45 protein-coding genes (1 of these 45 running past the window's edge) are annotated in these 57671 nt (G+C 67.5%); 21 read left to right on the forward strand and 24 right to left on the reverse strand.

All coding sequences use genetic code 11. The annotated features are described in order from the left end of the window. Window positions 1-299: 299 nt before the first annotated feature. From CD928_RS07690 to CD928_RS07710, 5 genes are all read right to left on the reverse strand, one after another. Window positions 300-1490: an IS91 family transposase gene (locus CD928_RS07690; RefSeq protein WP_095386527.1), complete on the reverse strand. Its 1191-nt coding sequence runs from the start codon at window positions 1488-1490 to the stop codon at window positions 300-302. Window positions 1491-1495: 5 nt separating this feature from the next. Then, entirely contained in the window at window positions 1496-2404 is a 909-nt protein-coding gene (locus tag CD928_RS07695) for a site-specific integrase (protein ID WP_095386528.1), read from the reverse strand. Between the two features lie 488 nt (window positions 2405-2892). After that, window positions 2893-4179, reverse strand: a complete 1287-nt coding sequence (locus CD928_RS07700; RefSeq protein WP_095386529.1) for an MFS transporter — start codon at window positions 4177-4179, stop codon at window positions 2893-2895. Continuing rightward, complete coding sequence (locus tag CD928_RS07705) at window positions 4176-6284, reverse strand: molybdopterin-dependent oxidoreductase (protein ID WP_095386530.1); 2109 nt, start codon at window positions 6282-6284, stop codon at window positions 4176-4178. The genes CD928_RS07700 and CD928_RS07705 overlap by 4 nt, the downstream gene beginning before the upstream one ends. Before the next feature lie 70 nt (window positions 6285-6354). Next, on the reverse strand, window positions 6355-8661 hold the full coding sequence (locus CD928_RS07710; RefSeq protein ID WP_176473502.1) for an arylsulfatase: 2307 nt from the start codon (window positions 8659-8661) through the stop codon (window positions 6355-6357). Between the two features lie 107 nt (window positions 8662-8768). Here CD928_RS07710 and CD928_RS07715 point away from each other — a divergent pair, with 107 nt between their 5' ends. Further along, a complete protein-coding gene (locus CD928_RS07715; protein WP_176473503.1) occupies window positions 8769-9914 on the forward strand; it encodes an aromatic ring-hydroxylating dioxygenase subunit alpha in 1146 nt (381 codons plus the stop codon). 25 nt (window positions 9915-9939) lie between these two features. Beyond that, entirely contained in the window at window positions 9940-11478 is a 1539-nt protein-coding gene (locus CD928_RS07720; RefSeq protein WP_095386533.1) for a class I adenylate-forming enzyme family protein, read from the forward strand. Window positions 11479-11524: 46 nt separating this feature from the next. Here the strand turns inward: CD928_RS07720 and CD928_RS07725 are convergent, their stop codons facing one another. Then, window positions 11525-13156: a tannase/feruloyl esterase family alpha/beta hydrolase gene (locus tag CD928_RS07725; RefSeq protein WP_176473504.1), complete on the reverse strand. Its 1632-nt coding sequence runs from the start codon at window positions 13154-13156 to the stop codon at window positions 11525-11527. A 201-nt stretch (window positions 13157-13357) separates the two neighbouring features. On the opposite strand from CD928_RS07725, the gene CD928_RS07730 reads away from it, so the two are divergent. The 4 genes from CD928_RS07730 (at window position 13358) to CD928_RS07745 (ending at window position 18710) form a co-directional block, all read left to right on the forward strand. Beyond that, complete coding sequence (locus tag CD928_RS07730; RefSeq protein WP_176473505.1) at window positions 13358-13981, forward strand: TetR/AcrR family transcriptional regulator; 624 nt, start codon at window positions 13358-13360, stop codon at window positions 13979-13981. Between the two features lie 341 nt (window positions 13982-14322). Then, complete coding sequence (locus CD928_RS07735; RefSeq protein WP_095386536.1) at window positions 14323-16695, forward strand: TonB-dependent receptor; 2373 nt, start codon at window positions 14323-14325, stop codon at window positions 16693-16695. A gap of 112 nt (window positions 16696-16807) precedes the next feature. Further along, window positions 16808-17545, forward strand: coding sequence for a cysteine hydrolase family protein (locus tag CD928_RS07740; protein ID WP_176473506.1), 738 nt, complete (start codon window positions 16808-16810; stop codon window positions 17543-17545). Beyond that, window positions 17535-18710 carry a CaiB/BaiF CoA-transferase family protein gene (locus CD928_RS07745; RefSeq protein ID WP_095386538.1) on the forward strand — a complete coding sequence of 392 codons (1176 nt, stop codon included), beginning with the start codon at window positions 17535-17537 and terminating at the stop codon, window positions 18708-18710. Before CD928_RS07740 ends, CD928_RS07745 begins: the two co-directional genes overlap by 11 nt. Window positions 18711-18714: 4 nt before the next feature. Here the strand turns inward: CD928_RS07745 and CD928_RS07750 are convergent, their stop codons facing one another. Continuing rightward, entirely contained in the window at window positions 18715-19920 is a 1206-nt protein-coding gene (locus tag CD928_RS07750) for an aromatic ring-hydroxylating dioxygenase subunit alpha (protein WP_176473507.1), read from the reverse strand. A 163-nt stretch (window positions 19921-20083) separates the two neighbouring features. Between CD928_RS07750 and CD928_RS07755 the strand changes: the two genes are divergently transcribed. Then, entirely contained in the window at window positions 20084-21685 is a 1602-nt protein-coding gene (locus CD928_RS07755; RefSeq protein ID WP_095386540.1) for an AMP-binding protein, read from the forward strand. Here CD928_RS07755 and CD928_RS07760 read toward each other — a convergent pair. The 4 genes from CD928_RS07760 to CD928_RS07775 form a co-directional block, all read right to left on the reverse strand. Further along, window positions 21663-23264 (reverse strand): AMP-binding protein, encoded by a 1602-nt coding sequence (locus CD928_RS07760; protein ID WP_095386541.1) that lies wholly within the window; start codon window positions 23262-23264, stop codon window positions 21663-21665. The two genes, CD928_RS07755 and CD928_RS07760, sit on opposite strands and share 23 nt — an antisense overlap. 20 nt (window positions 23265-23284) lie before the next feature. Further along, window positions 23285-24061, reverse strand: a complete 777-nt coding sequence (locus tag CD928_RS07765) for a DUF2889 domain-containing protein (protein ID WP_095386542.1) — start codon at window positions 24059-24061, stop codon at window positions 23285-23287. A gap of 147 nt (window positions 24062-24208) precedes the next feature. Continuing rightward, window positions 24209-24817 carry a TetR/AcrR family transcriptional regulator gene (locus CD928_RS07770; RefSeq protein ID WP_176473508.1) on the reverse strand — a complete coding sequence of 203 codons (609 nt, stop codon included), beginning with the start codon at window positions 24815-24817 and terminating at the stop codon, window positions 24209-24211. A gap of 94 nt (window positions 24818-24911) precedes the next feature. Then, window positions 24912-27059 (reverse strand): molybdopterin-dependent oxidoreductase, encoded by a 2148-nt coding sequence (locus CD928_RS07775; protein ID WP_095386544.1) that lies wholly within the window; start codon window positions 27057-27059, stop codon window positions 24912-24914. Window positions 27060-27233: 174 nt separating this feature from the next. On the opposite strand from CD928_RS07775, the gene CD928_RS07780 reads away from it, so the two are divergent. Then, window positions 27234-28658 carry an aldehyde dehydrogenase family protein gene (locus CD928_RS07780; RefSeq protein ID WP_095387323.1) on the forward strand — a complete coding sequence of 475 codons (1425 nt, stop codon included), beginning with the start codon at window positions 27234-27236 and terminating at the stop codon, window positions 28656-28658. Between the two features lie 31 nt (window positions 28659-28689). Here the strand turns inward: CD928_RS07780 and CD928_RS07785 are convergent, their stop codons facing one another. From CD928_RS07785 to CD928_RS07800, 4 genes are all read right to left on the reverse strand, one after another. After that, the gene (locus CD928_RS07785) at window positions 28690-29685 is read right to left on the reverse strand and encodes an acyl-CoA dehydrogenase family protein (RefSeq protein WP_176473509.1); all 996 of its coding nucleotides are present in this window, start codon (window positions 29683-29685) and stop codon (window positions 28690-28692) included. A 29-nt stretch (window positions 29686-29714) separates the two neighbouring features. After that, entirely contained in the window at window positions 29715-30905 is a 1191-nt protein-coding gene (locus CD928_RS07790; protein WP_095386546.1) for an acyl-CoA dehydrogenase family protein, read from the reverse strand. 35 nt (window positions 30906-30940) lie between these two features. After that, entirely contained in the window at window positions 30941-33355 is a 2415-nt protein-coding gene (locus tag CD928_RS07795; RefSeq protein ID WP_095386547.1) for a TonB-dependent receptor, read from the reverse strand. Between the two features lie 94 nt (window positions 33356-33449). Next, window positions 33450-34646, reverse strand: coding sequence for a cytochrome P450 (locus CD928_RS07800; RefSeq protein WP_095386548.1), 1197 nt, complete (start codon window positions 34644-34646; stop codon window positions 33450-33452). Between the two features lie 233 nt (window positions 34647-34879). Between CD928_RS07800 and CD928_RS07805 the strand changes: the two genes are divergently transcribed. Then, on the forward strand, window positions 34880-37012 hold the full coding sequence (locus CD928_RS07805; protein WP_095386549.1) for a molybdopterin-dependent oxidoreductase: 2133 nt from the start codon (window positions 34880-34882) through the stop codon (window positions 37010-37012). Between the two features lie 16 nt (window positions 37013-37028). Here the strand turns inward: CD928_RS07805 and CD928_RS07810 are convergent, their stop codons facing one another. Both CD928_RS07810 and CD928_RS07815 read right to left on the reverse strand, forming a co-directional pair. Beyond that, window positions 37029-37661: a TetR family transcriptional regulator gene (locus CD928_RS07810; protein ID WP_095386550.1), complete on the reverse strand. Its 633-nt coding sequence runs from the start codon at window positions 37659-37661 to the stop codon at window positions 37029-37031. A gap of 49 nt (window positions 37662-37710) precedes the next feature. Continuing rightward, window positions 37711-38031 carry a 2Fe-2S iron-sulfur cluster-binding protein gene (locus CD928_RS07815; RefSeq protein WP_095386551.1) on the reverse strand — a complete coding sequence of 107 codons (321 nt, stop codon included), beginning with the start codon at window positions 38029-38031 and terminating at the stop codon, window positions 37711-37713. A 118-nt stretch (window positions 38032-38149) separates the two neighbouring features. On the opposite strand from CD928_RS07815, the gene CD928_RS07820 reads away from it, so the two are divergent. The 5 genes from CD928_RS07820 to CD928_RS07840 are packed head-to-tail and all read left to right on the forward strand — an operon-like array spanning window position 38150 to window position 43620. Further along, window positions 38150-39778 (forward strand): GMC family oxidoreductase, encoded by a 1629-nt coding sequence (locus tag CD928_RS07820; RefSeq protein WP_176473510.1) that lies wholly within the window; start codon window positions 38150-38152, stop codon window positions 39776-39778. Further along, the gene (locus CD928_RS07825) at window positions 39775-40554 is read left to right on the forward strand and encodes an enoyl-CoA hydratase-related protein (RefSeq protein ID WP_095386553.1); all 780 of its coding nucleotides are present in this window, start codon (window positions 39775-39777) and stop codon (window positions 40552-40554) included. Before CD928_RS07820 ends, CD928_RS07825 begins: the two co-directional genes overlap by 4 nt. 2 nt (window positions 40555-40556) lie before the next feature. Continuing rightward, complete coding sequence (locus CD928_RS07830; protein WP_176473511.1) at window positions 40557-41330, forward strand: enoyl-CoA hydratase/isomerase family protein; 774 nt, start codon at window positions 40557-40559, stop codon at window positions 41328-41330. 23 nt (window positions 41331-41353) lie between these two features. Beyond that, window positions 41354-42838, forward strand: a complete 1485-nt coding sequence (locus CD928_RS07835; RefSeq protein WP_095387324.1) for an aldehyde dehydrogenase — start codon at window positions 41354-41356, stop codon at window positions 42836-42838. Further along, the gene (locus tag CD928_RS07840) at window positions 42835-43620 is read left to right on the forward strand and encodes an SDR family NAD(P)-dependent oxidoreductase (protein WP_095386555.1); all 786 of its coding nucleotides are present in this window, start codon (window positions 42835-42837) and stop codon (window positions 43618-43620) included. The genes CD928_RS07835 and CD928_RS07840 overlap by 4 nt, the downstream gene beginning before the upstream one ends. A 13-nt stretch (window positions 43621-43633) precedes the next feature. On the opposite strand, the gene CD928_RS07845 is transcribed toward CD928_RS07840, so the two are convergent. The 4 genes from CD928_RS07845 to CD928_RS07860 all read right to left on the reverse strand — a co-directional run bounded on the left by CD928_RS07845 (window position 43634) and on the right by CD928_RS07860 (window position 48025). Then, on the reverse strand, window positions 43634-45169 hold the full coding sequence (locus tag CD928_RS07845; RefSeq protein ID WP_095386556.1) for a class I adenylate-forming enzyme family protein: 1536 nt from the start codon (window positions 45167-45169) through the stop codon (window positions 43634-43636). Window positions 45170-45233: 64 nt separating this feature from the next. Continuing rightward, a complete protein-coding gene (locus CD928_RS07850) occupies window positions 45234-46370 on the reverse strand; it encodes an aromatic ring-hydroxylating dioxygenase subunit alpha (RefSeq protein ID WP_176473512.1) in 1137 nt (378 codons plus the stop codon). 84 nt (window positions 46371-46454) lie between these two features. After that, window positions 46455-47618 carry a transporter gene (locus tag CD928_RS07855; protein ID WP_095386558.1) on the reverse strand — a complete coding sequence of 388 codons (1164 nt, stop codon included), beginning with the start codon at window positions 47616-47618 and terminating at the stop codon, window positions 46455-46457. Continuing rightward, entirely contained in the window at window positions 47615-48025 is a 411-nt protein-coding gene (locus CD928_RS07860; RefSeq protein ID WP_176473513.1) for a Zn-ribbon domain-containing OB-fold protein, read from the reverse strand. The genes CD928_RS07855 and CD928_RS07860 overlap by 4 nt, the downstream gene beginning before the upstream one ends. Window positions 48026-48150: 125 nt before the next feature. Between CD928_RS07860 and CD928_RS07865 the strand changes: the two genes are divergently transcribed. Next, window positions 48151-48522 carry an EthD domain-containing protein gene (locus tag CD928_RS07865; RefSeq protein ID WP_095386560.1) on the forward strand — a complete coding sequence of 124 codons (372 nt, stop codon included), beginning with the start codon at window positions 48151-48153 and terminating at the stop codon, window positions 48520-48522. 15 nt (window positions 48523-48537) lie between these two features. Here the strand turns inward: CD928_RS07865 and CD928_RS07870 are convergent, their stop codons facing one another. Continuing rightward, entirely contained in the window at window positions 48538-50838 is a 2301-nt protein-coding gene (locus CD928_RS07870) for a CoA transferase (protein WP_095386561.1), read from the reverse strand. Between the two features lie 194 nt (window positions 50839-51032). Here CD928_RS07870 and CD928_RS07875 point away from each other — a divergent pair, with 194 nt between their 5' ends. The 6 genes from CD928_RS07875 to CD928_RS07900 all read left to right on the forward strand — a co-directional run bounded on the left by CD928_RS07875 (window position 51033) and on the right by CD928_RS07900 (window position 56859). Further along, window positions 51033-52139 (forward strand): acyl-CoA dehydrogenase family protein, encoded by a 1107-nt coding sequence (locus CD928_RS07875; protein ID WP_095386562.1) that lies wholly within the window; start codon window positions 51033-51035, stop codon window positions 52137-52139. Between the two features lie 10 nt (window positions 52140-52149). Then, entirely contained in the window at window positions 52150-53373 is a 1224-nt protein-coding gene (locus CD928_RS07880; protein ID WP_095386563.1) for an acyl-CoA dehydrogenase family protein, read from the forward strand. A 25-nt stretch (window positions 53374-53398) separates the two neighbouring features. Then, window positions 53399-54202, forward strand: a complete 804-nt coding sequence (locus CD928_RS07885) for a crotonase/enoyl-CoA hydratase family protein (protein WP_095386564.1) — start codon at window positions 53399-53401, stop codon at window positions 54200-54202. 1 nt (window position 54203) lies between these two features. Continuing rightward, window positions 54204-55694, forward strand: coding sequence for an acetyl-CoA acetyltransferase (locus CD928_RS07890; protein ID WP_095386565.1), 1491 nt, complete (start codon window positions 54204-54206; stop codon window positions 55692-55694). A gap of 110 nt (window positions 55695-55804) precedes the next feature. After that, window positions 55805-56461, forward strand: coding sequence for a TetR/AcrR family transcriptional regulator (locus tag CD928_RS07895; protein ID WP_176473514.1), 657 nt, complete (start codon window positions 55805-55807; stop codon window positions 56459-56461). After that, the gene (locus CD928_RS07900) at window positions 56458-56859 is read left to right on the forward strand and encodes a GFA family protein (protein ID WP_095386567.1); all 402 of its coding nucleotides are present in this window, start codon (window positions 56458-56460) and stop codon (window positions 56857-56859) included. The genes CD928_RS07895 and CD928_RS07900 overlap by 4 nt, the downstream gene beginning before the upstream one ends. 9 nt (window positions 56860-56868) lie before the next feature. Here CD928_RS07900 and CD928_RS23595 read toward each other — a convergent pair whose 3' ends face one another. Together CD928_RS23595 and CD928_RS07910 are read right to left on the reverse strand one after the other, a co-directional pair. After that, window positions 56869-57663, reverse strand: a complete 795-nt coding sequence (locus CD928_RS23595; RefSeq protein WP_095386568.1) for an enoyl-CoA hydratase/isomerase family protein — start codon at window positions 57661-57663, stop codon at window positions 56869-56871. Next, window positions 57660-57671: the 3' portion of an SDR family NAD(P)-dependent oxidoreductase gene (locus tag CD928_RS07910; protein WP_095386569.1), read on the reverse strand. The gene runs 729 nt beyond the window's last position; only the last 12 of its 741 coding nucleotides appear in the window; the start codon falls outside the window, past its right edge; the stop codon is at window positions 57660-57662. Before CD928_RS07910 ends, CD928_RS23595 begins: the two co-directional genes overlap by 4 nt.

A 57671-nucleotide genomic window follows, 5' to 3' on the forward strand; every position in this document is an offset into this window, starting at 1 on the left:
CGTTGAGAGTTTCGGACGCCGCTAGGCGTCGGAAAGTCTTCGATGCCCGAACCGCGGTGGTCATGAGCTAAGCTATGGGGAAAGCTGTTTTGGTCTGATTGTGGGGAAGCCAGGTGCTGCCGAAAAGCGGACGTGCACGATAGCGGACCGTCTGGATATGGGTCGCAAAAGCGGACGTGGAAAAGCGGACGGGCCGATTTTGCGGTTCCGGCGTCTGCTTTTGGGCAGCGCCGGCGCGAGCGGATCCACTTCCAGGCGCGGGTCTGCCCTGGATCGTGTCTGCGCGAGGCCGTGCCGGATCACGGCGCAGGTGTCTCGGATGAGGCCGCCGGCTGGGGCGGCGCGCGAGGCTGATAGCGGCGCTCGAAGACCTCGATGATGATCATCGTACCGCCGCAGCACGGACAGGTCGGTCGGGGCTCTGCATCGTCGGTCGGTTCCTCGGTCGGCGAAGGTGCGACGTTGAGCAGGCGGCGGGCGCGTTCGAGATGATCCTTGCGGTGTGCGCTGGCGAGCAGGCCATAGTGACGGATGCGGTGGAACCCGCGCGGCAGGGCGTGGAGGAGGAAGCGGCGGATGAACTCGTCCGCGCCGAGGGTCATGACCTGCTGCCGTCCGGCACCGGCCTTGCGGTAGTCCTTGTAGCGGAAAGTGACCCCGGCCTCGTCGAACCGGAGGAGCCGGCTGTTCGAGATGGCGACCCGATGGGTGTAGCGCGCGAGGTAAGCGAGCACGGCCTCGGGCCCGGCGAACGGGGCCTTGGCATAAACGACCCMGCGCTTTTTGCGGACCGGCGAGAGGTGCCGCAGGAATGCGCGTCGTTCGGCGAGATGCGTAATGCTGCCAAAGAAGGCGAGCTTGCCGGCATCGTGCAGCGCGCGAAGGCGGGTCAGGAACAGCCGGCGGAACAGGGCGCCGAGCACGCGGACCGGCAGCAGGAAGGCCGGGCGTGCTGATATCCAGCGTGTCCCATCGCGCGAGATGCCGCCGCCCGGCACGATCATGTGGATGTGGGGATGATGGGTGAGCGCTGAGCCCCAGGTATGGAGGACGGCGGTGATGCCGATCCGGGCGCCGAGGTGCTTCGGGTCGGCGGCGATGGTCAGCATCGTATCGGCCGCCGCCTTGAACAGCAGGTCATAGACGAGCGCCTTGTTGTAATAGGCGATCGCGGCGACCTCGGCAGGCAGGGTGAACACGACATGGAAATAGCCGACCGGGAGCAGATCAGCCTCGCGGGCCTCGAGCCAGCTGCGCGCCGCGACGCCCTGGCACTTAGGGCAGTGGCGGTTGCGGCAGCTGTTATAGGCGATCCGCCAGTGCCCGCAGTCGGGACAGGCTTCGACGTGCCCGCCGAGCGCGGCGGTGCGGCAATGTTCGATCGCCGACATGATCTTGAGCTGGTGCAGGCTCAGATGCCCGGCATGGGCAGCGCGATAGGCAGGTCCAGCATCGCGGAAGATGTCGGCAACCTCGAGTGAGGCGCGCATCGGCCTCAGCCGTCGGGCGCCTCTTCGCTCGGCGATGCGAGCGCGAGCCTGTCGAGCGGGCTGACGATCGAGCGAACGGTCTTGGTGGCAACCTGCGTGTAGAAGGCGGTGGTGTTTAGCTTGGCGTGACCGAGCAGCGCCTGGATGACGCGGATATCGACGCCATCCTCGAGCAGGTGGGTGGCGAAGCTGTGGCGCAAGGTGTGCGGTCCGACGCGCTTGTCGATATCGGCGGCCTCCGCGGCTTCGACGACAACCCGGTAGAGCTGGCGGGTGCTGATCGGGACCGAGGCGCTCTGTCCGGGGAAGAGCCAGCCTTCGGGAAACAGCACGCCCTGCTGTCGTCCGGCGCGCCACCAGTCGCGCAGCAGCAGGAGCAGGCCTTCGGGCAGCATCGCGTTGCGGTACCGCTCGCCCTTGCCGCGCTCGATCCGCAGCAGCATCCGCTTGCTGTCGATATCGGTGACCTTCAGCGCCGATACCTCGGCGACGCGCAGCCCCGCGCCATAGGCGACCGACAGCGCAGCCTGATGCTTGAGGCAGCGCGTGGCATCGAGCAGCCGCTTCACCTCGGCCATGGTCAGAACGACCGGGATCTTGCGAACCTGCCTGGTGCGGATCAGCTTACGCGCGAGATCGGGGCGATCGAGGGTATGCGTGAAGAAGAACCTCAGCGCGCCGACGATGCTGTTCATCGTTGGTGCGGGGACGCCCGCCTGTTGCTGCTCGATCTGGAACTGCCGGATATCCTCGGCGCTCGCGGTATGCGGCGAGCGCCCGAGCCAGGTCGCGAACCGCCCGACGTCGCGAAGATAGTTGCGTTGCGTCTCCTTCGAGAAGCGGCGCATGGTCATATCGTCGATCAGCCGCTGGCGCAGCGGGCTGATCGGGCCAATCTGGATAAGCTCGTTCATCGTTCGACTCCTCTGTTGAAGGAGCCGAAAGGGTCTGCCTGCGGCAGCCCGCGTTCAATCAGGCGTGACGCTCGCTGGGGCGCTTTACATCGAGGCTAACGCCAATCCGCGGAGCGGTTCGTGCNCCAATCTGGATAAGCTCGTTCATCGTTCGACTCCTCTGTTGAAGGAGCCGAAAGGGTCTGCCTGCGGCAGCCCGCGTTCAATCAGGCGTGACGCTCGCTGGGGCGCTTTACATCGAGGCTAACGCCAATCCGCGGAGCGGTTCGTGCATCGGCCGGAACCGTGGCGAATTTCCAGCGCTGGCGCATCGGTATCAATCAGTTCACGCTTCTGGCAGCGGTGGTCTTTTGCCCAGCATGCCCTAGAGCGCGACAGCGAAACGGTATGGCTCATCTTCGCCGGTCGCGGTGCGCCACACACATGGGCGGGTTGCTGTGCCAGGGCGGCCCGCAAGCGGCATGGGTCGCCTGTCCCGGTCTTGGCGTCTAACCTGCCTGCTCGACCCTGCGATGGGCGGCCAACGCCCATAATATGAGCCCGACGGTCAGCGGGGCCGCGACCAGCGCCACGAGGGAAAGGCTCTGGCGGAGCGCGTCGGGGCCTTCGAACAGCGATTCGGACAGCCACGCCGACAGCGCCGGGCCGCAGGTCAGGCCGACGAGATTGCCGACCAGCACATAGAGCGACGTGATCTTGGCGCGCATGCGCGGCGGCGCGATATGCTGGATGATCAGCACCGCGAGTCCCCCGCCCGCGCCATAGCCGAAGGTCGCGACGGCGATGATCCCCGCGGCCGCACCGACGCTGCCCGCGAGCGGAAAGGCGGCGACCGCCGCATTGCCGAGGCCGAGGCCGATCGCAAGCGCGAGCACCGCCAGCGCCGGCCTCTTGCCGCGCACCGCCCAGGCGCTCACCGCGGGCCAGGCCGTCGCCGCGATCGCCGCCGCGATCACCCCGACGACGCCGAAGATTTCACCCGCCTCGGCGATCGACCGGCCATAGCTGCGGGTCAGCATCGTCGCGGTCCAAGCGATGAAGCTGTAGCTCGCGAGCGCCGACACGCCGAAGCTCAGATAGAAGGGAAGGTAGAAGCGCCAGTGGCGGCGCAAATAGGCGAAAGCGACCGCGACCGTCGTCTGATCGGCCTGGCCGGGCTCCTCGATCCGCGCGGGCTCGCGGACGGTCGCGAGCCAGAGCGGGCCGAGGACGAGGCCGGGAATGCCGACGAGCACCAGCGTCCATCGCCACGGGCTGAGGTCGGCGATGTGCGACAGACCAGTGGCGAGATCGAAGGCATAGGCGCCGATCAGGAAAGCGCCCGACGCCATCAAGGTCGACACCGCCATGAAGAGCCCCACCGGGAGCGCGCGGCGTTCGGGCGGGAACAGGTCGGCGACGATCGATACCGTCGCCGGCACCAGCACCGCCTCGCCGATCGCGACCCCGGCGCGCGTCAGCAGCAGCAGCTCGAAATTCGGCGCGAAGCCCGAGGCCAGGGTCGAAAGGCTCCAGACGATGACCCCGATGCCGACGATGCGGACGCGGGTGCCGCGGTCGATCAGATAGGCGACGGGCACCCCCGACAAGGCATAGAGCAGCCCGAAGCCGAGGCCGATCAGCAGCCCGATTTCGGTCGCGCCGATCCCCATCTCCGCGATGATCGGATCGGCGAGCAGCGCGACGATATAGCGATCGAGGTAGGACAGCGCCGCGATCAGGCAGAGCAGCCCGACGATGTACCAGGGCCGGCCGGCCCCCGGGTGCGACCTCATGCGGCGCGGACTTCGACGGGGAATCCCTCGAGCAGGCTCATCCCCGACACCTGTTCGGCCTGGTCGGGCGTCGCGGGGGTGATCGCGTTGAGATTGCGGCCGGGCAGGGCGTTCGCGCCGCGCCAGCCGCCGCCATGCCCCCAGCCGTGCGGATAGCCGACGCAGCCGGGGCGAACCTCGTCGGTCACCTCGGCGACGACCTCGATCGCCCCCCACTGCGTCGAAAGCGTCACCGGCATGCCGTCCTCGATCCGGCGCACCGCGGCGTCGGCGGGGTGGATCAGCAGTCGCGGCTCGTCCGACCGCACCAGCTTTTCGACATTGTGCATCCAGCTGTTGATCGAGCGGAGCTTGCGGATGTTGATGAGGCGCAGCGCGTCCGGTTCGGGCTCGGGTTCGCGGCGCAGGCGCGCGACCTCCTCGGCCGCGATATCGCCCCACAGGTGGATCTTGCCGTCGGCATGGCCGATGCGCTTTTCGAAATCGAACGCCCAGCGCCCGCGCTCGATCATCACGCCGTGCGGATTGGCTTTCAGCCTGGCGAGCGACAGGCCGTCCTGTCCCTCGATTCCCGCCTGCAGCGCGCCGTCGGCCATCTCGAACGGGGTCATGTTGCCGAAGGCGTCGCCTCGGCCCATGCGCGCCGCGAGGTCGCGCAATATCTCATATTCGCCGCGCGCCTCGCCCGCCGGGGGAAGCACGGCCGGAACATATTGCGCGAAGGGTCGCACCATATGGTTCATGAAGAACTGGTTGATGTCCTCGCGTTCGAGCGCGGTCGTCGCGGGCAGGATATAATGGGCGTGCCGCGACGTCTCGGTCATATAGAGGTCGATCGACACCATCAGGTCGAGCGTCGCGAACCCCTCGGGCAGGCGCGGGCCCCCGGGCATCGACAGCACGGGGTTGGCGCCGACGGTCAGCAGCGACCGGATCTGGCCCTCGCCGGGGGTCGTCATCTCTTCGAGGAAGGTCAGGCTGGCCTGCGTTCCCCAGACCGAAGCCTGGCCGCTGACGCGCGAGCTGTGCCGCTTGTGGCGCGCCTGGCCCGGCCCCTTGGCCTGCGCCTCGGTCGCGGTGCCGCCATGGCCCCAGCCGACCCCGCCGGGCCGATGGAACTTGCCGCCGACGAGGTTGAGCAGGTGGAGGAAATAGTTGGTGAGCGTCGAATAGCTCGCGCGGCAGATGCCGATGCGGCCCATGGCGGCGGCGCGCGGCGCGGCGGCGAAATCGCGCGCGAGCGTCCGTATCGCGTCGGCCTCGACGCCGCAGCGCGGGGCGGCGAGTTCGGGCGTGATCCAGCCGATCGCCGCCGCCAGTTCGTCGCGGCCGGCGCCATAGGCGTCGAGGAAGGCCCGGTCCTCGAGCCCCTCGCCCAGAATGGTGTTCAGCATCGCGCCGAGCAGCCAGACGTCGCCCGCGGGGATGATCGAGACATGTTCGAACTTGCGCGCGGTCTCGGTGCGGCGCGGGTCGACGACGATCACGCGGCCGCGCTCGGCGATCGCGTCCAGATCCTCCTTGAAGCGCGGCGCGATCATCAGCGATCCGTGGCTGACCAGCGGGTTCGAGCCGAAGATCAGCAGATGCTCGCACTGCGCGAGGTCGGGAAAGACGAACGCATGGGTGCCGAAGATGAGCTCGGTCGCGAGAACCACCGAGGTGATGTCTTCGGAAGAGGGGGTGAACAGCTTGGTGCATTCGAGCGCGCGCTGGAACAGGTAATTGCCCATCGAGCTCGGCCAGCCCATGCTCGGCGGATTGCCGGTGTTCATCGCGAAGCTCTGCGGCCCGTGGCGCTCGATCGACGCCGACAGCCGCGCGGCGATGTCGTTCAGCGCCTCGTCCCAGCCGACGGGCGCGAACTCGCCGGGACCGCCGACGCGCTTCAGCGGCCGGGTGACGCGATCAGGATCGGCGGTGACGTCGGCCAGAGCGGGTCCCTTGACGCAGATGTGGCCGCGCGAATGCGGATTGTCGCGATCGGGGCGAACCTTGACGATCCGTCCGCCCTCGACCGTCGCGACCATGCCGCACAGCGCCTCGCAGACGCGACAATAGGTCACATGGTCGCCGTCGGCTCCGGGTATCGTCGTGAAAGCCATGGTCGTTCCATCCTTTAACGGCGGCGGCCTGCGAGAATATCTAGTTGACCTAGATAATCAAGGCCCACCGCTATCTGGGCGCCGGCGTGCCGATGCGCACGTCGATGGCGTCGATCCGCCCTTCGAACACGCCCGACGTGCGGCCGTCGGCGAGCGGCCCGGTCCCGGTGTCGCGGCCGAGATCGAAGGTCTCGCCGGGCGAGAAGGACAGGCGGGGCAGCGCGCCCTTGATCGGCCCGCTCGCCAGTTCCACGCCGTCGGCGGTCAGCCGCACGAAGGCGTCGCTGTCGCTCCGCCGCTCGAAATGCAACACGAGGGTCGCGGGACCGCGGCGCAGCGCCCGGTCGGCGGCGACCTCGCTCAGCACCATGTCGAGGCCGCGATAGGCGAAGACCGGCCGCCCTTCGCGCAGGAAGAGCGCGAAGCCGCCATATCGCCCGCCGATCGCCGCGATCGTGCCGTCGGCGCCCGCGGTCAGGTCGAGCTTCGTCTCGATCGTGAAGCTGTTCGACTGGACGGGCGGGGCCAGCGCCTCGGGAATCCGGGCGCTTGCGCCCCTGTAGCGCCACAGATTGCCGCGGCGTGCCATGTCGGCGGCGAGCACCTTGCGCACCGTGCCCCAGGCGTCGCTGGTGTTGGTCAGCGGGAAGACATTGTTGGCCTTCGCCTCGCGGTCGAACAGCCGGCGCATCTCCATCAGCTTGCGCGGCTGCGCGGCGGCGAGATCATGCTGCTCGCCGGGGTCGGAGGCGAGGTCGTACAATTCCCAATTCGCGTCGCCGAACGCCGGCTGGTTCATGAAATCCCACACGTCGAGCCGGTGCGGGACCACCGCCTTCCACCCGTTCGCGTAGATCGACCGGTTGCCGTACATCTCGTAATATTGGACGGGGTGGCGGCTCGGCGCGGCGGGCGCGGCGAAGCTGTAGGCCATGCTGACGCCGTCGAAACTCATCTGCCTTTCGCCGTTGACCGTGGCGGCGGGCGCGATGCCCGCGGCGTCGAGGATCGTCGGCGCGAGATCGGTGACGTGCTGATACTGGCCGCGCAGTTCGCCGCGCGCGGCGATCCCCTTGGGCCACGACAGGATCAGCGGCACGCGCGTCCCGCCCTCATAGGCGGTCTGCTTGTAGAAGCGGAACGGCGTGTTGCCCGCGACGGCCCAGCCCATCGCATAATGGGGATAGGTCGAGGGGCCGCCCCAGTCGTCGTAGCGGCGGAGATTTTCCTCGAGCGTCGCGAAATAGGCATTGGCGAAATAATGTTCGCTGAAAGTGCCCGCCGGCGCGCCCTCGGCGCTGGCGCCATTGTCGGCGGTGACGACGACAATGGTATTGTCGAGCTCGCCGCGCGCCTCGAGCGCGTCGAGGATGCGGCCGAACTGCTCGTCGGCGTGACTGAGCTGCGCCGCGAAGGCCTCCATCTGCCGGGCGAACAGCTTCTGTTCGCCGCGGCTTAGTTCGGCCCAGGGCTTCATGCCGGCGGGCCGCGGCGGTAGCGCCATGTCGGCGGGAACAAGGCCGAGCTGTTTCTGCCGGTCGAGAATCCGCTGCGCGGCGACGTCCCAGCCCGCGTCGAAGCGGCCCTTGTAATGGTCGCGCCACCGCTGCGGGGCGTGGTGCGGCGCATGGACCGCGCCGGTCGCCCAATACATCAGGAAGGGCCGGTGCGGATCGGTGGCGTCGCGCGTGCCGATCCAATCGATCGCCTTGTCGGCCATGTCGGCGCTCAGATGATAGTCGGCGCGGGGCGGAAGATCGACCGGTTGGTGGTCGGCCCACAGCGTGGGCCGGAAATTATCCGAGTCGAAGGCGAGGAAGCCATAGTAGCGATCGAAGCCCTGGCCGCTCGGCCAGTAGGTAAAGGGCCCGGCGGCCGACGCGTCGGCCTGCGGCAGATGGTCCCATTTGCCGATCGCGTAGGTGACATAGCCCGACTGGCGCATATTTTCCGCGACGGTGCCCGCGGCGCGCGGGACCAGGGCGTCCTGCCCCGGAAAGCCGACCGCGATCGCCGAATGGCCGCCGATATGGACGCGGTGCGAATTGCGGCCGGTGAGCAGCGCCGCGCGACTCGCCGAGCAGATCGGCGTCGTGTGATAATTGGTGTAACGCAGGCCCCGCTGCGCGACGCGGTCGATATTGGGGGTCTCGATCAGGCCCCCATAGCTGCCGAGCTGGCCGAAGCCCATGTCGTCGATCACCCAGACCAGAATGTTCGGCGCCCCCGCGGGCGCGGTCTGCCGGACGATCGGCCCGGGCCGGGATTCCTGGAAAGTGCGGCCGATCACCGGAGCCGCGGCGGGTGCCGCCTCCGCCGCCGATGCGCCCGCCAGCGCCAAGACGCCGATAGCGGCGACCATGCTAAGCCCGTTCATTCCCATCCCATGCCCATCCTGTCGATCGTTTCCCGGATGCTTGACGATGTACTATATATGACTTACAAACTTCGTAAAGTGTAAATATCATGAGAGCGAGGCAGGGGATGAAAATCGAACTCGACACCATCTATGGCCGCATCGTCGACCATCTTCGGAACGGCACCACCGATGCGGCGGCCGGCGTGCTCGAAGTCCCCGCCCATCATTTCACCGACCCCGGCCACCTGGCGCGCGAGCTCGCGGTCTTCCGCCGCCTCCCGCTCGCGGTCGCGACCAGCCGGGAGATCCCCGATAGCGGCAGCTTCGTCACGCGCGACATATTGGGCATTCCGCTGTTGATCGTGCGGCAGAAGGACGGCGGCGTCGGTGTCTTTCGCAACATGTGCCGGCATCGCGGCGGCAAGGTCGAGCAGGAGGAGAAGGGCAGGAAACCCTTCTTCGTCTGCGCCTATCACGGCTGGAGCTTCGCCCGCGACGGCAGCCTGCGCGGGATTCCCTTCGACGAGCAATATGGCGCGTTCGACCGGGGATGCCGCAATCTTTTCGCGGTCGAGGCCGAGGAGCGGCACGGCCTGATCTGGGCCCGGCTGGAGGCTTCGGAAGACGGAGGTGTCGCCGATTTCCTGGGCGAGGCCGACGAGCGGCTGGCGGCTTACGGCATCGACGGGCTGACGGTGTTCATGGAGCAGAAGATCGACCTCGCGATCAACTGGAAGCTGGTGATGGACGGCGCGATCGACGTCCTCCACCCGCAGTTCCTGCATGCCGAAGGGGTGGGCAAACTGATCCAGACCGGCGCGGCGGTCTGGCTCGACCTCGGGCGCCACGGGCAATCCTATTCGGCGCGCAAGCGGCTGGCGCGCAAGCTGAAGGCCGGCGAGCCGATCGAGGCGGGGTGGCGCTACCTGACCGGCAATCTGATGATCTTTCCGAACATGAGCGTCATCCCGACGCCCGACCATCTGGAGCATTGGACGGTGTGGCCGCACCTGACCGACCCCGGCCGCTGCCACGTCCATATCCGCTTCCTGACCGATCCCGAGCGCCTGACCGACGAGGTCGCGGCGCGCATCAACCGGAGCTGGGAGATTTTGCGGCAGGCCGCGACCGAGGAGGACTTTCCGATGGAGGAGATGATCCAGGCCAATGCCGCGGCGATGCCCGGGGCGGACTTCCTCTATGGCGCCAACGAGGTGCCGACGCAGCACCTGCATATCCAGATGGCGCGCGAGCTGGCCGCGCTGGGCTGACGCGCGGACGGTGGGGAGAGACTGTATGAACATCGCCGAACTCGTTCGCTATTGGGCGCGCTGGCGGCCCGGCCACACCGCCGTCATCACCGACGACGTGCGGACGAGCTGGGCCGAGTTCGATGCGCGGAGCGACGCGATCGCTCGCGGTCTGCGCGCGGCGGGGGTGTCGAAGGGCGACCGGGTCGGGATGCACCTCGACAACCGGATCGAGGCGCCGCTGCTGACGATCGCTTGCCTCAAGCTCGGCGCGATCCTCGTGCCGCTCAATTTCAAGCTGACCGGCGGCGAGATATTGCCGCTGCTCGAGGACGCCGACTGCAAGATCGTGGTCAGCCAGGCGCGCTATCTGCCGCAGCTCGAGCTCGCGGCGGCCAGGCTGCCCTTCGCGATCTACAGCATCGACGGCCGCGACGTGCCGGCCTTTTCCAGGCTTTCGATCGACACCGGCGCGGTGCCGACCGAGGCGGTCGGGCTCGGCGATCCGGGCTTCATCTGCTATACCTCGGGGACCACGGGCCGTCAGAAGGGCGCGCTGCTGACGCACGGCGGCGCGATGTATCCGGGCTTTGCCAAGAATATCGCCGAGGGGTTGAGCTGGCGCGATTCGATCATGGTCGCGGTGCCGTTCGTCTTCACCGGCGCGATCATTTCCTGCTTCATCCAGTTCGCCGTGAATGCCGGCGGGGCGATGGTTCTCGAATCGGATTTCGACATCGACCGCTATCTCGGCGTGATCGAGAAACATCGCGTCAGCGCCGCGACGACGGTGCCGGTGGTCTGGGAGCGGCTGATGCGATCGCCCGGCTTCGCGGCGGCCGACCTGTCGAGCATGGTGTCGGCGGCGGCGGGCGGCGCGCCGGTCAGCATCGACCTGATCGAAGCCTATCGCGCCAAGGGCGTCTCGCTGATCCAGTCCTATGGCCTGACCGAAGCCTCGGGCCTCGCCGCGACGATGCACGGCGAGGATGCGATGGCGCATATCGGCTGGGCCGGCCGGCCGATCATGGGGAGCGCGATGAAGATCGGCGACGCCGACGGGCGGGCGCTCGAACCCGGCGAGGTCGGCGAGATCATGGTGCGGGGCCCGCACGTCATGCGCGAATATTGGCGCAATCCCGAAGCCACCGCCGCGACGATCGTCGACGGCTGGCTGCGCACGGGCGACACCGGCACGATGGACGAGGACGGCTTCGTCAAGATCGTCGACCGGTCGAAGGACATGATCATATCGGGCGGCATCAACGTCTACCCCGCCGAGATCGAGAAAATCCTCGCCGCCAACCCGCACATCGGCGAGCTGGCGGTGATCGGGGTTCCCGACAGCGAATGGGGCGAGGTGCCGATGATCGTCGCCAGCGGCGCGCGCGACCGGGCGGCCGCGATGACGGCCTTCGAATGCGACGGGGCGGCCGGGCTCGCGCCCTTCAAGCGGCCGCGCCGCGTCGTCTTCATCGACGATCCGCTGCCGCGGACCCTGTCGGGGAAAGTGTCCAAGCCGTCGCTGCGCGGCCGCTTTCCCGCGGTTCCGCCCGAAGCCGGAATCCTGTTCGGGAAAAGGTGACAAGAACCCGCCGGGCGGCCACGGCCGCGCGGCGGGCTCCGCCCCCTTATCGCGACAGCCGTCCCGCGCAGCGCCAGTTGCGGGCATCGCGAACGTCGCTTCCCGCCGCTCCGGTGAATTGCGCGACAGCGGGAAGCGCGCAGATGCGATAGCTGCGCGGCGTGGGCGCCTCGGGCGCATCGGCGGGTTTCCGCGTGCTCATGCCCGACACATACATGGCGGTGTTGGAGGTCGAGTTGAGCTCGAGCGCATAGGGGCGGTTCGACATCAGGATCTCGGCCGGCCGGCGGCCCTCCTCGACCCAGCGCTGCATCGCTTCGAGCAGGGCGGGCGAAACGTCGGTCGGCGATCCTTCGCCGCCGCGGCAATGGAACATGCCCGGCACCAGAAAGCCCTGGAAGAAGTCCTGGCTGGCGGCGCCGTACCGCGCCCGGACGCCCGCGCTGTAGTCGGCGGTATAGGCAGGCGGGATCGCTTCGTCGGACGCCCCCGCCCACATCATCAGCTTGCCGCCGCCGCGCGCCATCGCGTCCAGATGCGCGGGGTCATAGCCATAGCCGCCGACGCGGTCCCAGATCGCCCTTTCGGCTTCGCGCGCCCGGGGGTCGGCGAAGTCCATCTGCGTCAGCGCGTCATAATCCTCGCCGCGCAGCGCCTTCATGCTGAGGACGGTCGAGCCGAACAGCGGCGGGCGCGTCGCGGCGTCCCACGGCGGCGGCGTGGTGCCGAGGCCGATCGGCCCGAGCAGCGACGGATTGGCGAGCCAATAGCCGGGGGCCGAAACCTCCGATCCCTCGATCGCGGGGAGCCCCCTCGCGAGCAGTTCGAGGGTCGAATATTGCGCGTCGCTCAGAAAGGGAAAGAGGTCGCGCGTCAGGCGAACCCGCGTCGGATCCCAGATCAGCCCGTCGCGCGCGCCGTCGGTGCCGTCGAAGCGCTCCATGATGACCTGGCCGACGCGGGTCATCTCCGCCGGCGAGATCCAGCGCGCCGGAGCGCGCGCGACATGCTGCGCGATAGCGGCCCAGAAGGTCTGGACATAGGCGCTGCTCGGCGCGCCGCCGACGATGAAGCCGTCGGCGTCGGCGGGGTAGCGTTCGGCCTCCATCAGCGTGCTGACCCCGCCGCCCGAGCAGCCCATGATATAGCGCGGCATTCGCGCGCGCGCATAATAGCCGCGCGCGATCGCCTGCGTCGCGACCGCCGCGACGTGCGCGCCGCGGTGGGCATAATCCTCGGATCGGCCTGGGTCGGCGCGGAAGGACATGTCGAGCGCGCCGGTCGAATGCGATCCCTTGTCGGTCGTCGCGACCGCATAGCCGGCACGGATATGTTCACGCGACGGGTTGACGATATAGCCCGCCGAGCCGCCGGGAATGACCATCAGATAGCGGCCGTTCCAGCGCTGCGGCAGCGCGATCATGAAGCCGACCTCGTTCGGCCCCGGATCGTCGGTGCGGACGATGCCGTCGACGCGGCAATAGGGGGCGGGATCGGTGAAGGGGCGGGCCGAGCGGATCTCGACATCCTCGCCGGCCCAGTTCATCGCCGCGGCGGAACAGGCGGCCGCGGCTTCGCCCGGCGTGGCCGCCGGCGCAGCATCGGGCGCCGCGACCGCGGGAGCCATCGAGAGAAGAAGTGTCGCGCTCGCCAGAGCCAGAAAATTTCGCTGTCGCATGTCCATCGCTCTCCCCTCGATCGCCTCTCGGGCCTCGTCAGAAACAGGATGTTTCAAATAACAAATAATGATAAATGTAAACACCGAAGATTCGCGAGGCGACCCGGAGATGAGGCTTCGAAGCGGAAACCGATGGGCGGGAGTCGCTGGTAAATGGCCCCCTCGGGCGGTAATCGGAAGGGGGCGGCATGGGGAAAGACATTGGATATTTCGACGGGCGATAAGGGCGTGGTCCTGCCGGACATCGGGGTGACGGGGGCCAGGATCGTCGACGGCGCCCGCCGCTGCTTCGAGCGATACGGCATCCAGAAGACGACGATCGAGGATATCGCCAAGGCGGCGGGAGTCTCGCGCCCGACCGTCTATAAATTCTTCGGCGGCAAGATGGAGATCGTCGACTATATCGGCTTCGGCGAACTCGACAAGATTCAAGAGGCGGTTCGCGCGCGGGTCAAGCGTCAGGCGAACTTCGCCGACATGACGACCGAGGCCATCGTCGCCTCGGTGCTGGTGGCGAGCGAGAATCCCTATATCCGCCGCTTCGTCGAGGATCTCGAAACGGCGGCCAATGCCCAACTGCCGTCGAGCCCCTATCAGCTGCAGGCCCGGCATCGCTGGGAGTCGATCCTGAAAAGAGCGCAGGCGAGCGGCGAGATCGCCGCCGACCTCGAGATCGGCGATGTCGTCGGCTGGCTTTCGCGCAACCAGGTCATGCTGCTGCGAACCGTCGAGCAGTTCGGCGGTCAGGAAGATCGCCTGCGCTATCTCGTGCGCCGCTTCGTCGTCGAGCCTCTGCTTGCCAATCGGGCAATGACGTCAAGCTGATTCCCTACGGGTCGCGGATGCGAACAGCCGAGGGACCGCGCCGCTGGCGCGGCGAACGCGAAACCGCGGCGCCCGGCCTTCTCACCCAATATCATCGGAATTTCGGTGCATTTTCAGCGGGAAATGCGCGTCCGTCGCCTTGGCTCTGCCGGCCATGGGGTTTGCGCAAAATCGCATAATTGACATTTTATTGATTTTGTTGTTTGTAATTTTCAGTGGGAGAGACGCTCGATCGAAACGAGCCGCCGGCACAGGCTGGTCGTTTTCAAAAATGGCTCCTCCCGCGACGAAGGACTGCGCGGCGCTCCCCAGAATCGAGCGCCGCAAAATGGGAGGATGTTATGCGGGTTGCGTACAAGCTGGCCACATGCTGGACGGCCATTGCGGTGTCGGCGGTTTCGATCCCGGCGATGGCGCAGGAGAGCGGCGGGGAGGCGAACGAGATCGTCGTCACCGCCCAGAAGCGCGACGAGCGCTTGCAGGACGTGCCGATCGCGGTGTCGGCCTTTACGCCTGATCAGCTCCAGCAAAGCGGCGTCTCCGACGTATTGGAGCTGGCATCCGTCACCCCGTCGTTGCTGATCACCGAGGGATCGAGCGCGGCGCAGCCCTATATTCGCGGCGTTGGCGGCCGCAACATCACCCCGGGTAACGAAGCGACGACCGCCGTCTATGTCGATGGCGTCTATCAGACCGACAAGACGGGCATCCTGCTTCAGGGTTTCCCCGACGTGCAGTCGGTGCAGGTCTTGCGCGGCCCGCAGGGAACCCTGTTCGGGCGCAACGCGACGTCGGGCGCGATCCTGGTCACCACGAAAAAGCCGGACACCGAATTCGGCGGCATGCTCGAAGGCACCTATGGCACCGATGAGGAGAGCGCCCGGGGTTTCGTGACGGGCGGCCTGTCGGACACGCTGGCGCTCAGCGTCAGCGGCTTCTACCGCAACGAGCGTCCCTATATCCGCAACCGCACCCAGGCGCTGAACGGCGCCGGAAAATATGTCGGCGGCGACCAGAGCTTTGGCGTTCGCGGGAACATGGTTTGGGAAGCCACGCCCGATTTCACCGCGACTCTGTCGGGCTATTATTCGAAGGGCGAAACCAACGCCGTGGTCGCGCTGCAGCCGATCCTGGGCGAAACCACGACGACCGGCCAAGTGGCATCGGGGATCGACATTTCGCGACCCGAACGTTCCTATTACGGCGAGATCGATCCCGAAGTCCGTTTCCAGGGCTATGGCGCCTCGCTGACGCTCGACGCCGATGTCGGGCCGGTCAACATCAAGTCGATCTCGGCCTACAGCCACAGCACCTCGGGCGTCGAATATGATCTCGACGGTTCGCCGGCGCCGGTCTTCTGGTTCGATACCGCGCTGAAAGGACGGAGCTATCAGCAGGAAATCGACATCACGTCGATGAATGACGGCCCGTTCCAGTGGATTCTCGGCGGTTTCTATCTCAACTATCGCGACGGCTATGCGGGTCTCGACCAATATGTCGGCCTGCCGGTGCCCGCGACGCTGCGGCCGCACACGGTTCCGCAGGCGTTGCTCGACCGTTCGGCTGCCGGCGCCGGCCCGACTTCGGGGCTGGCCTATATCGACCAGAGCGCGTTCGTGACCGTCAAATCGCTCGGCCTCTTCGGCGAAGCATCGTACGAGTTCAGCGATGCCGCCAAATTGACGCTGGGCCTGCGCTATACCGACGAAAAGCATGTGCTGGACAAGGACAATGCCGGCACGACCTATGTGCCCGACGGCACCGGCGGCGTGATTGCGATCCCCAGCAATTCGGCGGCAATCTGTGCCGCCAACCCGGATTGCAAGGGCATGAGCGCACCTTTCTCCGAACTGACCTATCGCGCCGTTTTCGACTATAAGTTCAGCGACGATGTCATGGGTTATCTGAGCTACAACCGCGGCTTCAAGAGCGGGGTCTATAATATCTCGTCGATCCCCAACGTCATCCCGACGCAGCCGGAAACGATCGATGCGTTCGAGGCCGGGCTGAAGACGACGCTGTTCGACCGCAAGCTGACCTTCAACGCCGCGGCCTATTATTACAAATACGACAATCTGCAGGTTCCGATCGTCGACCCGGTCACCAACACGCAGCAGTCGATCAACGCGGCCAAGGCGACGATCTCGGGCCTCGAGATCGAAGCCGCCTACCGCCCCAACGATCGTTTCTCGCTGTCGACGGGTTTCGCGACCTTCTTCAAGTCGGAATATGACAGCTTCAAAAACTGCGCCATCTATCGGCGCCGGGCCTCGGGCCTCGCGGTTCCGCCCAATGCGGATTGTTCGGGTTTCGACCTGCCCGCGACGCCCGACATCACCGTCAGCGTCCAGGCCAATTACGACATTCCGCTGGCCAATGGCGGGAAGTTCGAGCTCAGCGGCCTGTTCAGCTATGTCGACGCGTTCGACCATGCGACCTATGGCGCCTATCCGGCGGGCGGCACGGGAGCCGGCGCCTATCCGGCGGGCATCGGGCGCGCACCGGTCCAGAAGGCGACCGAGACGCTCAACCTGTCGGCGACCTTCCACGCGCCCGACGATGCCTTCTACGTGTCGGTGTGGGGCAAGGATCTGTTCAACCAGAACGACGTCTTCCGCAACGTGTCGACGACCTCCTTTGGCTATTATTCGGTGCTGTCGCGCGGGATTACCGGCGGCGTCACGATAGGGACCAAGTTCGGGTCGCAGCGATAAGGACCATGCCGCCGCGGCTGCACGCGGCGGCATGACCGGCCCCGGGCGCGCAACGGCTCTCCCCGCACGCGCGCCTCGGGTGCCGAGGCCCAGTGGCAGAAGGAGACAGGTTTTGAACCAGCCGGCGAAACCCCGTGGCGCCTTGCCCCCCGACCTGTCCTCGCGGTGGTATAATGCGCGGAACTATGTGCCCGGCGATCAGTGGCGCGATTTCGACCCGCGCCGGACGGCGCTGGTCCTCGTCGACCTGATCAACTGGCAGACCGACCCCGACGGCCCCTCGATCGCTTCGATTCGCGCCACGGGGAACGACGCGGGCGCCGATTATCTGCTCGGGCGCTGCGACGCGCTGATCTTTCCCCATTTGCGCGCGCTGCTGCCGCGCGCACGGCGCGCCGGGGTGCGCGTCGTCCACGCGCGGCTGGCGAGCCGCCACCCCGACGGCGCCGATATCGTGCCGGCGCTGCGACCCTATGTGTGCGAGGCGGGGGCCTTCGACGGCTCCGCGGCCGCCGCGCCTATCGCCGAGGTCGGCGACGAGCCCGGCGACCTGTCGGTGGTCAAGTCGGGATCGGGGGCGTTCGGCGGCACCGAGCTCGACTTCCTGCTCCGCCGCGAGGGCATCGACACGATCCTCTACGCCGGCGTCGTCACCACCGCCTGCGTGCTGCTCAGCGTCGCGGCGGGGTTCGATCTTGGCTATCGCCAATATCTGCTCGCCGATTGCACCGGCGCGCTGTCCGATCGCGATCAGGAGGACGCCGAACGGCTGATCGGCACCTATCTTGCGGAGGTGGTGTCGACCGCCGACGCGCTCGCTGCGCTGGAGGCCGGATCGCATGCCCTATGATTTCCTGACCGACCTGCTGGTGGTCGAGGTGTCGCACTTCGGCCCCGACGCGCTCGGCGGCCGGCTCGCCGACATGGGCGCGCGGGTGATCAAGGTCGAGGACCCCGACGGCGGCGATCCCGTCCGCCGCGCGGGTCCCTGGTCGGTCGGCGAGCCGACCGGCTTTTCCTATCTCCACCTGCGCTGGAACCGGGGCAAGGAAAGCGTGGTGATCGACCTTGCGACCGAGGTGGGGAAGCAGGATTTCCTGAAGCTCGCGGCGAAGGCCGACGTCGTCATCGAAGGGATGCGCGCGGGCGTGATGGCGCGGCTCGGGCTCGGCTACGACGCGCTGAAGGCCGCGAACCCCGCGATCGTCTTCTGCTCGCTCTCGGGGCTCGGCGAGACCGGTCCCTATGCGAAGCTCGCCTCGCACGGTCCCTCCTTCGACGCCTATGGCGGGCTTGGCACGCCGACCGGCGACAGCATCTCGCGCTACGACGGGCCGCAGGCGCCGTCGATCGGCATGTATGCCTATGGCCTCGAAGCCGCCTTCGCGGTGGTGTCGGCGGTCCACCGCGCGCGCCGCACCGGCGAAGGCGCCGCGATCGAAGTCGCCGCCGCCGACTGCGCGGCGCACTGGCTGCCCGAAGCGCTCGACCCGCTGCTCAATCCGGAGGTCAGCTTCACGCGCCCCGGCTTCTTCGACGCCGACGGGAAGATGCGTTTCTGGGCGCGGATGGAAAATTACCGCTGCCGCGACGGCGGGCTAATCTTCCTGATGACCTTCACCGACAAGAGCTGGCGTGCGCTGCTGCGGGTCATCGGACGGCCCGATCTGGGCGAGATCTACGAACGGACCCCGCAGACGGGGCATGAGGACGCGGAGGTCAATGCCGCGCTGATCCCGATCTTCGCGACACGCGACCGGGACGACTGGCTCGCCGATTTCGCGCGCGAGAACGTTGCCGCGATGCCGGTCAACAGCTTTGCCGATGTGATCGCCGACCCGCATTTCCGGGCGCGCGACAACAGCTATGCCGTGCCGCTGCCCGACGGGCGGACGCTGACCCTGACCTCGACCGCGATCCACGTCGGCGGCCAGTCGTTCGCGATGCCGCTGGCGCCCGAATTCGGGCAGGACGACGCGAAGGTCCGCGCCGAGTTCGGGCTCGGCGCGGACTGATCGATCAGCCGCGCGCGGCCCGCGCCGCCATCGGGACCACCGATCCGCCCGCCATGACGCGGTCGTAGCTGCGGTGAAATTGCTGGTTGATCACCTCGTTGTGCGCGAGCAGCATCGTGCCGGTGTTCGGCATGTTGGCCGATCGCTGGATGCTGTCGCCGATCGGGACGTCCTCGTTCAGGATGGCGGCGGCGGCGATATCCCAGTTCTTGTCGAGGATGCCGCGCCCCTTTTCGTCATAATCGCCCGCCGCCTTGGGCGTCAGGAACCGCATGTGGACCCGCGAACGCCCGGGATTGTGGACGTCCTGGTACATCGTCCAGAATTCGACGTGATGCGGATGGAGCTGGATCGAGACGTTCGGAAAGACCATGTTGCCATAGACGACATAGGGGTCGAGGTCGTGGGCGCCGGGCTCGCTGTCCAGGATTTCGTCGATCTTGCGGCGCGGCGTGGTGGTGACCGCATGGTCGCCGGTTCCCTCGACCCGCGCCATGATGTTCATGTAGAAATAGGGGCGGATCGTCGGTCCGTGCACCCATTGGACATGATAGCCGTCGGTCAGGCCATCGACCATGATCTTCCAGTTCTGGGCGAAGTCGAAGATTTCCTCGCGATAGAAATATTGCCGGTCGAGGCCATAGCCGGCGAGGACGCCGTCCATCACGGGGCCGAGGTGCGCGGCGACGTCGATCGAGCCTTCGGGATTCTCGACGATCCAGACGAAGCCGTGCCGTTCCTCGCACGGCAGCTCGATCAGGTTGCGCTGGGGACAGGGCAGATCGAGGCCGAGCGTGCTCTTGAAGGTCAGGCCGATCAGCTGGCCTTCGTTGGTGTAGGTCCAGCCGTGATAGGGGCAGGAAAAGCGCCCCTGCTTGCCGCTCGCCTGTGTGACGAGCGTCGCGCCGCGGTGGCGGCACATGTTGAGGAAAGCCCGCACCTTGCCGTCTTTGCCGCGCGTCACCAGCGCCTCGCTGCGGTTGAGCTTCACGGTCGCATAGCTGCCCGCTTCGGGAAGCTGCGACGCGTGGAGCGCCATCATCGGATAATGTTCGAAGATCCTTTCGCGCTCGGCGAGCGCGATCTCGGGGTCCGAATAGACCGAGAGGCTGTATTCATAGGTCTCCGCGATCATGTCGGTCGTGCTCTCGCGGATATGGCCGAACAGCTTTTCCGCGACCTGGCGATTATGCTCGGGGCTCAGATACATTCGCTTCTCCGCAACGACGGGGGTCTGGCGCGACGTGCGCAGCCGCATTTCTATTTACACATATTTGCTATTGTAAACACAAAAATCGCATATAGAAAGGCTTTAATGAAACGCGCGATTTACGCGCGTCTCGGACGAACAACATAAACGCGCTGGGAGAATCATGGTCGACACGCTGCAGCAGCCCGCCGTCCCCGTCCTGATCCGTGAGCGGGCGCGGGCGCGACCCTCCGACCCCTTCATCGCGGACGTGGCGGGCGGGGCGATGACGGTCGGCGAATTCCATGCCGCGGCGGTGCGCGTCGCCGACGCGATGGCCTCGATCGGCGTCGCGCGCGGCGAATGCGTCGCGACGATGCTCGATCCGAGCCTGCCCGCCTATTGCACCTGGATCGGCCTCAGCTGGCGCGGCGCGCTCGAAGTGCCGATCAATCCCGAATATAAGGGCAATCTGCTCGCTTATGCGCTCGAGGATTGCCAGGCGCGCGTGCTCGTCACCAGCAATGCGTGCGTGCCGCAGGTCAACGCCATTCGCGACCGGCTCGCGTCGCTCGAACGCATCATCACGATCGACGATGCGGTCTGCGACAGCGCGATCCCGATCGCCACGCTTGCCGAGGTCGAGGCCGACGCGCCGGCGGTGGAGCACGCCGAGCCCCAGCTCGCCGACACCAACGCCGTCATCTACACCTCGGGGACGACCGGGCCGTCGAAGGGCGTCCTGCAGGCCTGGGGGTCGATCCAGCAGGTCCAGCATAATTTCAGCGGCGAAGTGATCGATCCCGACCAGGTCCCGGTCTATTATTCGCCGTGGCCGATCTTCCACGCCTCGGGGCGCGTCGGCCTCGTCTTCGCCGCGGTGCGCGGCGGGCAGGTGGCGTTCCGCAGCCGCTTTTCGGTCAGCCATTATTGGGCGGACGTGCGCAGGTTCGGCTGCACCCACACCCAGTTGATGGGCATCGCCGGTTTTCTGATGAACGCCCCGCGCGCGCCCGACGATGCCGACAACCCGCTGCAATGGGTGCTGATGAACCCGGTCATCCCCGATTTCCGCGATTTCGAGGAGCGCTTCGGGGTCAGGGTCACGACCGGCTGGGGGATGACCGAAATCGGTTTTCCGCTCAACGCCTCGGGGCTTCCGAACCACCAGACCTGCGGCAGGCTGTCGCCGCTCTACGAGGTGCGCATCGTCGATGGCGAGGGGCGCGATCTGCCCGACGGCGAGGCGGGCGAGCTGCTGATCCGCGGCAAGGCGCCCTTCCTGATCACCCGGGGCTATCTGAACAAGCCCGAGGCCAATGCGCGGGCGTGGCGCGACGGCTGGTATGCGACCGGCGATATTCTGCGCCGCGATGCCGACGGCTTCTTCTATTTCGTCGACCGCGCGAAGGACTATCTGCGGGTTCGCGGCAACAATGTCTCCTCGATCGAGCTCGAGGGCGAGGTGCGCGCGCATCCCGCGGTCGCCGATGTCGCGGCACTCGGCGTCCCGGCGGCCGAGGTTCCCGCGCAACCTGGGTCGGCGCGCGCCAGCGAGGACGAGATCAAGATCGTCGTGCAGCTGAACGCGGGGGCGACGCTCGGCGAGGCCGAGCTCGCCGACTATCTCGCCGAACGGCTGCCGCGCTACATGGTCCCGCGCTTCGTCGAGCTGGTGGCGGAAATGCCGCGGACGCCGACCGGCAAGATCCAGAAGGCGCAGCTTCGCGGGGCGCTGCTGACCCCCGCGACCTGGGACCGCCTCAGCCGATCCGTTCCCGCCTGAGCCTGATCCCCGCCGCCTCGCGGTCCCATGTGTCCGCGGTGACGCCCTCGTCGCGCAGCGAATATTTCTGGATCTTCTGCGTCGGCGTGCGCGGCAGGTCGGGCATGATGCGGATGTAGCGCGGCACCATATAATGGGGGAGGCGCTGGACGAGGAATTCGGTCAGCGCGACGGGTTCGATGGCATGACCCTCGGCGGGCATGATGCACGCCATGACCTCATCCTCGGTCTTGTCGCTCTGCACCCCGATCGCGGCGGCTTCCTTGACGCCCGGAAAGGCGCGGATTTCCTGTTCGACCTCGAAGGCCGAGATATTCTCGCCGCGCCGCCGGATCGCGTCCTTTCGCCGGTCGACGAAGAAATAGTCGCCGTCGGCGTCGCGGCGCAGCAGGTCGCCGGTATGCAGCCAGCCGTTGCGCCAGGTCTCGGCGGTGGCCTCCGGATTCTTGTAATATCCGGTGAACATCGTCCAGGGCTGGTCGCAGCGGATGATCGCTTCGCCCACTTCGCCCTCGGGAACCTCGATGTCGTGCTCGTCGACGAGGCGGATATGCTGGCCGGCGCGCAGCCGGCCGGCGACGCCGATCTTGTCGGGGTCGAGCGGGCTCTGGATCGGGTTGGCGAGTTCGGTCATGCTGTAGGCGGCGAAGGCGCCGACGCCGAAGCGCGCGGTGAAGGCCTTGACGTCCTGCGTGTAGGGGACCGCGCTCACCGACCGGAGGCTGTGGTTGCGGTCGTCGTCCGACGGGGGGACGCTGAGCAGGAAGGGGATCATCGCGCCGAGCAGCGTCGTCGTGTTGACCTGATGATCGCGCACGATCTGCCAGAACTGGTCGGTCTTGAAGGATTCGACGAGCACGACCGACCCGGCGTTCGACAATTGGCCGTAGAGGCAGCCGAAGCCGCCCGAATGGAAGATCGGCAGATGCGCGAGATGCCGGTGCTCGCGCCCGATCATGTCGGGCATGGCCTCGTGATAGAAGGTCCACATGTGCGCGTAGGAGCAGAGCACCGCCTTCGACGGGCCCGTGGTGCCCGAGGTGAAGATGATCGCCATATCGTCCCACGGCGCGAGCGGGCGGTCGAGGTCGCCGGCGTGGCCGGGCTCGGTCAGACAGGCCTCATCGTAGAGTTCCAGTCCGTCCACCGGATCGGCGTCGCCGCCGACCACGATCAGCTTTTCGAGCAGGCCGCGATCGACATCGGCGAGCCGCGGCAGGAGGTCGCGGTGGACCAGCCCGACGCGGGCATCGGCGAGCCACAGCACATGCCGGAGCAGGCTGCCGCGATAGGCGAGGTTCGCGGGCACGAACACGCCGCCGAGCATATGGGTGCCGAGCCAGGCGCGAACCGCGGCTGCCCCGTTGGGGAGCCAGTTGAAGACATGGTCGCCCTGCCGCACGCCCAGCCGCCGCAGCGCCGCCGCCGCCCGGTGCGCCTGTTCGAGCGTCTCGGCGAAGGTCCATTCGCTGCGGTCCTGGAAGCGGATGAAGAGATCGTCGGGGTGGGTGCGCGCGCGCTGTTCGAGCAGATGGCGGACGACGGCCTGCTCGCTGGAGGGAAAAGGCATCTGGGGCATGGGCATCTTTCCGGATATCGTCAGGCGAAGGGGAAACGGGCCGCATCCTCGCGGCGGAGGCCGGGGCGCGCATTGGCGAGGCGGAGCGAGCCGGCGTAGCGTTCGGGCTGCGAGCCGAAGCAGGTCGCCGGCGGCGGGCCCGAAAGCGCGCCCGCCGCGCCATAATATCGCGCGATGTCGAGCTTCTGGCCGCGCCCGACGAAGGCGGCGCGCTGGATGAGGAACATCCGCTCATAGTCCTCCGCCGCCAATCGCTCACCGGCCCAGCGCGCGAAACCGGCGAGCAGCGGGGCGCCGGCATAGTGCGACGGAGACAGGATCTGGAAATCGGCGTCGACCGCGATCTCGGCGATCGTCGCGCCGTCGGCGATGAGCCGGATCGGCTGCGCGGCCTCCAGCGTGTCGGGGATGACGACCTCGTAGCGTCGGTCGGGCCGCCGCCGCGCGGCGTGGACGGCGGCGAGCCGTAGCGTGTCGAACATATGGGTGCATTGCAGCCCCGCATCGACCAGTGGCCAGCGGATGCGCAGATCGTCGATCAGCGGCAGCCCGGCGAGGCCCTGCAGCGCGGTGCCGGCGCCCGCGCAGCTCGTCAGCGGATGGCGCTCCCACCGTGCCTCGACCGCGCGAAGCGAGGTCTCGTCATGGCGCATCACCAGCGCGAGCGCGTGGAACGGATCCTCCATCACCGCCTCGATCCGGTCGGGGGCGAGGCGGCGAAAGACGGTCGAGCGGACGAAATAGCCGTCGCCATAGGCGGGATTGGCGCGCATGCGGTCCGCCGGATCGTCGATCATAGGCTCGGTCGGCCTCCATCCCGTCCATTTTTTGGGCCGCGCACGGCCTTGGATATCCCGTCGATATGTTACTATTTAATCGATTGACTAACAAACCTTGTCAGCTTGCGGGATTCGCGTCAAGGCCGCGCTCGACGCGCTGGGATGCTAACGGGCCTCGCTGCCCGCGAGCAGCGGCTGGACGATGAAGCGGCGGATGAAGCGCCGCTGCTGCGCGTCGTCGAGCGCGGGCGACGCGACCTGGAGCATCAGCATCGATTGCGCGCGCGCCAGCCAATAGATGATCTCGTCGATCGTCAGGTCGGTGGCGATCTCGCCGCGCGCCATCGCCTGTTCGAACAAATTGGCCCACCAGGTCCGCTGCAACTGTTGCATCAGGCTGCTCGGCGAGATGACGGCCTGCTGGAATTCGATGCTTTCGACCATGCGGCGGATATAGATATTTTCGTTCGCCAGCCGGACGACGAGCAGCAGCGTATCGGCGAGGAAGTCGGCGAAATCGTCCGACCGCACCAGCCGCCGCCGCACCTCCGAATTGACCTTCCAGGTCTCGCGCACCGAAATCTCGTCGAGGATCGCGTCCTTGCTCGGATAATATTTATAGACGGTGGGGCGTGATACCTTCGCCCGGCTCGCGATATTCTCGATCGTCGTCTTGGCGATGCCATATTGCTCGAAACAGTCATAGGCGGCGCGCAGGATGCGCTCCTGCGTCGATTCCTCGTCCGTCCGGGTCCCGGCTGGCCCGCTCGCCATGATCATCCGTTCCTGCTCCGACGGGGCGCAAAGCCCGCCTCCCCCTTGTCGTTAGCAAGGATGACGCCGGGGACAAGCCGCAAATTGTGCCGCGTCAGGCGGGCAGGGCGATCCGATCGGTGTCGGCCAGCCGTTCGATCGTGACCGCGAGACCGTCCATGACCGTGGTTCCCGAAACCCGTTCCACCGCGGTCTCGCCGACCGGGAGCAGCCAGTTGATGTTGCTGCCGCCCTGGGCGTTGGCGTGCTGCCATCCGCCATGATGGCCCCATCCGTGCGGATAGCTGACGGTGCCCGGGCGCATGTCGTCGGTCAGCGCGATGCGCACGGTGACCGAAGCGGCGGCGATCGAGAGCCGCACCGTCTCGCCATCGTCCAGTCCCAGCCGCGCGGCGTCGGCGGGGTTCATCAACAGGTCGGGATGCTGGCTGCGCACCAGCCGCGGGACATTGTGCAGCCAGCTGTTGAGCGAGCGGATGTCGCGGTGGGTGATCAGGCGCAGCGCGTCGCCGCCCTCGGGGATCAGGCGCGCGAACTCGTCGGCGATCGCCGGATGCCAGAGGCGCGCCTTGCCGTCGGGCCAGGCGATGCGCGGCCACGGGTCATAGGGGTCGGGCAGATCGACCATGACCCCGTGCGGATGCTCGCGCAGCCGGTCGAAGCTCCACCCCTCGCGCTCGCCCATCGCGTCGCCCGCGGGGCCGAGGCGAAAGGCCTTGTCGAGATCCTCCATCGGCCGGCCGTGGGTGGGCTTGCCGAGGCGCTCGAGCAGCGCGTTGAAAATCTCCCATTCGGCGCGCGCCTCGCCCACCGGCGCAACCACCGCGTCGGTGACCTGGACGAAGGGCCGGATCATCGAGCCGAGCCCCGCCATCGGATAATCGTCGCGCTCGAAAAAGGTCGGGACGGGCAGGATATAGTCGGCGTAGCGGTTGCTCTCGGTCTGATAGAGGTCGAGCGAGACGATGAGGTCGAGTCGCTGCAGCGCATCGACCAGCGCCGCGCCGCCCGGCGCCGACATGACCATGTTGCCGCCGGTCAGGATCATCGCGCGGACCTGCCCCTCGCCCGGCTCCATAATGTCCGCAGGCAGCATCGCCGACGCCATGAACTGCGCGACGCTGGGGAAATCGCCGATCCGGCTGCGCGTGTCGCCATAGCCGCCGGTCAGCACCTTCTGCGACCCGCCGAGGATCGGGCGGCTGAAGATCGCGCCGCCCTGCCGCCCCAGCTTGCCGCCGAGCAGGTTGAGCGCGACCAGCAGGAAATTCTCGAGCGTCGCGTGCGGTCCCCGGCAGACGCCCAGCCGCCCATAGGCGACCGCGCGCGGCGTCGCGGCGAAACTGCGCGCGAGGTCGGCGATAACGTCGGGCGCGACCCCGGCCCGCTCGGCGCACACTGCCGGATCGTGGCGGGCGATTTCGCGCGCGAGTTCGGCAAAGCCCGTCATGTGCGCCGCGACCGCCGCCTCGTCGAACAACCGCTCGTCGATCAGAGTGCGCAGCATGCCGAGCAAGAGCCAGACGTCGCCGTTGGCACGCGCCGCGACATGCTGATAGCGGCGCGCCGTCTCGGTGCGGCGCGGGTCGATGACGACGACGCGGCCGCGTTCGGCGATCGCGTCGAGATCGTGCCGGACGCGCGGCGACCAGACCATCGATCCGTTGGAAACCAGCGGATTCGCACCGAACATCACCAGCATGTCGCAATGCGGCAGGTCGGGAATGTCATAGGTCACCGCCGATCCGAAGGCGAAATAGCAGGCGGTCAGCCGGGCGTTGGTGTCCTGCGATCCGGCGCCATAATATTTGGTGACCCCCAGTTCCCTCAGAAACGCCTTGAGGCTGAACGAGACGTCGATGCCGAAGGCGATCGGATTGCCCTTGTAGGACGCGACGGCGTCGGGGCCGTGGGCGTCGAGCACCCGACCCAGCCGTGCCGCGATATCGTCGAGCGCCTCGTCCCAGCCGACGGGCGCGAATTCGCCGGGGCCGCCGACGCGCTTCATCGGCCGGGTGATCCGGTCGGGGTCGTAGGTGACGTTGTGGAAGGTGATGCCCTTCAGGCAGACATGCCCCTGCGAATGCGGATTGTCCTTGTCGGGCTGCACGTCGACGATGCGCCCCGCCTCGACGCGCGCCGCGAGGCCGCAATGCGCCTCGCAGAGCCGGCAGAATGTGTAATGGACGCCGTCCTCTCCGGGGGCGAGCCCTGCTGTCCAGTCCTGCGTCATGATCGTCATTCCATCCTCTCCGGCCGCAATGTCGCGCCGCGTTTCAATGAGCGGGACGGGTGGTTTCCGCCCGGGCCAGCCGATAAAATCGCCCCATTATCTTATATCATTTGATTATGATCCCGAATGATGCAAATCGACAGGAAATATATAGGATTTGTGCAGAATCAGGGTGAGGCGAACATGGACTTTGCGAACGAATATACGCTGACCATCGACGGGGCGGCGGTCGACACGGCGACGCGGATCGACGTGGTCAATCCGGCGACGGGCAAGGCCTTCGCGACCGCGCCCTGCGCGGGGCAGGCGGAGCTCGATCGCGCGGTCGACGCGGCGAAGCGCGCGCTGCCGGGCTGGAAGGCGCTGGGATGGGAAGGGCGCCGCGAGCTGCTGATCAAGGCCGCGAAGGCGATCGAGCCCCACCTCGACCAATTCACCGCGCTGTTCGTGGCCGAACAGGGCCGCCCCTCGGCGCTGGCGAAGGGCGAGGTCCAGATGGGCGCCTGGTGGCTGAAATCGGTGGCGCGGCAGGAGCTGCCCAACGAGATCGTCGAGGACAGCGAGACGCGCCAGGTCGTGATCAAGCACGAGCCGATCGGGGTCGTCGCGGCGATCGTGCCGTGGAATTTCCCTTTCCTGCTCGCGATGTGGAAGATCGCGCCGGCGCTGCTCGCCGGCAACACGATGGTGCTGAAACCCTCGCCCTACACGCCGCTCTGTTCGCTGAAGCTCGCCGAGCTGTGGCGCGATATCCTGCCGCCCGGGGTCTATAACGTGATTTCGGGCGACGACGCGCTCGGACCGCTGATGACCGCGCATCCGGGCTTTGCGAAGATCAGCTTCACCGGCTCGACCGCGACGGGCAAGCGCGTGATGGAGGTCGCGTCGCGCGACCTCAAGCGGATCACGCTCGAACTCGGCGGCAACGACGCGGCCATCGTCCTGCCCGACGTCGATGTGGCCGAGGTCGCGCCGAAGCTGTTCTTCGGCTCCTTCTACAACACCGCGCAGGTCTGCATCGCGACCAAGCGCATGTATATCCACGACGACATCTACGACGCGATGCGCGACGCCTTTCACCAGCTCGCGAGGGAGGCGGTCGTCGGCGACGGGTCGCAGCAGGGGGTGCAATATGGGCCGGTCCAGAACCGCGCCCAATATGACCGGGTGCGCGGGCTGATCGACGGCGCGCGCGAGGAGGGGCTGACCCTGCTCGAAGGCGCGGCGGTTCCCGAAGGCGACGGCTATTTCATCCCGATCACGCTCGTCGACAATCCGCCCGAGAATGCGGCGGTGGTGACCGAGGAAGCCTTTGGGCCGGTGCTGCCGCTGCTGCGCTTCTCGACCATCGACGAGGTGGTCGCGCGCGCGAACGACTGCGACTATGGCCTCGCCGGCGCGGTCTGGTCGAAGGACATCGACCAGGCGGTCGCGGTCGCCGACCGGATCGAGACCGGCACCGTCTGGATCAACGACAATTTCCAGAACGGCCCGCACATCCCCTTCGCGGGCGCGAAGCAATCGGGCTTCGGGGTCGAGAACGGGCTCGACGGCTTGCGCGAATTCACCTTTCCCAAGGTGATCTTCATTCCGAAGACGCCGGGCTGATCGAGGGGCGCGCCGGGCGGGCACGGCGCGCCTAGCCCGCGATCCGGGCCAGGTGCCAGTCGGCGTCGGCCCATTCGACCTCGATCGCCATCGCGCGCTTCACATAATGGCCGAGCGGCAGTTCGTCGGTCATGCCCATGCCGCCGTGGAGCTGGATCGCCTGCTGGCCGACGAAGCGGCAGCCGCGTGCGATGTTGACCATTGCGCTGGAGACCGCATGCGCGCGCGTCGCCGCATCCTCGTCGAGCGCCTCGACGGCGAGCCAGGCCGCGGAGCGCGCGAGTTCGCATTCGAGATACATGTCGACCATGCGGTGCTGGAGCGCCTGGAAATCGGCGAGCGGCCGGTCGAACTGGCGGCGCTGGCCGGTGTAGGCGATACATTGCGCAAGCAGGCTGTCGAGCAGGCCGACGGCTTCGGCCGCGAGCAGCGCGGTGGCGCGGTCGCGGGCTTCCTCGATCAGGTCGATCGCCTGGTCGGGCTTGCCGATCAAGGCGTCGGCGCCGAAGAACTGGTCCTCGAAAATCAGGTCGGCGGCGGGGCGGCCGTCGATGGTTCGATGGGCATGCGTGCGAAGATTCGGGGCCAAAGCCGGATCGAGAAGGAAGAGCGACAGCCCGCCCCGCTCGCCTACCGTCCCCGCGGTGCGCGCCGCGACGACGAGCCGGTCGCACGCGGGCGCCCAGCCGACCGCCGACTTGCTCCCGCCGAGTCGCCAGCCGTCGCCGTCGCGGCGCGCGGTCATCGCGATGTCCGCCATGTCGTAACGCATGCCGGGCTCGGCCCACGCCATCGTCAGGACCGCCGCTGCTTCGAACCCTGGCCCGCCGCAGCGTTCGAGCAGCCACTGCGTCACGGCCGTTTCCGCGAACGGCAGCGCCGCGCGGGCGCGTCCGATTTCCTCGGCCACGATCGCACCCTGGCGCGCATCGCGCAGCGCCTCGCCAAGCTCCAGGCGGTCGACCAGCGCCGCCCACGAACGGTCGCCGCGTGCCGCGAGGAAGGCGCGCACCGAATCGCGCAGCATCTCCTGCTCCTGCCCGGAAAGCCCGCCCGTCATCGCGCCATCGCCGCCAGCGCGCGCCAGATGATGGTCTTTTGAATCTCGGTCGAGCCGCCGTAGATCGTCTGCGCGCGCTCGAAGAGATAGGATTGGACGGCGAGCGGGCCGAAGCCGGGCACCGCCGGCGCCGCGGCCGTCCAGTCGGGCTCGTCGCGGCCAAGCATCGGCAGCCGCGCCCGGCCGGCGAGGTCGATCGCGAGTTCGCTGATCGCCTGCGCGCATTCGGTGCAGGCGATCTTGAGCGCGGCGGCGGTGGCCATCGATATCTCGGTTCGCAGCGAGCGCAGCACCGACGCCTCGATCGCCGCGAGCTTCGCCTCGACGCGCGCGGCGGCGAGCCGGAAGGCCGGGTCGCGGTCCATCGTGCCGCCGCCCGATGCCGGCATGTGCGCCGCCTCGGCCAGCAGCCGCGCGAGATCGCGCTTCTTCGCGCCGATATGCGCATAGGACAGGCGTTCGGTCTTCAGCAGCACATTGGCATAATGCCAGGCCTGCCCCTCTTCGCCGATGCGATTGGCGACGGGGACGCGGACATCGTCGAATTCGACGCGGTTGAGTTCGTACGATCCGTCGATCAGGCGGATCGGGTGGATGCGGATGCCCGGCAGGTCGAGCGGCGCGCAGATCAGCGAAATGCCCTGCTGCTTGCGTTCCTCGCGGCTCGTCCGCGCGAGGCAGAAGATCCAGTCGGCCCATTGCGCGCCCGACGTCCAGATCTTCGTGCCATTGAGGATATAGTCGTCGCCGTCGCGCACCGCCGAAAAGCGGAGCGAGGCGAGGTCGGACCCCGCCTCGGGCTCCGAATAGCCCTGCGCCCAGAAGGCGCGCGATTCGAGGATCGCGGGCAGCCATTCGGCCTTTTGCCGATCCGAGCCGAAGGCGGCGATGATCGGGCCGATGTAGATGACCGCCATCGGAATGATCGCGGCGGCGTTCGCGAGCTCGAGTTCCTGATCGAAGATATAGCGCTGCGCCGGCGTCCAGCCGGTGCCGCCATGGTCGCGGGGCCAGCCGACGCCCAGCCAGCCGCGCGCGTGGAGCGCGCGCTGGGCGTCGATGTGATCCTGCTTGTCGAGCTGCTGGCCGGCGGCGTTCTTGGCGATGACATGGGCAGGGTAATCCGCCGCGAAAAAGGCCCTGACCTCGTCGCGAAACGCCGCTTCCTCCGGCGTCAGCTTCAGCAAGGCGCTATCTCGCGGCGCATGACCCGAACCTCCCTTTACCGGCGTTCGGATCCGAATTTGAACCCGACGCTGACCCCACCCGAAATCCCGCGGGTCAGCGAGGTGTAATAGCCGAAGGAGGTGGTGAACAGGTTGCGGTACACATTATTCTGGTTGAGGATGTCCTTCGCCCAGAGCTGGACGTAGAATTTGTCGTCCGGCGGGGTGAAGGTGGCATAGAGGTTGACCGTGTTGATCGCCTTCTGGATCGGCGCGCGCCCGATCCCGGCGGGATAGGGAGTGCCCGTTTCGTCGACCCCCGCGGCATAGAAGCCATAGGGGGCATGGTCGAAGCGGCTGATGTGGCTGTAGAGTCCGCCAAGTTCGATCTTGGCGTCATTGGGCAGCGGGATGGTATAGCTGCCCGTCAGGCTGGCCATCACCTTGGGAGTGACGGGCAGGCGGGTCCCCGAACAGTCGGCGTCGGCGCCGGGAATCTGCGACAGCCCCGCGCCGTTGGGCCGATAGATCAGGCAGGCCGGAAACTCGTCATATTGCGCCTTGAAGAAGGTCGAGAAGCTGGCGTTGAGATTCAGCCGGTCGTTGGGGTGGAAGCCCGTTTCGATCTCGAGCCCCGAAATCGTCGCCTTCGCCGCGTTGATCGAAATCTGCGTGTTGAGGTCGGGGTCGACGATCGCGACCTGCAGATTCTTGTACTTGTAATAATAGGCCGCGGCGTTGAACGTCAGCTTGCGGTCGAAGGCGGTGACCTTCAGCCCGGCTTCGATGGCATCGATGATCTCGGGCTTGGTCGCCTCGACATTGGTGATCGTCGAGATGTTGTAGACCCCGCTCTTGAAGCCGCGGTTGTAGCTCAGATAGCCCATCACATCGTCGCTGAACTTCTGGTCGAGCACCGCGCGGTAGGTGACTTTCTGGAAGGGCGTCTTCAGCCCGGTGCACGTCGGCGTCGCCTCGCAAGTCGCGAGCGAGCTGCCGGGGATCGCGAGCAGCCCGCCGGCGCCGTCGGGCGTGTAGGTGATATTGCCGTTATCCTTGTCGAGCGTCGAGGTTTCGTCGGTGTAGCGCACGCCGACGGTCAGCTTGGTCGAATCGGTGAACTGGTAGGACGCCTCGCCGAAGATGCCGAGCGATTCGACGGTGACGAAGGCGCTCTGGTCGATGAAGACCTTGCCCCCCGGGGCCTCGCCCGCGGCCGCGGCATCGAGCAGCGACTGCGGAACCTGATGCGGCCGCAACGGATTCGGTACCGGCAGGCCGACCACCTGGTCCTGTTGCGAATAGCCGTCGCGATAATTGATGTAGAATCCGCCGACGATCCACTGGAACGGGCCGCTGCCGTTCGACGTCAGGTTGATCTCCTGCTGATAGGCGCGGCCGTTGAGGTCGGTGTCGAACCAGAAGACGGGGATCGGCGAGGCGTCGAGATCGAGCTGCACCCCCGAATTGTCGTGGTGATAGGCGGTGATCGACTTGAGGTCGAAGATGCCGAGATCTGCGTCGAGGGTCAGCGACGCGCCATAGCCTTCGTAGCGGACCTCGGGCGGGATCTCGCCATAATAGGCGCGGTCGGGACGGCTGATGTCGAGCCCGAGGATCGACTGGGCGAGCGCGCCGCCGAGCGTGGTCGGGCCGCCGCGGACGGGCTGGACCGCCATCGGCGCATTGTTGTGGCCCTTGGCCCAATAGCCGGCGAGCGAGGCCGAGAAATCGGACGAGGGTTCCCAGAGCAACGTGCCGCGCACACCATAGCCGAGATCGCCGCCGACGCGTTTGCCGGCGCCGTTCGAGGGGTTGAGATTCTTGATATAGTCGTACTGGTCGCGATAGAATCCGCTGGCGGCGAACGACAGCGTCGGCGCGATCGGGGCGGTCACGAACAGGCGCCCGCCCGCCTCGTCGGTCCCGAGCGTGCCCTCGGCGAAGGCGCCGAATTCCTGGCTCGGCTTCTTGGTGGTGACGAGGATCGCGCCCGAGGTCGCGTTGCGCCCGAACAGCGTGCCCTGCGGCCCGCGCAGCACCTGCACCGACTGGACGTCGGGAAAGCCCTGCAGCATCAGGCCGGTCTTGTCGGTCTGGTAGACGCCGTCGATATAGACCGCGGTCGTCGCCTCGTTGCCCGGCGTGATGTTGCGCCCGCCGACGCCGCGGATGAAGGGCTGGGCCTGGCTCGACCCTTCGGTGATCAGCAGCGACGGCGTCACCTTGGCGAGATCCATGATGCCCTGCACGCCCTGCTTGGCGAGCGTGTCGCCGGCAAAGGCGGAGATGGCGATCGGCACATCCTGCAGCGCTTCGCTGCGTTTCTGCGCCGTCACCACGATCTCGTTCCCGGTGCCGGTGTCGCTTGCCGACGTCTCCGCCGGAGCATCCTGGGCGCAGGCCGGCACGGCGGCGCCGGCGATCGCGCCGGCAGCGGCGCTGAGCAACCATTTCGAAGTCTTACGCATATCACCCTCCCATGCTCGGCGGCTCTGCGCCGCTCGCGTTTTCAAGCTATCGATGTGTCGCGCAGCTCCCGCGCCGGTCGTCGGGTCCGCGCCCTCAGGCGGGGCGGAACGAAACGGGCAATGTCTGCAGCACGCGCGATTCGCCCACCGCGAAAGCGGGGCGGAAATCGTCGCGGATGCGCAGATCGGGCAGGCGGTCGAAGACGGCGCGGATCAGCGTTTCCATCAGCGTCTTGGCGAAATGCTGGCCGATGCAGATGTGCGCGCCGCCGCCGAACCCCAGATGATCGTGCTCGTTGCCGATCGGCCGGTCGAATCGCACCTGGTCGGGTTCCGGAAACTTGCCCGGATCGTGATTGGCGGCGCCGTTCATCGCCATCACATAGTCGCCGGCCTTGAGCGGACAGCCTTCGAGCTCGGTGTCGCGGGTGACGGTGCGCCGCAGTCCCTGGATCGGCGAGGCGTAGCGCACGAACTCGTGGAGCGCCTTCGGGAAATCGACCTCGCCGTCGAGGAGGCGCGCGCGTTCGTCGGGATGCTCGATCAGATACCAGAGCGCCATGCCGACGACCGCGCTCGTCGTGTCGAGCCCGCCGAACAGCACGAGGGTCGCGATGCCGACGATCTCCTCGTCGGTCAGCGCCTCGCCGCCGATCCGCGCGTCGATCAATATCTGCATCAGATCGTCCTCGGGCGGCGTGCCGCGCCGCCGCGCCGCGAACTCGTAGAGATAATTGCTGAGTTCCTCGCCGTAACGCGCGCAGGTGTCGGGGTCTTCGACGCGCATGCGGGTCAGGAAATCGAGCTTGTGCGCGAGCATCGCCCAGTCGGCCTTGGGGACGCCCAGAAAGGGCATGATCACCGTGGCGAGCGTCGGGCGGACCAGCTCTTCCTGCAGCTCCGCCTCGCCCTTCGGGGCGATCTCGTCGAGCAGGTCGCCGATGATCGCGTCGAAGCGCGGGCGATATTTCAGGATCGCGTCGGGCAGGAAGATCGGGTTGAGCAGCTTGCGCATCCGCGTCTGCTGCGGCGGGTCGAGGTCGATCGGATAGAGCGGCAGCGGCTGTTTCGGCAGCGCGGTGCCGTCGGCCGAACTGAAGGTGCGGAAGTCGTCGTAGACCCGCCGCGCCGCGGCATAGTTGGTGGTGTACCAGAATCCGCCCAGCTTTTCCGACCGGGCGACGGGACAGCCCGACTCGCGCACGCGGTCGTAAAAATCATAGGGCCGCTGCATCAGCACGCGGTCGTGCTGGCTGAAATCCTGGGCCGAATATCCTTCGGGTTTCGCCACGTCTCCACTCTCCCGAAAAAGGGGCCGCTTGCGGGCCTTACATAGTCGCCGCAATGTCAATCAATCGAGAGCAGATGTCAACCAATCGATTAATTATTTTGCTCGAATAATGGGGCGTCAATCCGACGAGCCAGCGCCATCCTGTCGCGGAATCCAACTTTACAGGTCGAAGGAAATGGACAGGACGGCAAAAGCGTGAAACATTGCAATCAATCAATTAACTGGAGCGAATCATGCGACCAGCGACGGGCGAGGACGGGGATCATGTCACTTTCTGCCGCATCTGCACGGCGGTGTGCGGGCTGGTGGCCACAGTCGAAGACGGGAAGGTCGTGCGCGCGCGGCCCGACCCCGATAATCCCTCGTCGCAGGGCCACGCCTGTGTGAAGGGCATCTCCTACCACGCGGTCACCCACGATCCCGATCGCGTCACGCGCCCGATGAAGCGCGTCGCGCCAGGGCGGTTCGAGCCGGTCGGCTGGGACGAGGCGCTCAACGATATCGCGCGCCGGCTGTCGGCGATCATCGCCGAGCACGGCCCCGACGCCGTCGCGAGCTATCAGGGCAATCCACCCGCCTATGCGACCGACGGCATGACCGGCTTCCGCATGTTCCTGAAGGCACTCGGCACCACCAAAATCTACGGCGCGGGCTCGCAGGACACCAATGCGCGCTTCACCGCCAATTGGGTGCTCTACGGCAGCCCGCTGACGATCGACGTGCCCGACGTCAACAACGCCGATTTCATGATCATCTTCGGTGCCAACCCGCTCGTTTCCAACGGGTCGCTGATCTTCACGCCCCGGGTACGGCACCAGCTCGACGCCGTCGCGGCGCGCGGCGGCGTCGTGGTGGTCGACCCGCGGTGCAGCGAAACCGCGGCGCGCTACGAGCATGTCGCGATCGAGCCCAATTCGGACTGCTGGCTGATGCTCGCGATGCTGCGGACGCTCGCGGAGGAGGGGCTGGCGGACGAGGCGTTTCTCGCCGCGCGCTGCGCCGGCTGGCCCGAACTGCGCGCGGCGCTGACCGGGATCGAGTTCGCCGAGGCGGCGCGGCGCACCGGGATCGGAGTCGATGCGATCAAGGCGCTGGCGCGGCGCCTCGTCGCCAGCCCGCGGTCGGTCTGCTACGGCCGAGTCGGCATCTGTCGCGGCCCCTATGCGACACTGGCGAATTTCCTGCTGTCGGCGCTGAACATGGTCGGCGGGACGTTCGGGCACGAGGGCGGCAGCACCTTCGCCACTCCCGTCCTTGCCGGGAGCGACCGGGCGACCACCGGCGGCTATGACGAGGTCCGCAGCCGGATCGGCAATTTCCCGAGCGTGACGCAGTTCCTGCCTTCGGCGGTGATGCCCGACGACATTCTGGAACCCGGTCCCGGGCAGGTGCGGGCGCTGCTTTCGCTCGGCGGCAATGTGCTGCTCGCCGCGCCGGGGGGCGAGCGGTTGCGGCGCGGTCTCGAACAGCTCGAGCTGTCGGTATCCTTCGACCTCTATATCAACGAGGCGGGGTCCTATGCCGACTATGTGCTTCCGGGGCTGACCTTCTACGAGCGCGCCGACCTGCCGATGGTCCCGTTCATGAGCATGGTGCAGCCTTTCCTCCAATATACCGAGCCGGTGATCGCGCCGGTGGGCGAGGCGCGCAGCGAGTTCGACACCTTCTGCGCTATTCTGGGCCGGATGGGGCTGCGCATGCCGGCGGCGTCGCCCGAAGAGGCGGCGGCGCAGGCGGCGGGCGGGCAGATGCGGCCGCTCGAAGTGCTCGACGGGGCGATCCGGCAGGGGCCGGCGGGGGCGGCCGGCTGGTCGATCGATCGGCTGCGCGACCATCCGCACGGGGCGATGCTCGACATTCCGATCCCCTGGGGCAATCCCGACAAGATCGCGCACGCCGACGGGCGGATCCACCTGTGGGACGATCTGATCGCGGGCGAGCTCGACCGTCTGCTCGCGACGCCGCCGGCCAAAGGGCTGAAGCTGCTGTCGCGCCGCGACATCCGCTCGCACAACGGCTGGCTACACAATGTCGACCGGCTCGTCCGCTCGCAAAAGCCGACGCTGCACATCCATCCCGACGATGCCGCCGCCCACGACCTGGCCGATGGCGACCGCGCGATCCTGTCGAACCGCTTCGGCGAAATCGAGGTGGAGGTCGAGGTCAACGCCGACCATCTGCGCGGCACGGTTTCCTACCCGCATTGTTTCGGGCATGGCAGCGGCGGGTGGCAGCGTGCCAACCGCGCGGGCGGCGCCAACATCAACATCCTGCTCGGCCACGGACCCGATGTCGTCGAGGCGGTTTCGGGGACGACGCTGATGGACGGAATTTCGGTGGAACTGCGGGCGGCTCAACCCGCCTGAGCCGCGCCGTCTGCGATCAGGGGGCGAGGCCGCGCAGATAGATGTCGCAGACGAGTTCGGCATATCGCTGCTTGATGCCGTCGTCGAGGCGCTCGATCCCCAGGGTCGCGGGAACCGAATAGCCGGCGTGGAAGATATGGTCCGCGGCGCCGACGAGGCAATAATAGAGCAGCCCCGGATCGACGTCCTTGAGCACGCCTTCGCGAACGCCCTGCGCCACCATGTCGCGATAGACCTCGATCATCGGCTCGATGAAGATCTGGGCGACCCGGCGGCTGGCCTCGGGGCTGCCCGATTCGACCATGTAATGGATCAGCCGGTTGATATAGGGCGATTTATAATAGGCGTTGATGATCCCGTTGATATGGATCTTGAGCTTCTTCTGCGCCGGCATGTCCATGTCGCTCAGCGCCTTGAGCGACGCCATCGCGGTTTCCGCGTCGCGTTCGAGCAGCGCGAGCAGCAGGCCTTCCTTGTTGCCGAAATAATATTTGATCATCGCCGAATTCACCGACGCGCGCTGCGAAATCTCGTTCAGCGACACGTCGATATTCGTGGCTTCGGACAAAAGCTCCGCCGTCGCGTTCAGCAGCGCGGCGGCCGATGCGGTACGCTCGTCGCCCCGCCGTTTCGCTGCCTTCGCCGTCAAACGCTTTCTCCCTCCATAGGTGCGATGCTGGATGGACCGTCCCCCGCGGCTATCGTTGGGACTCGGGAAGGATCAGTGTCAACCCCTCCAGTTCCTGCGACATCGCGATCTGGCAGGAAAGACGACTGTTCGGGCGCGGGTCGTTGACGCAATCGAGCATCTCGCTCTCATCCGTCCCCGCCGGGCCGACGCGGTCGATCCAGTCGGGCGCGACATAGACGTGGCAGGTCGCGCAGGCGCAGACGCCGCCGCAATCGGCGTCGATGCCGTCGACGCTATTGTCGCGCGCGCCGCGCATGACCGAGTTTCCGATCTCGATCTCGATCGTCGTGACAGCTCCGTCCGCGCTCTGAAAATTGACGCTCGGCATCCCGTCTCCCTCGTTTTGCGGCGTCGTCGATCAACGCACTTTCAATTGATCAATTAATGAGGCATGGAGGAACTGTCAACGAAGACGCATGTCGGCATCAATCTTAATTAGTCGATTGATGTATAAGATGGACGGAGAGAATATGGCGGGCGAGGAAGCGGATTATATCGTCGTTGGCGGCGGCAGCGCGGGCTGCGTTCTGGCGGCGCGGCTGAGCGAGGATCCGAAGGTCCGCGTCGCGCTGGTCGAGGCCGGCGGCGAATCGACCGGGCTGATGGTGCAGATGCCGGTCGGCTTCGCCAAGATGCTCGTCGACGACCGTTACGACTGGAAATATTGGCAGCTTCCCGATGAATCGATAGGCGGCCGGCGCTTCATCTGGTCGGGCGGGCGGATGCTCGGCGGCGGCAGCGCGATCAACGGCCAGGTCTATATCCGCGGCACCCGCGCCGATTTCGACGCCTGGGAACGGCTGGGCGCGACCGGCTGGAATTTCGACAGCCTCTTTCCCTATTTCCTGCGCAGCGAGACATGGGCGGGGGCGCCCAACCAGAACCACGGGCGGCAGGGTCCGCTGACGGTGTCGCCGATGCGTGATCCGCATCCGCTGTGCGAGCTGTTCCTGCGGGCCTGCGAGCAGTTCGGCCTTTCCCGTCTCGACGATTATAACGGCGGCGAGATGGAGGGCGCCTATCTGACCCAGGCGACCCAGCGCGACGGGTGGCGGTGCAGCACCGAAAAGGCCTATCTGCGCGATGCGCGAAAGCGCCCGAACCTGATGACGGTGACCCATGCCCATGTCGACACCATCATCGTCGAAAATGGCGAGGCGGTCGGCATCCGCTACCGGCAGGGCGATGCGCGAAAGGAGCTGCGCGCGCGGCGCGAGGTGATCGTCTCGTCGGGATCAATGGGCTCCCCAGCCCTCCTGCTCCGCTCGGGGATCGGCGCAGGCGACTATCTGCAATCGCGGGGCATCGCGGTTCAGTGCGATCGCCGCGAAGTCGGGCACAATCTTCAGGAGCATCCCGGCATCACCCAGAACAAGTTCGTCAGCGTTCCGACGCTCAACAGCCAGGTCGGAGCGCTCGACATGGTCCGGCACCTCGCCAAATTCTTCTGGAACAAGAGCGGTCCGATGGGTGCGCCCGCGGTGCAGGCGATGGGGCTCGCCCGCACGCGCGATGGACTTGAGGAGCCCGACATCCAGCTCCATTTCATGCCGCTCGCCTATAATGTCGAGCCCGAGACGGTGTCCTCGGCCGAAGCGGTGATGCCGAAGGAACCGTGCGTCAGCATCAACGTGTCGCTCACGCGCCCGAAATCGCGCGGGCGCGTCGAGCTTGGCGAAGCGCTGGAGCCCGTCGTCAACCACAAGCTGCTCGGCGACCGCGCCGACGTCGACACGCTGGTCGGCGCGATGAAGCTGGTCGACCGGCTGTTTGCGATGCCCGCGCTGAACGCGATCACGCTCGGCGACCGTTCGCCCGACCCGGTTCCGACCGATGACGCGGAGTGGGAGGCCTATGTCCGCGCCAAGGCGATGATCACCTATCATCCCGTCGGCAGCTGCCGGATGGGGTCCGATCCCGATTCGGTGGTCGATCCCCAGTGCCGCGTTCGCGGGATCGGGCGGCTGCGTGTCGTCGACGCCTCGATCATGCCGCAGATCACCAGTGGCAATACCAATGCGGCGACGATCATGATCGGCGAAAAGGCGGCCGAACTCATCCGAACGGCGGCATGACCGCGGCCGCGCCCTACGACTTCGCGCATATCGCCGTCGCGCGCGCCGCGCCGGGGGTGGTGCTGTTCACGCTTAATCGCCCCGAACGGATGAACGCGACCAACGATGCGCTGCACAGCGAACTGGCCCGGCTTCCGGCGCTGATCGACGCCGATCCCGAAGCGCGCGCCGCGGTGGTGACCGGGGCGGGGCGGGCCTTTTGCGTTGGCGGCGACTGGTCCGACATCGCGGGCGAGGGCAATGATTATGCCAACAAGGTCCGGATGATGCGGGAAACGTCGCAGATCCTGACCGGACTCATCGAGATGCGCAAGCCGCTCGTCTCCGCGATCAACGGCCCGGCGGCCGGAATCGGGCTGGCGCTCGGGCTACTCGCCGACATTTCGGTGGCCAATGAGGAGGCCAATCTGTCGGACGGCCATCTGCGCATCGGCCTCGCGGCGGGCGATCATGCCGCGCTCGTCTGGCCGCTGCTCTGCTCGATGGCGAAGGCCAAACGCTATCTGCTGACCGGCGACAAGCTGACCGGCCGAGAGGCGGAGCGGATCGGGCTCGTGTCCGACGCGGTGCCGCCGGCCGAGGTGCTGCCGCTCGCGCTTCGCTACGCGGCCACGCTCGCCGAGCGCGCGCCGCTGGCGGTCGAACTCAGCAAGCGCGCGCTCAACCACTGGCTGCGCGGGGCGCTTCCGATCTTCGAAGCGTCGCTGGGATATGAGATGGTGACCGCCTTCGACCCCGGCCAGGCCGCCCATATGCCGCCGCAATCGAGAGGATGACCATGACCGCCGACCCCTCGCTGATCGTCGCCACGCCCGCGCCGGGCGTTCTGCATCTGACCTTCAACCGCCCCGACGTGCTCAACGCCTTCGACACCGCGACCTTCGCAGCGTTCGACGCGCAGCTCGCGCGCGTCGCCGACGATCCCGACGTGCGCGCGATCGTCCTCGGCGCGCGCGGCGGCAAGGCGTTCAGCGCCGGGTTCGACATTCACGAAATGGCGGGATTCGACGCCACGGCGATGCGGCGCGCCTTCGAGACGCGCGATCCGGTGTTCGGCCGCGTCGCCGCGCATCCGCTGCCGGTGATCGCAGCGGTCGACGGCCTCTGCTACGGCGCTGGCGCGCTCCTCGCGCTCGCCTGCGACATCCGCATCGCGACGCCCGCCTTCCGTTTCAAGGTGACCGCCGTCGGCTATGGCGGCGCCAATGCGACCTGGTCGCTGCCCCGCGCGGTCGGCCCCGCGCGCGCCAAGGCGATATTGATGACCGGCGCGGTCGTCGGCGCCGAGGAGGCAGAGTCCATCGGACTGGTGAACGAGGTCGTCGACGCCGCGGTGCTCGACGCGCGCGCGATCGAAATCGCCGCGACCATCGCCTCGCATCCGCCGCAGGGCATCGCGGGGATCAAGACGCTGGTGAACGACAGTCTGACCCGCTCGCCACTGGAGGGGTGGCGCGCCGAATATGACTGGATGATCGCGCATATGGATGATGCGCCCGGTGGCGGCGAAACCTTCCAGACCTTCTTGTCCAAGCACGACCATAAGGGTTGAGCAGCGCAATTCAGGAGATGAACATGATCGGCCAATCGAGCGCGCAAGTCGCGCACCCCGACCGGCTCTTTATCGGCGGGCGCTGGATCCCCATCGAGGGCAGTGGGCGGTTCCGCATCACCAACCCGGCGACCGAAGAGATATTCGGCGAAGTCGTGGCGGCGGGCGCGCCAGAGGTCGAGCGCGCGGTCGCGGCGGCGCGCAAGGCGCTCGACGAAGGCCCGTGGCCGCGGCTGTCGCCCGCCGAGCGCGCGGCCACTATGCGCGCCCTGTCGCAGGCGCTGCAGCGGCGCGGCGCGGCGCTCGACAGCGCCTGGATCGCGCAGGTCGGGGTCCCCGTCTCGATGGCGCAAGGCGCCGGCGCGGGCACCGCGGGTCTGCTCGACTATTATGCCGGCCTCGCCGAGACCTATCCCTTCGAGGATGTGCGGCCGTCGAACGGCATGATGTCGAAAGTCGCCGTCGTGGTGCGCGAGCCGGTCGGCGTCGTCGCGGCGATCGCGCCCTGGAACGGGCCGCTCGCCTCGTTGCTGATCAAGCTCGCGCCGGCGCTGGCGACCGGCTGCACCGTCATCCTGAAGCCCGCGCCCGAAACCCCGCTCGAGGCGTTCATGCTCGCCGAGGCGGCCGAAGAGGCGGGATTCCCGGAAGGGGTGATCAACCTGCTGCCCGCCGATCGCGAGGCGTCGGACCTGCTCGTCCGCCATCCGGGGGTCGACAAGGTCGCCTTCACCGGCTCGACCGACGTCGGGCTGCACATTGCGCAGGTCTGCGCGTCGCGCATGGCGCGCTACACGATGGAGCTGGGCGGCAAGTCCGCCGCGATCATCCTCGACGATTATGAGCCCGAAGCGATGGGGCCCGCGCTCGCTCCGATGATCACCTTGCTGTGCGGACAGGTCTGCATCAACTTCAGCCGCGTCCTCGTGCCGCGCGCGCGCAAGGATGCCTATGTCGACAGCCTCGCTGCGGCGATGGCGGCGACCCGCGTCGGCGACCCGCTCGATCCGGCGACGGCGATGGGGCCGCTGGCGATGGCGCGCCATCATGCCAAGGTGACCGGCTATTTCGACAAGGGCGTCGCCGAGGGCGCGCGTATCGCGACGGGGGGACGGCGGCCATCGGAGCTCAATCGCGGCTATTATGTCGAGCCGACGGTCTTCGCCGACGCAACCAACGACATGGCGGTCGCGCAGGAGGAGATCTTCGGCCCGGTCACCGCGGTGATCCCCTACGACAGCGAGGAGGAGGCGATCGCGATCGCCAACGACAGCGCGTTCGGCCTGTCGGGGGGCGTCTACACGCACGACACCGACCGCGCCTATGCGGTGGCGCGGCGCATCCGCACCGGTCATTTCACCCAAAACGGCCGCGACTTCGACCTGACCAATCCTTTCGGCGGCTTCAAGAAATCGGGATTGGGCCGCGAAGGCGGGCCCGAAGGCATCGATCCCTTCACCGAAATCAAGACCGTCTTCCTGCCGCAGACGCCGGGGTCGCTCGCATGACCGCTGCCTATGCCGCCGGCCTGTTCGACGTATCGGGCAAGCGCGCGCTGGTGACGGGGGCGACCTCGGGGATCGGGCGCATGATCGCGCGCGGGCTCGCGCAGGCGGGGGTCGAGGTCTGGGCCGTCGCGCGCAAGCCCGATGATGTGGAGCGGATCGTCGCCGAACTGGGCGGATCGGCGCAGGGCGTCGCGGCGGATGTCGCGACCGACGAAGGACTTGCCGCGATCGCGGCGGCGCTGGGCGACCGGCCGCTCCATATCCTCGTCAACAATGCGGGTACCGACCGCCCGACGCCGCTCGACGGCGAAGGGCGCGAGGATTTCGAAGCGGTGCTGAGCCTCAATCTCGGCGCGCCGTTCCTGCTGACGCGCAAATTGCTGCCGCAGCTCGAGCGCGGCGCGGCGCCGGACGACCCGGCGCGCGTGATCAACATCGCCTCGATCGCCGCGCTTCACCCGGGCCCGCTCGAAAATTTCGCTTATGCGTCGGGCAAGACCGGCGTCGCGATGCTCTCGCGCCATCTCGGCCGCCATCTCGCCCAGCGGAACATCAGCTGCAACGCGATCGCGCCGGGCCTCTTCCCGTCGCGCCTGACCGAACGGTTTCTTGGCATGGGCCCCGACGACGAACCGCCCAAGGCCTTCGTCTCTCCGCTTGGCGCCCGCGCCGGCACGATGGACGACATCGCGGGGGCGGTCATCTATCTCTCGTCGCGCGCGGGCGCGTGGGTGACTGGCGTGTTGCTGCCGGTCAGCGGCGGCGTGTCGACGGTCAGCTAGGGGCGGGGGCGCTTCAGGCCTTGACCGCGAACAGCCGTGCTGCGTCGTCCGGCACCGCCGGATAGGCAGCACGCAGCGCGGGTTTCGACACCTTGCCCGACAGGGTGCGGGGCAGCGGCTCGGCCGAAAAGACGATATGCTTGGGCCGCTTGAACTTAGCGAGCTCGCGTTCGCCCACCGCCTCGATTTCGGCCATGACGCGCTCCCGCCCATCCTGCGCGCAGGCGACGATCATCGGCACCTCGCCCCAATCGGGGTCGGGAACGCCGATCACCGCCAGCTCCGCCACGCCCTCGACGCCGGCCAGCGCGCGCTCGATCTCGGCCGGATAGACGTTGATCCCGCCAGAGATCAGCATGTCCTTCGACCGGTCCATGATCTTGACGAAGCCTTCCTCGTCCATCATGCCGAGGTCGCCGGTGCGCAGCCAGCCGTCGACGATCGTCTCGGCCGTGATGTCGGGCTTGCGCCAATATTCGCGCATCACATGCGGGCCCTTGACCAATATCTCCCCGACCTCGCCGAGCGGCAGCGTCGCGCCCGCGTCGTCGGCGATCCGCACCTCGGTTCCCGGCAGCGCGTGGCCGGCCCAGCCGATCCGCCGCAGCGCGTCCTCGCCGTGCATCGTCGCGACCAGCCCCGATGCCTCGGTCAGCCCGTAGCACTGGATCAGCGAGATGCCCTTCTCCCTGTAGGCGTTGATCAGGTCGATGCTGACCGGCGCGCCGCCCGAGGCGGCCGATTTCATCGATGAGAGGTCGGCGGCCGCGAAATCGGGGGATCGCATCAGCCGTTCCCAAATCACCGGCACGGTGGTCGCCGCTGAAACGCCATAGCGCTCGATCGTGTCGAGGTAGCGGTCGACGTCGAAATTGGATTCGAGCACCATCGTCCCGCCGGCGGCGATGGTGAGCTGGACGAAGCAGGAGACGACCGCACCGGTGAAGACGAAGGGTACCGCGACCATGATCGCGTCGCGCCAGGTCAGCCCCTCGGCGACATTCTTGGCGATGCCCGGGTAAAGCGTGCTGCCGTGGGTGAGGAGCGCGCCCTTCTGGCGGCCTGTCGTCCCCGAGGTATAGCAGATGAAGGCGGGGTCGGAGAGCGCGACCGCTTCGGTGGGCGGAGGACCTTCGGCGACGACGAGCGTGTCGAAATCGCCGCCGGAGCCCGCGGCGAAGACCTGGAAATCGCAGGTGGCGCGCGCGGGGTCGAGCTGACCAAGGCAGGCTGCTTCGGTCACGATGACGCGGCATTCGGCATCCTCGACCAGCGGCAGCAGCTCGGGGCCGGTCAGGCGATAGTTGAGCGGCACGAAGATGGCGCCGAGCTTCAGCGTCGCGACGGTCACCAGCGGTGCCTCGATCCGGTTGCTCATCAGCAGGCCGACGCGGTCACCCTTGCCGACCCCGGCCCGCCGCAACCCGCGCGCGATGGCGTCGGTTCGCGCGTCGAAATCGCCCCATGACAGGCGCGTCCCATCGTGGATGATCGCGGTGTGCCCGGGCCGCCATTTCGCCCAATACCGGACGAGCTCCGCGATGTTCATCGATCCTCTCCTCATGCCGCACCACCGTGCGGTCGTCTGGCTGTTTCGTTCGGGAAGGCGGCGCTCAGGCGCCGGCGACCTCCATCTCGCGCGCCATCTGGCGATGCAGATGCTGACACGGCCCCTCGCAAAGGCCGTAGTGGAAGTCGCCGACCGGATGCGCGTTCGCGTTGACCTGGATCGTCTCCTCCATCGGAAAATCCTCCTCGGTCGCCGCCTGTTCGAGGATCGCCCAGCTCCGCATGATCCGTTCCGCGACCGCATCGTCCAGCTTGGCGGCGTCGACCAGGAAGCGGATGTGGATGCGGCAGCGCCCGGGGTGCGCGAGGTCGGGCCAGACGTTCCAATATTCATAATGGTCGGGGGTCGGGATCAGGCTGGTGTTGGGAAAGACCATCAGATTGCCCGAGATATAGCGCCAGCCGGCATCGATCGTCTCGCCGGCCTTGAGCTTTTCGAGCAGGCGCTTGCGCGCTGAAAAGGACTGGAAATGCCGGCCGTAATCGAGGCACACGGCGGAGCTGGTGTGGATGAGCTTGCCGACGCCCGTCGGATGCAGGAACTGCGGATGGAGGACGTCGATCGCGCCGTCCATCACCAGCTTCCAGTTGACCGCGAGGTCGATCCACTTTTCCATGAAGACGACGGTCTTCTCGACGCCATAGGCCGCCAGCCGTTCGTCGGCCTCGCCAAGATAGTCCGCCACCGTCCGGTCGGCCCGGCCCGAGAAATCGACCCAGATAATGCCGTGGCGCTCTTCGCTGTGGACGCGGTGGAGGCTGTTGCACGAACGGTCGACGGGGCCGAGCTGCTCCTCATAGGGAACGCCGCGCAGCGCGCCCTGCGCATCATAGCTCCACCCATGATAGGCGCAGACGAAAAAGGGCTTCTTGCCCTTCTCCTCCTGCTCGACCTTGCCGCCGCGATGCCGGCACATGTTGCGGAACACCGACACCTTCCCGGCCTTGTCGCGCGTCATCAGCAGGGGAACACCCAGCAGGTCGCGGGTCAGGAAACTCCCCGGGTCGGGCAGTTCGGACGCCATCGCCGCGACGAGCGGCTGGTTCCGGAACACCTCGACTTCGCGCTTCAGATGATCGGCATCGGTGAAATGCGCGATCGGGACGGACAGCGTCGCCTCTGCCATGTCGGTCGTCCCGGCGCGCAGATGCTCGACCATCCGGTCGTATACGCCCTCCATAAAAGCATCCATTCGCCGAGTCCCCGCGCTGTCACTATGGTTGCGGCAAATGTTTACATTTTCTCTTCTTTGTCAAGTGTAAGCTCAATCGACGCCGAAGATCGCCGAACTGATCGTCGGCGCGCCGGGGCCGCCCGCGAGCAGGCAGGTGCGGGCGTCCGGCACCGGGTTGGGGCTTTCGCCGCGCAGGCAGCGCACCGCCTCGACCGCGGTCACGAACCCGTGCACGAAGCCGTGCGCCAGATTGCCGCCCGAAGTGTTGACGGGCAGCTTGCCGCCCGGGGCAATCAGATTCTCGAACCGTACCAACTCGGCGACATTCTCGTAGGTGCAGAAACCATGATCGATCAGCGACGCGATCCCCTGCGCGCTGAAATTCTCGTAGAGCTGGACGACGTCGATATCGGCGGGCGTCAGCCCCGCGATCCCGAACAGGCGGTCGCGGATCGCGCGGAAGCCGGCGGTCGGATAGAGCGCCTCGGCGTCGTTTTCGAGCAGGTCGCCATAGCCAGCCTGCGTCCCCTGCGCGACCGACAGCAGCTTCACCGGCTTTTTCCGAAGGTCGCGCGCCATCTCGGCCGAGACGAGCAGGATCGCCCCCGCACCGTCATTCTCGCGGCTGCAATCGAAGAGGTGGAAGGGTTCGGCGATGATCCGCGAACGGCGATATTCGTCGAGATCGAAATCCTTGCCATAGGCGACGGCTTCGGGGTTCCGGCTGCCGTGATAATAGGAGGCGCGGACGAGTTCCGCGCAGAGTTCTTGCGGCACGCCATGGTGTTCGAACATGCGCTGCGCGCGCATCGCGCAGACCTGTGCGGGGGCGAGGATGCCGGCCGACACCATATGGTCGTTGAGGTGGTGCGCCATGACCGCCGCCGACAGCCGCCCGCTGTTCCCCTCCACGAGCGCGCGGAAGACGATCACGGCGCGCGCCTGCCCGGTGAGGATCGCCGAAGCGGCCAGTCCGAAGGCGCCCGCGATTCCGCCGCCGCCGCCGCCCCAGACCTGGGCCGACCAGTTGAGCTCTTTGGTGCCGAGGTCGGGCATCAGCCGCACCGGCTCGTTCTTGTCGTCGCCGTAGGAGACGAAGCCGTCGACCTCGGCGGGGTCGAAGCCCGCATCCTCGCAGGCATCGACGATCGCGCGGACCAGCACGCCGCGCTCGGGGACCGGCGCGGTGCCGCGCTTGTATTGGCGGTAACCGACGCCGACGGCGGCCGTGCGGCCCGAAAGCGAGATGCTCATGCCAGCCTCCAGCGCAGCGCGGGGACATCGGCGTCGCCGAAGCGGGTGCGGCCGATCGCGCCGGTGACCGGCGCGCCGATCTTCAGCGCGGCGTCATCGGGGTCGAGAACGCCGACCAGCCGGATCGGAACCGTCCGCAGCGCCACGACGAGCGTGGAAAAGGGCTTCGCGAATGCTTCGGTCCCGCCGAAGCCGTGGTGGGTGCGGGTGTAGGTGAAGACGCTGCCCTCGATCGGCTGTTCGACCCATTCGTGATCCCAGCTTCCGCACGCGCCGCAGCGCCATACCGCGGGCCAATGCCACGTCCCGCACGATGCGCAGCGCGGCAGCTCCAGCCTGCCTTCGATCAGGGCGTCCCAATAGCGCCCCTCGGCGCCGATCGGACCCGTTGCCGGATGATAAGTCATTCGCCGCGCGCACCTTTCCCGTTGCATCGTTTATCTACTATATATAGATTTGTAGCGATGGTGCAATGGACGAATGGCGCGGCGGGCCGACCGGGCGGCCGGGCAGAAGGACGGGAGATGGAAAAATGCTGCGAGTGACCTTTTGCCTCAAGCGCTTGCCGGGGCTGACGCGGGTCGAATTCCAGGATTACTGGCGCAACCACCATGCTCCGCTGGTCCAGGCGCACGCCGCCGCGCTCGGCATCCGGAAATATGTGCAGTCGCACAGCCTGACGGTCGCAGGGGCCTTTCCGCTCGCCGACGTCCGCGGCTCGACCGGTCTCGACTTCGACGGCGTCGCGCAGCTCTGGTGGGACGACAGGAAGAGTTTCGCGGCGGCGGGCGCCACCGAAGCGGGGCAGCGCGCTGGTGCGCTGCTGCTCGCGGATGAAAAGCGCTTCATCGACTTGCCGAACTCGCCGATCTTCCTGTCGGAAGATCATCATGTGATCGGATAGCGCCGGGCGAAGCGCCTATTTCCAGTGATTGACCGCCGTGGCAGGGGCATCGCTCGCGACATGCTCCTCCGCCTGGCGGCGCGTGACGTCGGCGAGCGGTTCGAGAATGGCCGCTTCCTCAAGCGCCGCGATGCGCCGCGCGTCGAACTTCAGCCAGTCGGCGATCACCTCGGCGCTCTGCTCGCCGCTCAGCGGGGCCGGGCGGCGTCCGGGCTCGGGCACGTCGGCCGTCTTCGCCACATAGCTTTCGCCCACTACATCCTCCTGCAGCCAGGGATGGTCCTCGATGCGATAGAATTGCCGGTCGCGATAATGGGGAAAGTCGGGCAGATCGGCGAGCCGCAGCATCGGCGCGGCGGCGATGCCGGCCGCCTGCAGGGCTTCCGCGGCATCGCGCGGCGCCTTGTCGGCAAGCCAGGCCTCGATCCGCTCGTCGATCGCATCGCGCGCCGCCAGCCGCTTCGCGGGCGTGTCGAACGCCAGCCCCTCGGCATAGTCGAGAACGCCGCACAGCAGGCGCCAGTCGTCGTCCGACTCGATCGTGACGACGCACCATTCATCCTCGCCCGCGGCGCGAAAGACGCCGCGCGGCCAGTCGGACAGGCTGCCGCCGGCGGGCGAACCGCGCACGACGTCGGCGGCGAAATGGCCGACCATCACCTCCGACTGCGCGACGCGCGACACGCCGCCAAGGCCGGTGCGCAGACGGCGGATCAGGAGAGCCGCGGCGCCGATCGCGCAGATCCGGCCGGCGACATGGTCGGGATAGACGGTGATCGAATCGCTGAAGCTCTCGGGATCGTCGGGGTAGCGCCAGGCGAGGGTGAGGCCGGTCGATGCGCGCACCAGCGGTCCATAACCCATGCGTCCGCTCCACGGCCCCGTGTCGCCGAAGGCCGAGCTTTCCGACACGACGATGCGCGGGTTGACCTCGCGCAGCACCGCCTCGCCGAGCCCGAGCTTGTCCATCGTGCCGGGCTTGAAGTTCGAACAGACGACATCGGCTTCGCGGACGAGATCGAGGAACAGCTCGCGCCCCTCCGCGCTGCGCAGGTCGATGCCGAGGCTGCGCTTGTTGCGGTGCCCGGCGGCGAAGCTGACCGACATGCCGAAATCGAGATAGGATTGGCGGCTGCCGTCGGGATAGGCCTGGCTCTCGATCTTGACGACGTCGGCGCCGAGATCGCCGAGCAGGCGCGCGCCTTCGGCCCCCACGACGATCACGCCGAGATCGAGCACCTTGAGGTCGCCGAAGGGGGCGAGCGGGGCATTCGCGGTTGGCGCGGGGAAGGCGGCGTCTTCGGCGTCCGCCAGCGGTCCCATCCGCTCGCCGTCGATGGTCAGGAAACCGTTGGGCAGTTTCGTCCCGTCGGGCCGCGCGAGCACGGCGTTCCGCGCCACCGCATGATCGCTTTCGAGAAATTCGCCGAGCGTCAGGACCGAGGCGATCGGCACCCCATGCTCATGCCCCTCGCGCTCGAGGTCGGCGCGGCGCCGATCCGCGAAGAAAGCCGCGATATAGGGGAGGAGGTCGGGTGAGGCATAGCGATGCGAGGTCCGGTCGAATTCGGGCGCGGCGAACTGTTCGGGTTCGCCCATCCATCGGAACATGCCGCGCCACTGGCGCTTCGCGAGCAGGCACAGGCGGACGTAGCCGTCGGCGCAGCGCAGGATGGGATATTGGAACCCCGCGCGCGGCCGGTCACGCAGCAGCAGGCCGACGGGCTTGCCCATTGTCGCGCTGCCGTTGATCCCGAAGCCGGGGTCGAGGCCCTGCACCGCGCCGTCGAGCGCCGAAAAGTCGAAATGCGCCCCGAGCCCGCCGCGCAGCGCGCGATAGAGCGCGCCGAGCAGCGCGAACACCGCCTGCGGCGCGGCGCATTGATAGGCGAGGTCACCCGGCGGCAGGAGCGGCTCGCGGCCGCGGATGCCCGAGCGCGACAGGACCGCGGAGAGCGCGTGGAGCACCGGCCCGTTCGCGCGCCAGCCCGACTGGGGGCCCGCAGCGCCGAAATCGCTCACCGCCATGGTGACCAGATCGGGCCGGGCGCGCCGCAGCGCGCCCAGATCGAGCGGAGACGCTGCATCGGCAATGACGATATGCGCGCCCTCGATCACCGCGGCGGCGGCCGGGCTGTCGAGAGCGGCGGGATGGCGGCGCTTTCCGGCGTTCGCGGCGATGCTTTCGGCGCTGTTGTCGTCGTCCGCAAAGCGGTCCACCGTCGCGCCGAGATCCGCCAGATAGCGCGCTATCATCGCCAGCGGGCCCTGAACGCCATCGACGATGCGAATCCCGGAAAGCGGTCGAACGGACATGCGGATACCTTTTATCTCGTCGGTCTGTGGGCGTAGCGCCTCCGGGCGCGCACGAACTGATGGCCCCATGCGACATGCGTGCGGGACACTCTGCGCTTGCCACATCCGATGCGGCAAGGAAAGTTAATTAATCGACTAATTCGTTTTGCACTCTTTCGCGACTGTGATAGCGGGCGGTCGATCGAGAGGAGCCGATGGACTTCACATTCACCGATGACCAGCGCCAGCTGCGCGACGCCGTCCAGGGCTATCTTCAGCGAAACAACGGCTTTTCGGCCCGCACGAAGGTGGCGCGGAGCGAAAGCGGGTGGAGCGAATCGCTGTGGCGCGGGCTCGCCGAGGAACTGGGGCTGCTGGGCCTGTTCGTCCCTGGCGATCTGGGCGGCGCATCGGCCGATTCCGTCACCGCGATGGTCGTCATGGAGGAGCTGGGCGCGAGCCTGCTCGTCGAACCCTTCCTCGAAACCGCGATCGTCGGCGCTGCGGCGCTGGCCGCATCGGAAGGAGGCGAGGCCGAGCTTCGCGCCATCGCGCAGGGCGACGCCCGCTTCGCGCTTGCCTGGGCGGAGCCCGAGGCGCGCTTCGACCGGTTGCCGCGTGCCACGGTCGCGCGCCGCGACGCGGACGGATGGCGGCTCGACGGCACCAAGTCGGTCGTGACCGCCGCGCCGGTCGCGACGCATCTGCTCGTCACCGCGCTTGCCGACGCCGAGCCCGCGCTCTTTCTCGTCGAACCGGGCGCTGCAGGCGTCGCCCTGCAAGGCTTCCCGACGATCGACGGCCGGCGCGCCGCGGACGTCACCTTCACGCAGGTCCGCCTGCCGATCTCGGCGCCCGTCGTGCGCGGTGCCGAGGCGATCGAGCGCCTGCTCGATCTCGCGACCGCGATGCTCGGCGCCGAGGCGCTCGGCGTCCTCCGCCGCATGCTCGACGACACGATCGCCTTCACCAGGGACCGCCGCCAGTTCGGCCAGCCGATCGCCTCCTTCCAGGTGATCCAGCACCGCCTCGTCGATATGTATATGCGCTTGGAACTCGCGACGTCGGCTGTCTATCGTGCCGTCCTCAGCCTCGACGCCGCCCCGGCGGAACGGATGCGCGCCGTGTCGGCGATGCAGGTGACCGTCGCCGAGGCCTGCCGCTTCGTCGGGCAGAATGCCATCCAGCTCCACGGCGGCATGGGCATGACCGACGAGGTGGCGGTGACCCATTATTTCCGGCGCGCGACCGTCATCGAAAGCGAATTCGGATCGGCGGACTATCATCGCCGCCGTTTCGCCGCCCTGTCGCGCGCGGTCTGAGGAGAGCGTGATGGACATTGCCTGGTCGGCCGACGAACTGGCCTTCTGCGAAGAGGTGCGCCAGTTCCTCGCCGACACGCTGACCGATGAGCTGCGCGCGAGCGGGTCGCGCATGACGAGCGTCTATGCCGACCCCGGAAAGGCGCTCGCGTGGCAGAGGATCCTGCACGCGAAAGGCTGGGTCGCCCCCGCCTGGCCGGTCGAGCATGGCGGGACCGGCTGGACCCTTGCCCAGCGCTACATCTGGCAGCGCGAGCGGATCGCCGCCGGGGCGCCGCCGGTGTCGCCGATGGGGGTGCAGATGTGCGGCCCCGCGATCATCGGTCACGGCAGCGACGAGCAGAAGGCCTATTTCCTGCCGCGCATGCTCTCGGGGGAGCATTTCTGGTGCCAGGGCTATTCGGAGCCGGGATCGGGATCCGATCTCGCCAGCCTGCAATGCCGCGCCGAGGATGCGGGCGACCATCTGGTCGTCACCGGCCAGAAGCTGTGGAGCACCCACGCGCACGCTGCGAACTGGGGTTTCTTCCTCGTCCGCACCGCGACCGGGGACCGCCCGCAAAAGGGCATCACCTTCCTCCTGATCGACATGACCAGCCTGGGGATCACCGTCGTTCCCACCGTGTCGCCGGCGGGCGAGAATATCCAGAACGAGATTTTCCTCGACGGCGTGCGCGTGCCCAAGGCGAATGTCGTGGGACGGATCGGCGATGGCTGGACGGTCGCCAAATATCTGCTCGAGTTCGAGCGCGGGGGCGTCGCCTATGCGCCGGGGCTGCAGATCGACCTGGACGAAATCGAGCGCTTCGCGGGCGAGGTGCCGGGCGACGACGGCGGCCGGTTGATCGACGATGCGGCGTTTAGCGATGCCGTCGCGCAGGCCCGCATCGACGTGATGGCGCTCGAGATCTTCGAGTTCCGGGCGATGGGCGATGCGGGGGCGGGGCGCTTTCCGCACGCGGTTCCGTCGCTGATGAAGATCCGCGGCACCGAACTGCAGCAGCGGATCACCGAACTGCACATGCTCGCGGCCGGCCGTTACGCCGCCGCCTATCAACCGCAGGCCGGCGTGTCGGGAGGGCCCGTGCGCTTTCCGCACGCGGCGGACGGCTTCGCCGGCCCGCGCGAAGCTGCGCTGGCGCCGATGCGCTACGTCAGCGAGCGCGCCGCGTCGATCTACGCCGGGACCAACGAGATTCAGCGCAACATCATCGCGAAGATTCTCGGCCTTTGACCGTACCCTTCCTCTGGAGACACCCATGACCGACGCCCTTCCGCCCGCCGTGCTCGTCGAACGCCGCGGTCATATCCTGATCCTGACGATCAACCGGCCCGAAGCGCGCAACGCCGTCAACGCCGCGGTTCATGTCGGCCTCGGCACCGCGCTCGAGGAAGCGGAGGCCGATCCCGAGGTGCGCGCGGTCATCGTCACCGGCGCGGGCGACCAGGCCTTCTGCGCGGGCGCCGACCTGAAGGCGGTAGCGCGCGGTGAGCGGCTGGAGCCCGAGGACCGGGACCAGCGCGCCTGGGGGTTCGCCGGCTTCGTCCGCCATCCGATCGGCAAGCCGCTGATCGCCGCGGTCAACGGTTTCGCGCTCGGCGGCGGGACCGAACTTGCGCTCGCGTGCGACATCGTGGTCGCCGCCGATCACGCCCAGTTCGGGCTTCCCGAGGTCAAGCGCGGGATCATCGCCGCGGCGGGCGGCGCCTTTCGCATCGTCCAGCAGCTTCCGCGCAAGGTCGCGATGGAGATATTGCTGACGGGCGAGCCGATCCCGGCGCAGCGTGCGCTCGAACTGGGGTTCGCCAATCGCGTCGTGCCGCTCGATGCGCTGATGGACACGGCGATCGACTTTGCCGAACGCATTGCGGCGAATGCGCCGCTGGCGGTGCAGGCGAGCAAGCGCATCGCGATGGGGATCGCCGAAGGGCGCATCGCGAGCGACGACGAGCATTGGGAGGCGAACCGGCGCGAGACGCGGATGGTCTTCACGTCGGAGGATTCGCGCGAAGGGCCGCGTGCCTTCGCGGAGAAGCGCCAGCCGGTATGGAAGGCCCGATAATATGACCCTCGACACCCTCCCCATCATCGTCGGCGCCGGCCAGGTGAACGACCGGCCCGGCGACCCCGCCAGCGGCCTTGGCCCCATCGACCTGATGGCCGCGGCGCTGCGCGCGGCCGAGGGGGATGCCGGCGCCACGTTGATCGACGATGCCGACTTCCTTGGCATCGTTCAGCAAATCTCGTTTCGCGAGATCCGCGACGCGCGGGAGCCGCTCGCGACCGCGCTCGGCATCGCGCCGGCGACGACGCTGCAAAGCGAAGGCCCCAATGGCGACAGCCCGGTGATGCTGCTCAACGAGGCGGCCAACCGCGTCGGCGCGGGCGAATGCCGCATCGCGCTGCTGTGCGGCGCCGAAGCGCTGCGCACCGCGGCGGCGCGGGCGGCGGCGCAGGAACCGGGGCGGCGCGTCGATGCGACGCGCGAGGCGGCGCAGCGGCGCGAGCCCAGCTATGCGCAGCAATATGGGCTGGTCGCCCCCGTCGACGTCTATCCGCTTTACGAAAATGCGCTCCGCGCGTCGCTCGGGCAGAGCTTTGCCGAGGCGCAGCGCGAGAGCGGCCGGATCTGGTCGCTCTTCTCCGAGGTCGCCGCCGCCAATCCGCATGCCTGGATCCGCAAGGCGGTCAGCGCGGCGGAGGTGGTGACGCCGTCGGAGAGCAATCGGCCGATCGCCTTTCCCTACAACAAGCTGATGGTCGCCAACAGTTCGGTCAACCAGGGTGCCGCCTTCATCGTGACCAGCGTCGGCGAAGCGCGGCGGCGCGGGATCGCGGAGGATCGCTGGATCTACATCGGCAACGGCGCCGCCGCGCACGAGCCGAACAGCCCGCTCCAGCGCGACCGCTACGACCATAGCGCGAGCATGGCGGTGTCGATCCGCAAGGCGCTCGAACTCAATGCGGTGCGCCCGGCCGATCTCGATGCGGTCGAACTCTACAGCTGCTTTCCCTGCATCCCCAAGCTCGCGCGGCGGCTGATCGACTGGCCGGCGGATCGGCCGGCGACCGTGTTCGGCGGCCTGACCTTCGGGGGCGGGCCGATCGGCAATTATATGAGCCACGCGGTCGCCAGCATGGCCGACCGGTTGCGCAGCGCGGGCGGCACCGGCCTGCTCTTCGCCAATGGCGGCTATGCGACCCACAATCACAGCATCGTTGTGAGCAGCCGCCCGATCGCCGCCGCGACCTTTCCCCGCAGCTATGATTTCCAGGCGGAAGCCGACGCGCAGCGCGGCCCGATTCCGCCGCTCGCGCGCGAGCATGTCGGCGCGGCGGCGGTCGAAAGCTATACCGTTCTCTATCGGCGCGACGGGTCGCCGCGGGCGGGCGTCGTCGTGGCGCGCACGCCGTCGGGCGAGCGGACGCTCGCGCATGTGCCCGCGAGCGACGGCGAAACGCTGCGGCAGCTCGTCGACCCCGGCGCCGATCCGGTCGGCCGTGCCGGCACGATCGTGGCGGGCGATCCCTTGCGGGAGTGGCGCTTCGCATGAGGACGCAGGCGCGCCTCGAGGTCGCGTTCCGGCGCAAAGGCGTGCTGGCTGTTCAATCGCAGATGGAAATGGCATCTACCGGCCTGTTACCGGTAGAGAAAGGGAAGCCGTTGCCCGCCAGCCAAGCCAGACGCAAAAAGGGACCCGGACGGCCGCTGACGCCGTTGATCACGCGCGAGGCGGCGATCCGGGCGTCGATCGACCTGCTCGACCGCGAAGGGCTCGAAGCGTTGACCGTGCAGGCGGTCGCGCGCGCGCTGAACGTCCAGGCGCCATCGCTCTATTATCATTTCAAGAACCGCGACGAGCTTCTCCACATGGTCAGCAAGACGCTGCTGATCGAAGTGGGGCAGGCGGCGAAGCCCGGTTCCTCGTGGGAAGAGCGCGTGATCGACCTTGCCGTGGCGACCCGGCGCGTCATCCTGCAGCACGCCCACGCTGGGCCGTTGATGCTGCGCTTCTTCCCGCGCGCGTTGATGCTCGGCGCCTATGAACGCGGTCTTTCGGATTGTCCTTACGCGCCGCCGCATCGCCTCGCGATTCTCGATGCGCTCGAAAAGCTGACCTATGGCACGTCGCTGTTCGACGCAGCGGCGAAGGCGCACGATCATGCCGCGATGCCCGCGTTCGATCCGGATCGCTATCCGCTGCTCGCCGAGGCGATCGCCAGATCGCCGGTGGCCGACGAGGCGCTGTTCGTCGAAACGCTGCAGATACTGCTCGACGGCTTCCGGTTTCGCTACGGAAAGAAGGACGGAAATCGATGATCGAAGGCGGGTGCAATTGCGGCGCGGTGCGCTATCGCGCGGAAGGCGCGCCGATCGTCGTGGCGCAATGCCATTGCACGAACTGCCGCCGCCAGTCGGGCAGCGCTTTTTCGGTCAACCTGCTGTTCAAGGGCTCGGCGGTCACGCACGAGGGCGCGCTCAGCGTCTATGAGGACAAGGACACATTCTCGGGCAACGCCGTGCTGCGCAAATTCTGCGGCCGCTGCGGCTCGCCGGTCTTTTCGGAGCCGACCGACGGGAAGGGCATGCTGATCGTCAAGGCGGGGACGCTCGACGATCCCGCGCCCTTCGCGCCGACGGTCAGCGTCTGGACCTCGACCGCGCTGCCGTGGGTGACCTTGCCCGAGGGGCAGCACCGGTTCGAAAAAAACCCCTGACGCGGCCGCCTATTCGAGCTCGTCGAGCCGCCGCGCCCCCGCGGCGAAGGTCCCGAGCCGGTGCCGCAACTCGCACGAGCCGCCGACGAGCTCGCCGAAACGGATCATCGAGCGTTCGATCGCCGCATCGTCGTCCTCGATCGCGGCGAGTTCCATGATCGCGCGAACCGCGGCGGGATTGCGTCCGGCATAGACGTTGGCGATGTCGATCGCGCGGGCGAGCGGGTCGTCGGCCAGTTCGTCGACGATTCCGATCCTCAGCGCTTCTTCGGCGCCGACGACCGTGCCGTCGAGCGCGAGGCGCCGCGCCCGGTGCGCCCCGACGAGGCGGGCCATGCGCGCCATGCCGCCGGCGCCGGGGAAGATTCCGAGCCGGATTTCGGGAAGGCCGATCGGCCCGCACCCGCGCGCGGCGATGCGCAGCGTGCAGGCGAGGGCGATCTCGAGCCCGCCCCCCATGCAGACGCCGTTGATCGCGGCGATGACCGGCTTTTCCGCGGCATCGAGCATATGGCCGATATGCGCGAAGGGCGAATGGGCGAAACTCTCGGGCGTGACCGCTCCGCTCGCGACCGCTTCGCCCGCGCGCTGGATCTGCGCGACGTCGGCATGCCGGATGAAGACGCCCTCCGCGCCGCCGGTCAGGATCAGGCAACGGGTCGCCTCGCGCTGGAGTTCGCGTCCGATCGCCTGCGCGAGCGCGGCGGCGCCCTTATTGGAAATCAGCCCCGACGGCGGGTTGGCATAGCGGATGACCGCGACCGCGCCGTCGTGCTCGGCGGTCACGGACAGGCCCTCGGTCATGCGGTGTA

It is taken from the genome of Sphingopyxis sp. GW247-27LB (assembly GCF_002277025.1).
GTDB lineage: Bacteria > Pseudomonadota > Alphaproteobacteria > Sphingomonadales > Sphingomonadaceae > Sphingopyxis.

Coding starts and splice junctions, on each gene's coding strand:
- CD928_RS07695 (WP_095386528.1), bottom strand. CDS start 2,404: ATGAACGAGCTTATCCAGATTGGCCCGATCAGCCCGCTGCGCCAGCGG.
- CD928_RS07700 (WP_095386529.1), bottom strand. CDS start 4,179: ATGAGGTCGCACCCGGGGGCCGGCCGGCCCTGGTACATCGTCGGGCTG.
- CD928_RS07705 (WP_095386530.1), bottom strand. CDS start 6,284: ATGGCTTTCACGACGATACCCGGAGCCGACGGCGACCATGTGACCTAT.
- CD928_RS07710 (WP_176473502.1), bottom strand. CDS start 8,661: ATGAACGGGCTTAGCATGGTCGCCGCTATCGGCGTCTTGGCGCTGGCG.
- CD928_RS07715 (WP_176473503.1), top strand. CDS start 8,769: ATGAAAATCGAACTCGACACCATCTATGGCCGCATCGTCGACCATCTT.
- CD928_RS07720 (WP_095386533.1), top strand. CDS start 9,940: ATGAACATCGCCGAACTCGTTCGCTATTGGGCGCGCTGGCGGCCCGGC.
- CD928_RS07725 (WP_176473504.1), bottom strand. CDS start 13,156: ATGCGACAGCGAAATTTTCTGGCTCTGGCGAGCGCGACACTTCTTCTC.
- CD928_RS07735 (WP_095386536.1), top strand. CDS start 14,323: ATGCGGGTTGCGTACAAGCTGGCCACATGCTGGACGGCCATTGCGGTG.
- CD928_RS07745 (WP_095386538.1), top strand. CDS start 17,535: ATGCCCTATGATTTCCTGACCGACCTGCTGGTGGTCGAGGTGTCGCAC.
- CD928_RS07750 (WP_176473507.1), bottom strand. CDS start 19,920: ATGTATCTGAGCCCCGAGCATAATCGCCAGGTCGCGGAAAAGCTGTTC.
- CD928_RS07755 (WP_095386540.1), top strand. CDS start 20,084: ATGGTCGACACGCTGCAGCAGCCCGCCGTCCCCGTCCTGATCCGTGAG.
- CD928_RS07760 (WP_095386541.1), bottom strand. CDS start 23,264: ATGCCCCAGATGCCTTTTCCCTCCAGCGAGCAGGCCGTCGTCCGCCAT.
- CD928_RS07765 (WP_095386542.1), bottom strand. CDS start 24,061: ATGATCGACGATCCGGCGGACCGCATGCGCGCCAATCCCGCCTATGGC.
- CD928_RS07770 (WP_176473508.1), bottom strand. CDS start 24,817: ATGGCGAGCGGGCCAGCCGGGACCCGGACGGACGAGGAATCGACGCAG.
- CD928_RS07775 (WP_095386544.1), bottom strand. CDS start 27,059: ATGACGATCATGACGCAGGACTGGACAGCAGGGCTCGCCCCCGGAGAG.
- CD928_RS07780 (WP_095387323.1), top strand. CDS start 27,234: ATGGACTTTGCGAACGAATATACGCTGACCATCGACGGGGCGGCGGTC.
- CD928_RS07785 (WP_176473509.1), bottom strand. CDS start 29,685: ATGCTGCGCGATTCGGTGCGCGCCTTCCTCGCGGCACGCGGCGACCGT.
- CD928_RS07795 (WP_095386547.1), bottom strand. CDS start 33,355: ATGCGTAAGACTTCGAAATGGTTGCTCAGCGCCGCTGCCGGCGCGATC.
- CD928_RS07805 (WP_095386549.1), top strand. CDS start 34,880: ATGCGACCAGCGACGGGCGAGGACGGGGATCATGTCACTTTCTGCCGC.
- CD928_RS07815 (WP_095386551.1), bottom strand. CDS start 38,031: ATGCCGAGCGTCAATTTTCAGAGCGCGGACGGAGCTGTCACGACGATC.
- CD928_RS07820 (WP_176473510.1), top strand. CDS start 38,150: ATGTATAAGATGGACGGAGAGAATATGGCGGGCGAGGAAGCGGATTAT.
- CD928_RS07825 (WP_095386553.1), top strand. CDS start 39,775: ATGACCGCGGCCGCGCCCTACGACTTCGCGCATATCGCCGTCGCGCGC.
- CD928_RS07830 (WP_176473511.1), top strand. CDS start 40,557: ATGACCGCCGACCCCTCGCTGATCGTCGCCACGCCCGCGCCGGGCGTT.
- CD928_RS07835 (WP_095387324.1), top strand. CDS start 41,354: ATGATCGGCCAATCGAGCGCGCAAGTCGCGCACCCCGACCGGCTCTTT.
- CD928_RS07840 (WP_095386555.1), top strand. CDS start 42,835: ATGACCGCTGCCTATGCCGCCGGCCTGTTCGACGTATCGGGCAAGCGC.
- CD928_RS07845 (WP_095386556.1), bottom strand. CDS start 45,169: ATGAACATCGCGGAGCTCGTCCGGTATTGGGCGAAATGGCGGCCCGGG.
- CD928_RS07850 (WP_176473512.1), bottom strand. CDS start 46,370: ATGGAGGGCGTATACGACCGGATGGTCGAGCATCTGCGCGCCGGGACG.
- CD928_RS07855 (WP_095386558.1), bottom strand. CDS start 47,618: ATGAGCATCTCGCTTTCGGGCCGCACGGCCGCCGTCGGCGTCGGTTAC.
- CD928_RS07860 (WP_176473513.1), bottom strand. CDS start 48,025: ATGACTTATCATCCGGCAACGGGTCCGATCGGCGCCGAGGGGCGCTAT.
- CD928_RS07865 (WP_095386560.1), top strand. CDS start 48,151: ATGCTGCGAGTGACCTTTTGCCTCAAGCGCTTGCCGGGGCTGACGCGG.
- CD928_RS07870 (WP_095386561.1), bottom strand. CDS start 50,838: ATGTCCGTTCGACCGCTTTCCGGGATTCGCATCGTCGATGGCGTTCAG.
- CD928_RS07875 (WP_095386562.1), top strand. CDS start 51,033: ATGGACTTCACATTCACCGATGACCAGCGCCAGCTGCGCGACGCCGTC.
- CD928_RS07880 (WP_095386563.1), top strand. CDS start 52,150: ATGGACATTGCCTGGTCGGCCGACGAACTGGCCTTCTGCGAAGAGGTG.
- CD928_RS07885 (WP_095386564.1), top strand. CDS start 53,399: ATGACCGACGCCCTTCCGCCCGCCGTGCTCGTCGAACGCCGCGGTCAT.
- CD928_RS07890 (WP_095386565.1), top strand. CDS start 54,204: ATGACCCTCGACACCCTCCCCATCATCGTCGGCGCCGGCCAGGTGAAC.
- CD928_RS07900 (WP_095386567.1), top strand. CDS start 56,458: ATGATCGAAGGCGGGTGCAATTGCGGCGCGGTGCGCTATCGCGCGGAA.
- CD928_RS23595 (WP_095386568.1), bottom strand. CDS start 57,663: ATGACCGAGGGCCTGTCCGTGACCGCCGAGCACGACGGCGCGGTCGCG.